General features: G+C 44.3%; 47 protein-coding genes and 2 pseudogenes (1 of these 49 running past the window's edge). 33 read left to right on the top strand and 16 right to left on the bottom strand.

Annotated elements, in window-relative coordinates; all coding sequences use genetic code 11:
• Together AB6E08_RS09435 and AB6E08_RS09430 are read right to left on the bottom strand one after the other, a co-directional pair.
• Positions 1-845: the 5' portion of a mannose-1-phosphate guanylyltransferase/mannose-6-phosphate isomerase gene (locus tag AB6E08_RS09435; RefSeq protein ID WP_372065799.1), read on the bottom strand. Its footprint begins 691 nt before the window's first position; 845 of the gene's 1,536 nt are visible here — the first part of the coding sequence; its start codon is at positions 843-845; its stop codon lies off the left edge, out of view.
• A gap of 179 nt (positions 846-1,024) precedes the next feature.
• Positions 1,025-2,137 carry a mechanosensitive ion channel family protein gene (locus tag AB6E08_RS09430; protein ID WP_017098402.1) on the bottom strand — a complete coding sequence of 371 codons (1,113 nt, stop codon included), beginning with the start codon at positions 2,135-2,137 and terminating at the stop codon, positions 1,025-1,027.
• A 184-nt stretch (positions 2,138-2,321) separates the two neighbouring features.
• Between AB6E08_RS09430 and AB6E08_RS09425 the strand changes: the two genes are divergently transcribed.
• Both AB6E08_RS09425 and AB6E08_RS09420 read left to right on the top strand, forming a co-directional pair.
• Positions 2,322-2,978, top strand: coding sequence for a TrkA family potassium uptake protein (locus AB6E08_RS09425; RefSeq protein ID WP_017099973.1), 657 nt, complete (start codon positions 2,322-2,324; stop codon positions 2,976-2,978).
• A 26-nt stretch (positions 2,979-3,004) separates the two neighbouring features.
• Entirely contained in the window at positions 3,005-4,372 is a 1,368-nt protein-coding gene (locus tag AB6E08_RS09420) for a TrkH family potassium uptake protein (protein ID WP_017099972.1), read from the top strand.
• A gap of 122 nt (positions 4,373-4,494) precedes the next feature.
• Here AB6E08_RS09420 and msrB read toward each other — a convergent pair whose 3' ends face one another.
• Positions 4,495-5,637: a peptide-methionine (R)-S-oxide reductase MsrB gene (msrB, locus tag AB6E08_RS09415; RefSeq protein WP_017099971.1), complete on the bottom strand. Its 1,143-nt coding sequence runs from the start codon at positions 5,635-5,637 to the stop codon at positions 4,495-4,497.
• A gap of 196 nt (positions 5,638-5,833) precedes the next feature.
• Here msrB and AB6E08_RS09410 point away from each other — a divergent pair, with 196 nt between their 5' ends.
• Complete coding sequence (locus AB6E08_RS09410; RefSeq protein WP_012600352.1) at positions 5,834-6,232, top strand: OsmC family protein; 399 nt, start codon at positions 5,834-5,836, stop codon at positions 6,230-6,232.
• Positions 6,233-6,375: 143 nt separating this feature from the next.
• Here the strand turns inward: AB6E08_RS09410 and AB6E08_RS09405 are convergent, their stop codons facing one another.
• The 4 genes from AB6E08_RS09405 to phnW all read right to left on the bottom strand — a co-directional run bounded on the left by AB6E08_RS09405 (position 6,376) and on the right by phnW (position 11,234).
• The gene (locus AB6E08_RS09405; protein ID WP_017099970.1) at positions 6,376-7,437 is read right to left on the bottom strand and encodes an OmpA family protein; all 1,062 of its coding nucleotides are present in this window, start codon (positions 7,435-7,437) and stop codon (positions 6,376-6,378) included.
• Between the two features lie 351 nt (positions 7,438-7,788).
• A complete protein-coding gene (gene phnX, locus AB6E08_RS09400) occupies positions 7,789-8,607 on the bottom strand; it encodes a phosphonoacetaldehyde hydrolase (protein WP_012600354.1) in 819 nt (272 codons plus the stop codon).
• Positions 8,608-8,691: 84 nt separating this feature from the next.
• Positions 8,692-10,131, bottom strand: coding sequence for an aspartate aminotransferase family protein (locus AB6E08_RS09395; RefSeq protein ID WP_372065761.1), 1,440 nt, complete (start codon positions 10,129-10,131; stop codon positions 8,692-8,694).
• A complete protein-coding gene (gene phnW, locus AB6E08_RS09390) occupies positions 10,131-11,234 on the bottom strand; it encodes a 2-aminoethylphosphonate--pyruvate transaminase (protein WP_372065758.1) in 1,104 nt (367 codons plus the stop codon). Before phnW ends, AB6E08_RS09395 begins: the two co-directional genes overlap by 1 nt.
• 400 nt (positions 11,235-11,634) lie before the next feature.
• Here phnW and AB6E08_RS09385 point away from each other — a divergent pair, with 400 nt between their 5' ends.
• The 14 genes and pseudogenes from AB6E08_RS09385 (at position 11,635) to gntR (ending at position 26,940) form a co-directional block, all read left to right on the top strand.
• The gene (locus tag AB6E08_RS09385) at positions 11,635-12,645 is read left to right on the top strand and encodes a putative 2-aminoethylphosphonate ABC transporter substrate-binding protein (RefSeq protein WP_017094998.1); all 1,011 of its coding nucleotides are present in this window, start codon (positions 11,635-11,637) and stop codon (positions 12,643-12,645) included.
• 200 nt (positions 12,646-12,845) lie between these two features.
• Positions 12,846-14,267 (top strand): FAD-dependent oxidoreductase, encoded by a 1,422-nt coding sequence (locus AB6E08_RS09380; RefSeq protein WP_102249353.1) that lies wholly within the window; start codon positions 12,846-12,848, stop codon positions 14,265-14,267.
• A gap of 216 nt (positions 14,268-14,483) precedes the next feature.
• Positions 14,484-15,593, top strand: coding sequence for a putative 2-aminoethylphosphonate ABC transporter ATP-binding protein (locus tag AB6E08_RS09375; protein ID WP_004730144.1), 1,110 nt, complete (start codon positions 14,484-14,486; stop codon positions 15,591-15,593).
• A 21-nt stretch (positions 15,594-15,614) separates the two neighbouring features.
• Complete coding sequence (locus AB6E08_RS09370; protein WP_371704956.1) at positions 15,615-17,324, top strand: putative 2-aminoethylphosphonate ABC transporter permease subunit; 1,710 nt, start codon at positions 15,615-15,617, stop codon at positions 17,322-17,324.
• A 68-nt stretch (positions 17,325-17,392) separates the two neighbouring features.
• A complete protein-coding gene (gene phnR / locus AB6E08_RS09365; protein ID WP_009845628.1) occupies positions 17,393-18,097 on the top strand; it encodes a phosphonate utilization transcriptional regulator PhnR in 705 nt (234 codons plus the stop codon).
• 137 nt (positions 18,098-18,234) lie between these two features.
• A complete protein-coding gene (locus AB6E08_RS09360; RefSeq protein ID WP_102567268.1) occupies positions 18,235-19,137 on the top strand; it encodes an EamA family transporter in 903 nt (300 codons plus the stop codon).
• A 200-nt stretch (positions 19,138-19,337) separates the two neighbouring features.
• The gene (locus AB6E08_RS09355) at positions 19,338-20,354 is read left to right on the top strand and encodes a TRAP transporter substrate-binding protein (protein ID WP_009845626.1); all 1,017 of its coding nucleotides are present in this window, start codon (positions 19,338-19,340) and stop codon (positions 20,352-20,354) included.
• 65 nt (positions 20,355-20,419) lie between these two features.
• Positions 20,420-20,977: a TRAP transporter small permease subunit gene (locus tag AB6E08_RS09350; RefSeq protein WP_017079674.1), complete on the top strand. Its 558-nt coding sequence runs from the start codon at positions 20,420-20,422 to the stop codon at positions 20,975-20,977.
• Positions 20,970-22,292: a TRAP transporter large permease subunit gene (locus AB6E08_RS09345; RefSeq protein ID WP_004730130.1), complete on the top strand. Its 1,323-nt coding sequence runs from the start codon at positions 20,970-20,972 to the stop codon at positions 22,290-22,292. The genes AB6E08_RS09350 and AB6E08_RS09345 overlap by 8 nt, the downstream gene beginning before the upstream one ends.
• A 118-nt stretch (positions 22,293-22,410) precedes the next feature.
• The gene (locus tag AB6E08_RS09340) at positions 22,411-22,908 is read left to right on the top strand and encodes a gluconokinase (RefSeq protein ID WP_017059513.1); all 498 of its coding nucleotides are present in this window, start codon (positions 22,411-22,413) and stop codon (positions 22,906-22,908) included.
• A 3-nt stretch (positions 22,909-22,911) separates the two neighbouring features.
• Positions 22,912-24,420 carry an NADP-dependent phosphogluconate dehydrogenase gene (gene gndA, locus AB6E08_RS09335; RefSeq protein WP_372065751.1) on the top strand — a complete coding sequence of 503 codons (1,509 nt, stop codon included), beginning with the start codon at positions 22,912-22,914 and terminating at the stop codon, positions 24,418-24,420.
• 248 nt (positions 24,421-24,668) lie between these two features.
• A pseudogene (locus AB6E08_RS09330) lies at positions 24,669-24,872 on the top strand (peptidase T); the annotation flags it as partial.
• Positions 24,873-24,896: 24 nt separating this feature from the next.
• Positions 24,897-25,628: a dipeptidase PepE gene (gene pepE, locus AB6E08_RS09325; RefSeq protein ID WP_372065796.1), complete on the top strand. Its 732-nt coding sequence runs from the start codon at positions 24,897-24,899 to the stop codon at positions 25,626-25,628.
• A 310-nt stretch (positions 25,629-25,938) separates the two neighbouring features.
• A complete protein-coding gene (gene gntR, locus AB6E08_RS09320; RefSeq protein WP_083784033.1) occupies positions 25,939-26,940 on the top strand; it encodes a gluconate operon transcriptional repressor GntR in 1,002 nt (333 codons plus the stop codon).
• Between the two features lie 114 nt (positions 26,941-27,054).
• Here gntR and AB6E08_RS09315 read toward each other — a convergent pair whose 3' ends face one another.
• From AB6E08_RS09315 to AB6E08_RS09305, 3 genes are all read right to left on the bottom strand, one after another.
• On the bottom strand, positions 27,055-27,837 hold the full coding sequence (locus AB6E08_RS09315; protein ID WP_371710159.1) for a siderophore-interacting protein: 783 nt from the start codon (positions 27,835-27,837) through the stop codon (positions 27,055-27,057).
• Positions 27,838-28,040: 203 nt separating this feature from the next.
• Positions 28,041-29,519, bottom strand: coding sequence for a peptide MFS transporter (locus tag AB6E08_RS09310; RefSeq protein WP_086027533.1), 1,479 nt, complete (start codon positions 29,517-29,519; stop codon positions 28,041-28,043).
• A gap of 584 nt (positions 29,520-30,103) precedes the next feature.
• Complete coding sequence (locus AB6E08_RS09305; RefSeq protein WP_017098384.1) at positions 30,104-31,474, bottom strand: L-serine ammonia-lyase; 1,371 nt, start codon at positions 31,472-31,474, stop codon at positions 30,104-30,106.
• A 376-nt stretch (positions 31,475-31,850) separates the two neighbouring features.
• On the opposite strand from AB6E08_RS09305, the gene AB6E08_RS09300 reads away from it, so the two are divergent.
• On the top strand, positions 31,851-32,729 hold the full coding sequence (locus AB6E08_RS09300) for a YdcF family protein (RefSeq protein WP_371694645.1): 879 nt from the start codon (positions 31,851-31,853) through the stop codon (positions 32,727-32,729).
• A 195-nt stretch (positions 32,730-32,924) separates the two neighbouring features.
• Here the strand turns inward: AB6E08_RS09300 and AB6E08_RS09295 are convergent, their stop codons facing one another.
• Positions 32,925-33,179, bottom strand: a complete 255-nt coding sequence (locus AB6E08_RS09295) for a DUF333 domain-containing protein (protein WP_372065746.1) — start codon at positions 33,177-33,179, stop codon at positions 32,925-32,927.
• Between the two features lie 370 nt (positions 33,180-33,549).
• Here AB6E08_RS09295 and AB6E08_RS09290 point away from each other — a divergent pair, with 370 nt between their 5' ends.
• From AB6E08_RS09290 to AB6E08_RS09260, 7 genes are all read left to right on the top strand, one after another.
• Entirely contained in the window at positions 33,550-34,068 is a 519-nt protein-coding gene (locus AB6E08_RS09290) for an NUDIX hydrolase (RefSeq protein WP_372049193.1), read from the top strand.
• Between the two features lie 504 nt (positions 34,069-34,572).
• Positions 34,573-36,684, top strand: a complete 2,112-nt coding sequence (locus AB6E08_RS09285; RefSeq protein WP_372065743.1) for an LruC domain-containing protein — start codon at positions 34,573-34,575, stop codon at positions 36,682-36,684.
• A gap of 12 nt (positions 36,685-36,696) precedes the next feature.
• Positions 36,697-37,230: a hypothetical protein gene (locus AB6E08_RS09280; RefSeq protein ID WP_372065740.1), complete on the top strand. Its 534-nt coding sequence runs from the start codon at positions 36,697-36,699 to the stop codon at positions 37,228-37,230.
• Positions 37,231-37,456: 226 nt separating this feature from the next.
• Complete coding sequence (locus tag AB6E08_RS09275; protein ID WP_372065737.1) at positions 37,457-39,220, top strand: ABC transporter ATP-binding protein; 1,764 nt, start codon at positions 37,457-37,459, stop codon at positions 39,218-39,220.
• Complete coding sequence (locus tag AB6E08_RS09270) at positions 39,214-40,992, top strand: ABC transporter ATP-binding protein (protein WP_372065734.1); 1,779 nt, start codon at positions 39,214-39,216, stop codon at positions 40,990-40,992. Before AB6E08_RS09275 ends, AB6E08_RS09270 begins: the two co-directional genes overlap by 7 nt.
• Positions 40,993-41,111: 119 nt before the next feature.
• Positions 41,112-41,951, top strand: coding sequence for a tetratricopeptide repeat protein (locus AB6E08_RS09265; protein ID WP_009845608.1), 840 nt, complete (start codon positions 41,112-41,114; stop codon positions 41,949-41,951).
• Positions 41,952-42,098: 147 nt separating this feature from the next.
• Positions 42,099-43,343 carry a peptidoglycan DD-metalloendopeptidase family protein gene (locus AB6E08_RS09260; RefSeq protein ID WP_372065731.1) on the top strand — a complete coding sequence of 415 codons (1,245 nt, stop codon included), beginning with the start codon at positions 42,099-42,101 and terminating at the stop codon, positions 43,341-43,343.
• Positions 43,344-43,443: 100 nt separating this feature from the next.
• On the opposite strand, the gene AB6E08_RS09255 is transcribed toward AB6E08_RS09260, so the two are convergent.
• Together AB6E08_RS09255 and AB6E08_RS09250 are read right to left on the bottom strand one after the other, a co-directional pair.
• Positions 43,444-43,764, bottom strand: a complete 321-nt coding sequence (locus AB6E08_RS09255; protein WP_004730185.1) for a heavy metal-binding domain-containing protein — start codon at positions 43,762-43,764, stop codon at positions 43,444-43,446.
• 87 nt (positions 43,765-43,851) lie between these two features.
• Complete coding sequence (locus tag AB6E08_RS09250) at positions 43,852-44,766, bottom strand: LysR substrate-binding domain-containing protein (RefSeq protein ID WP_372065728.1); 915 nt, start codon at positions 44,764-44,766, stop codon at positions 43,852-43,854.
• 91 nt (positions 44,767-44,857) lie between these two features.
• Here AB6E08_RS09250 and AB6E08_RS09245 point away from each other — a divergent pair, with 91 nt between their 5' ends.
• Complete coding sequence (locus AB6E08_RS09245) at positions 44,858-45,877, top strand: DMT family transporter (RefSeq protein WP_372065725.1); 1,020 nt, start codon at positions 44,858-44,860, stop codon at positions 45,875-45,877.
• 30 nt (positions 45,878-45,907) lie between these two features.
• Here the strand turns inward: AB6E08_RS09245 and AB6E08_RS09240 are convergent, their stop codons facing one another.
• A complete protein-coding gene (locus AB6E08_RS09240) occupies positions 45,908-48,928 on the bottom strand; it encodes an HD domain-containing phosphohydrolase (protein WP_372065723.1) in 3,021 nt (1,006 codons plus the stop codon).
• 346 nt (positions 48,929-49,274) lie between these two features.
• Between AB6E08_RS09240 and AB6E08_RS09235 the strand changes: the two genes are divergently transcribed.
• The 4 genes from AB6E08_RS09235 (at position 49,275) to AB6E08_RS09220 (ending at position 52,912) form a co-directional block, all read left to right on the top strand.
• On the top strand, positions 49,275-50,021 hold the full coding sequence (locus tag AB6E08_RS09235; protein WP_009845603.1) for a phosphatase: 747 nt from the start codon (positions 49,275-49,277) through the stop codon (positions 50,019-50,021).
• 171 nt (positions 50,022-50,192) lie between these two features.
• Positions 50,193-50,588 (top strand): cytochrome b562, encoded by a 396-nt coding sequence (locus AB6E08_RS09230; RefSeq protein ID WP_012600383.1) that lies wholly within the window; start codon positions 50,193-50,195, stop codon positions 50,586-50,588.
• A 326-nt stretch (positions 50,589-50,914) separates the two neighbouring features.
• Positions 50,915-51,265 carry a hypothetical protein gene (locus AB6E08_RS09225; protein WP_102249337.1) on the top strand — a complete coding sequence of 117 codons (351 nt, stop codon included), beginning with the start codon at positions 50,915-50,917 and terminating at the stop codon, positions 51,263-51,265.
• Between the two features lie 111 nt (positions 51,266-51,376).
• Positions 51,377-52,912, top strand: coding sequence for a PepSY-associated TM helix domain-containing protein (locus tag AB6E08_RS09220; protein ID WP_372065720.1), 1,536 nt, complete (start codon positions 51,377-51,379; stop codon positions 52,910-52,912).
• Between the two features lie 113 nt (positions 52,913-53,025).
• On the opposite strand, the gene AB6E08_RS09215 is transcribed toward AB6E08_RS09220, so the two are convergent.
• The gene (locus tag AB6E08_RS09215; RefSeq protein WP_372065718.1) at positions 53,026-53,409 is read right to left on the bottom strand and encodes a VOC family protein; all 384 of its coding nucleotides are present in this window, start codon (positions 53,407-53,409) and stop codon (positions 53,026-53,028) included.
• Complete coding sequence (locus AB6E08_RS09210) at positions 53,409-54,341, bottom strand: LysR substrate-binding domain-containing protein (RefSeq protein ID WP_372065716.1); 933 nt, start codon at positions 54,339-54,341, stop codon at positions 53,409-53,411. Before AB6E08_RS09210 ends, AB6E08_RS09215 begins: the two co-directional genes overlap by 1 nt.
• Before the next feature lie 503 nt (positions 54,342-54,844).
• Here AB6E08_RS09210 and AB6E08_RS09205 point away from each other — a divergent pair.
• From AB6E08_RS09205 to AB6E08_RS09195, 3 genes and pseudogenes are all read left to right on the top strand, one after another.
• Positions 54,845-56,038 carry a glycine C-acetyltransferase gene (locus tag AB6E08_RS09205; RefSeq protein WP_137001333.1) on the top strand — a complete coding sequence of 398 codons (1,194 nt, stop codon included), beginning with the start codon at positions 54,845-54,847 and terminating at the stop codon, positions 56,036-56,038.
• A gap of 110 nt (positions 56,039-56,148) precedes the next feature.
• Positions 56,149-57,180: an L-threonine 3-dehydrogenase gene (gene tdh / locus AB6E08_RS09200; protein ID WP_004730216.1), complete on the top strand. Its 1,032-nt coding sequence runs from the start codon at positions 56,149-56,151 to the stop codon at positions 57,178-57,180.
• Positions 57,181-57,314: 134 nt separating this feature from the next.
• A pseudogene (locus AB6E08_RS09195) lies at positions 57,315-57,450 on the top strand (L-threonine 3-dehydrogenase); the annotation flags it as partial.
• Positions 57,451-57,671: the final 221 nt, after the last annotated feature.

The following is a 57,671-nucleotide window of genomic DNA, read 5'->3' as shown; positions in this document are numbered from 1 at the left end:
TTTTCCATTACTGCATAATCGATGGAATCACTCGGGCTATTTTTGAATGCTTCTGCGTCGATACGGATAAAATCGAGGTCGGTATTTTGCTTTGCAAGAGCAAGTTTACAAGCCGCTAATATCTCTGGGTGGTGTTCGGCGAGTTCCGAAATATAGCGAGATGCCTTAAACATGAACATGCCACTGTTCCATAAGTATTGTTCTGAGCGGATGTACGCTTCTGCAGTTTCTCTATCGGGCTTTTCTATGAAGCACTCTATGGTGTAGGCATGATGGACTGATTGCACTGTAGTGTTGGTTTCTATTTGCAGGCTAGAGGGAAGTGGTTGGCCTTGTTTGATATAGCCATAACCAGTCTCTGGAGCATTCGGGGTTATACCGAATGTCACCAGTTTCCCTTGTTTTGCGTAATCAACACCACGGCTAATTGTTTGTTGAAATTCAGAGGTTTTAGCGATGTGATGATCGGCAGCTAACACTAATAAGATAGGGTCATATTCGTTCGATTTCTTATCCATTGATTTGCTTAGAGCCTGTAGGGCAGCAAGCGCAATAGCTGGGGCTGTATTTCTGCCTACAGGCTCTAATAGGATTCCACTGTGTTGGATTTTAGCAGCGCGAACTTGTTCTGCAGCAATAAAGCGGTGTTCTTCATTACAGATGATGAGTGGGGCATCGCAGGTACTATCTGTTAAGTGCTTCTCAAGCCCTTGCAGGCGTTGAAGTGTTTGTTGAAGCATCGACTGTTCGCCAGCAATATTGAGAAATTGCTTAGGGTAAAGTTCGCGAGACAGAGGCCAGAGGCGACCTCCGGAGCCGCCAGCTAGGATCACAGGTAAAATCATAGAGTGGTAATTAGGTGTATTTGAATACTGGCGCCATGTTACCACGCTTCACTCTGTTTATTTATCGATAACCAGTTTACTTATCAATAACCGACTTACATATCAATAACCGACTTACTTATCGATAACCCATCGACTTAACGGCAAGCTATAAACGATAAGCAATATAGATGTGCATGTTAATGACCTTCTGGGTTGGAAATGACTATACCTTGCGCTTCGCCAAAATCTTGAGGATCGATCTTGAGCGTTTGTGTTGGGAAGGCGATATCAGCATTGTGCTTATGAATAATCGCCAACACCTGCAGCAGGACATCTTGCTTAACTTCGTGGTATCTCACCCAGTTAACCGTTTTGGTGAAGGTGTAGATAAAGAAATTAAGGGTTGATGGACCAAACTTATCAAAGTTAACGATCAGCGTCTGTTTTGCATCAATGTCAGGGTGTGTTTCGAGCATGGATCTAACTTCATCAACAATTAGAGCTAGCTTGTCTGCATCTTGATAACGAAGACCGAAGGTTTCATTGATTCTGCGGTTCAACATTCTTGATGGGTTCTCCACCACAATGTTACTGAATACCGAATTTGGCACGTATAAAGGTCGCTTATCAAAAGTGCGAATGATGGTCATGCGCCAACCAATGCGTTCGACTGTACCTTCGATTTGGCGGTCTGGTGAGCGTATCCAATCACCGACTTTAAAAGGACGGTCGAAGTAAATCATCATGCCGCCAAAGAAATTCGACAGTAGATCCTTTGCTGCCAAACCGACGATCAAGCCACCCACACCACCGAAGGTGAGTAAGCCAGATAGGCTCAGACCAAATGCCTGCATGATGGTCAGGCCGCCCATCACCATAAAGAACAAGCGAGCGACTTTCGCGATAGCTTGCACTGTGGTTTCGTCTCTGGTTTTTTGTTCTAAGACGTACGCTTCAGTGTTGGTGATCATTCGCAAGGTAAACCAAACGAAGGTACAGATAATTAATATGTGCTTAAGTGTTTTTAACCAATTAATTTCATTACCAAACTGGTCTTGAAGGATTAACCCCACAGAGACAGTTGCAGGCCAACACCAGAGTAATGTACTGACAGGTGTTTTTAGCGCCTCTAGCAGTAGGTCATCCCAGTGGAATGGGGTTTTCTGAACCAGAATTTCTAAGCGATTATGGATAATTCGCCAAGCGACCCAAGCGAGAAAGCTCGCAATAGTGATGAATAGGACGCTGTTTGCCCAATCACTATGGCTCTGGTTAATGTAGGTTTGTACTTGGGTTATGAATTCATTCATTGTGTGTACTGCCGCAGAAATAGTGGGTTAGAAATTAGCAGAAATCACTTTTGTTCTCTACCTTTATAAATCAAGCGATTAGCTGACAATTGTATCTCTATATGGATATATAGTCGTTTTTTTGTATGAAGACAATTTCATTATTTGTTTTCGATGCTACGTAGCTTTGTAAGTGGAGTAATAAATGAGTGACAAACAATATGCAGTTATTGGCTTGGGACGTTTTGGTCTCTCTGTCTGTAAAGAGCTACAAAGTTCAGGCTCACAGGTACTCGCCGTTGATATTGATGAAGAGCGAGTGAAAGATGCGGCGGCTCTTGTTTCTCAAGCGATTGTTGCGAACTGTACAAGCGAAGAGACAGTTAAAGAGTTAAGGCTCGATGAATACGACATGGTGATGGTGTCGATTGGCTCTGATGTTAACTCCAGTATTCTAACGACGCTAGTGGTAAAAGAATCAGGCGCAAAAGCCGTTTGGGTGAAGGCGAACGATAAGTTTCACGGCAAGATCCTTTCTAAGATTGGTGCCGATCATATCATCATGCCCGAACGAGACATGGGTATTCGCGTTGCGCGTAAAATGTTGGATAGACGCGTTCTTGAGTTTATCGACCTTGGCAGCGGTTTAGCGATGACTGAAATTGTTATTGGTTCTAATTTTTTGGGTAAGAAACTTGGTGACCTTAAGCTGTGCAAAGAAAATGGTGTTGAGGTACTTGGTTTCAAGCGAGGCCCGAACCTAACTAAAGCACCTGAACTGGATGTGAGTTTAGAAATTGGGGATGTGGTGATCATCGCTGGGCCGAAAGAGACCTTATCTAGAAAGCTACGCAATTGGTAACTGGCAATCGGAAATAAGGTAACAGTATGAATTCGGTAAAACGAAAAGGTACTCTCTACACACTTAAGAGTGATAAAAAGCCACGTAAAGGCTCTGAACCTAAGATTATCCTTACGAGCTTCTTAGGCGTACTTATCCCTTCTGCAATATTGTTGACCCTACCCGTGTTCTCTGTGACAGGTCTAAGCTTTACGGATGCACTGTTTACCGCCACGTCGGCGATCAGTGTGACAGGCTTAGGTGTTGTTGATACCGGTCAGCATTTCACCTTGGCAGGCAAAATCTTACTGATGTTCTTGATGCAAGTCGGCGGGTTAGGGCAGATGACCCTTTCTGCGGTGCTGCTCTATATGTTTGGTGTTCGGCTCAGTTTGAAACAGCAAGCATTAGCGAAAGAAGCATTGGGGCAAGATCGTAAGATTAACCTCAGGAAGTTAGTGAAGAAGATCATCATTTTTGCATTGGTGGCGGAATTTATAGGTTTCGTATTGCTCTGTTTTCGGTGGGTTCCTGAAATGGGATGGGCAACAGGGAGCTTTTACGCGTTATTTCACGCGATTTCCGCATTCAATAACGCAGGGTTTGCGTTGTTCTCAGACAGTATGGTGAGCTTTGTTGACGATCCACTGGTGATCTTTACCTTAGCTGGCTTGTTCATTTTCGGCGGATTAGGCTTTACTGTTGTGGGCGACTTATCGAGTAACTGGCGTAAAGGCTTCCAACACTTGCACTTACATACCAAGATCATGCTGACCGCGACACCAACTTTGTTGTTGGTGGGTACGGTTATGTTTTGGTTATTGGAGAGAAATAACTCAGCGACGATGGAAGGCCTCTCTATACAAGGTCAGTGGTTAGCTGCTTTTTTCCAGTCTGCGAGTGCTCGTACCGCTGGTTTCAATAGTGTCGATTTGTCTCAATATACGCAACCGGCATTATTGGTGATGATAGTACTGATGTTGATTGGTGCTGGTTCGACTTCCACTGGTGGTGGTATTAAGGTCTCGACTTTCGCGGTTGCGTTTGTTGCAACTTGGACATTCTTGCGTCAGAAAAAGCATGTCGTGATGTTTAAGCGCACCGTGACTTGGCAAGCGGTAACAAAGTCATTGGCCATTATTGTGGTCAGTGGAGCGCTATTAACCACCGCGATGTTTTTGTTAATGCTCACTGAGCAAGCCGCGTTTGACCGCGTGATGTTTGAAGTGATTTCTGCCTTTGCAACCGTCGGTCTAACAGCTGGACTCTCTGAAAATCTCACTGAGCCGGGCAAATACATTATGATTGTGGTTATGGTAATCGGACGTATTGGTCCTCTCACTTTGGCATACATGTTAGCTCGTCCAGAACCTTCTTTGTTGAAGTACCCAGAAGATACGGTGTTGACGGGCTAATAATGTTAACGGGTTAATAATGCTAACAGGCTAGGATTTATAGTTCTTGTTAGCGTGTTAGAAAACAAAGCCAGCGATATGCTGGCTTTGTTGTTATAGGTGTAGCTCTAATTTCTTAGCACTTAGCCTTCGAACATTTCAATATATTCTTCGTAGCCTTCTTCAGCCAATTTATCTGCTGGGATAAAGCGCATAGCGGCTGAGTTCATGCAGTAGCGTAAACCTGTTGGCTTTGGACCATCTTTAAATACATGCCCTAGGTGAGAGTCACCAAATTTACTACGAACCTCTGTTCTTGGGTAAAGTAGCTTGTAGTCAGTAGTTGTTACCACATAAGCTTCGCTGATTGGTTGTGTAAAGCTCGGCCAACCTGTACCTGACTTGTATTTGTCTTTTGAAGAGAACAAAGGTTCACCCGTTACGATATCAACGTAAATACCTTCTTGCTTGTTATCCCAGTATTTGTTGTCAAATGGGCGCTCTGTTGCATCGTCTTGTGTGACATCGTATTGCAGTGAAGTTAGAGATGCTTTGATCTCTGCATCAGACGGCTTGCTGTATGTCTTAGCATTGGCTGTCGCATTTTTGCCATCGATGATCTGACGGATCGTTTTAGGATTTTCTTTTCTATCATCACCGAAGATTTTATCTAGGTATTGATCACGACCAGAAGCGTAGCGGTAGTAGTTATAACGAACCTTGCTCTTCTTGTAATAATCTTGATGGTAATCTTCTGCTGGCCAGAATTTTTCAAACTTAATCAGTTCTGTTTTTAATGGTTCACCAAAGATTTGAGCCTTATCGATTTCCATCATGAAGTTCTGAGCAACGTTTTTTTGCTCTTGGTTATGATAGAAAATAGCAGGTCGATATTGAGGACCTCTATCTACGAATGAGCCTTTATCATCGGTAGGATCGATGTGTCTGAAGAATTGGTCAAGTACCTGCTCATAGCTAACGACATCTGGATTGTAAGTCACGTTGATCACTTCGATGTGTCCAGACTTACCCGAGGAAACTTGTTTGTAGGTTGGATTTTCTAATTCACCACCGGAATAACCAGAGATAACGTCGGTGACGCCGGTCAGTTTTTCTAGGTCGGATTCTGTACACCAAAAACAACCACCAGCCAGTGTCGCGATTTCACTTTTACCTGAATCCATCGCTTTATCCATTGTATTGGCAGTGCCAGTCTGGCTTACAAATAGCGAAGTCAGTGGTAGTGCAACCACGAGTGATACCAATATTTTAGATAATTTATTCATAGATACCTCATCTTGACGTTTTCTCATTCGATTTTGAATGTACGAATAGAGACAGGGTTTAGATAGAAAAAATTACACTATTCATGAAAAAAATATCTCAAACAGAAAATCTTGCTCATAAATGCTGCCAGTAGTAGGGTGTCCATTATTGATATAATAGATAATGATGGCGGTTTCCGTACATCTAAGGAACAACATGCAAGCAGAAGTTAAATGGGTCGAAGGCTTTAAATTCCTAGGTCAATCTCAATCAGGTCACTCTGTCGTTATGGATGGCAGTGGCGGTGCTACCGCGCCAAGCCCTATGGAAATGGTGTTAATGGCGGCTGGCGGTTGTAGCTCTGTTGATGTGGTTGATGGCTTGAAATCTGCAGGCCAAAGCATCACAGGCTGTAATGCAAAACTTGAAACGACACGTCGTGAAACGGCACCAAAAATTTTCACTGCAATTAATATTCATTTTGAAGTGACTGGTGATGATCTTGATCCCGAGCTTGTAGCTAAGGTCTGTGCGGATTCATTAGAAAAGTACTGTTCAGTATGCTTAATGCTGGGTGCTGGTGTAGAGATGACCCACAGCTGGGAAATAGTCTAGTCTCTGATTGTACAGCTTGGCGGTAGACTGATTTTTACGGCTTCTACTTATAGCTGACGGCATATGGGGAGAGCCTGATAAAGGAAAGGGCGGAGCACTTGAAAGTGCTCCGCCCTTATTATTTTAATTAAGGTAGAGTGCTATTATTCAGCAGTTTCTACGATAACTTCTTCCATTTGCGCTTTTTCTTGGTATTCGAAGCTTGGGATCGTTGCGTCAACACGACGGTTTTGCGCACGACCTTCAGCTGTAGCGTTTGATGCTACAGGGTTTTCTTCCCCTTCACCTGAAGCTGCAATGCGGTCAGCTGCAATGCCTTGCTCTTCAATGTATGCGGCTACAGCAGCAGCACGCTTCTTAGAGATCATCATGTTGTACTCTGCTGCACCTGTTGAATCAGTGTGACCAACAACATTAACTGATGATTGAGGGTGAGCTTGCAGTACTTCAACTAATGGCATTAATGCAGTTTTGCCTTCTGAAGATAATTCAGTGCTGTTTGTCTCAAACATACCTTGAGAGAAGCTTTCAGTTTTAGCTTTAGTAACCACAACTTCTTCTTCAACAACAACGACTTCTGGTTCGGCAATTGGCTCTGCAGGAGCCTGTGTTACAACGGCTGCAGAAGCGGCTGCTGCTGAAGCCGTTGTGTTACCTGTACCAAAGTTGTAGCTAAGGCCAACGGTAACAAAGTTAGAGTTTAAGTCTTGAACATAGTTGTCATCGAAATCATCGAAGTATTGGTACTCAACACGAACAGCCCAATCTGAGGAAAGTTGCTTCTCTAGACCGATACCGGCTGAAAGAACAACGTCTGTTTCACCGCCGTGCGAGATGTAAGCAGGACCAGCTTTGAAGAATACATCGAACTCTTGTTGTACTGGTAGGCGGTACATTGGCGTTAGTGATATAGCGATTAGAGGGTCGCTAAAGTTACTTGTAACCCCATTTTTGGAAAAGCTCGTTTTGTAGTCACCTAAGAAATCAGAACTTAACTCAACACCTAGTCTGTCTGTGAAGTTATAGCCAGAGTATATCCCTGCACCAATTGCATCATCATCACACTTTTCACCGCTTACGCATGCGCTATCCAGCCAACCCATGCCCACTTTTGCACCAACATAAGTGGTTGCAGCAATAGAAGGTGCTGCCGCTAAGCCGGAAGCTGCGACGACAGCACACATGATTTTAGAAAGTTTTTTCATAATCTTATCCTTGGATTAATTTTTATTGTTATCTGAACTGACCTGTAAAGCGATAACTTACTGGCTAAGACACTGCGACCGTAAGTAAATCAAGGCGTTGATTCAGGTAGAACTTTTAAGGAACTACTAATGTATTGTTAGTCTGATTGCGTATGATAGTCAATCGGATTGTTGGTATTCATAGTTTTCAAGGCGCTATTTATAGCTTTTTTGTTGATCAATTGTTGTCTTAAATGTTGGAAACGATGAAACCTCGTATCATTTTAAGGCGATATGAGGTTTCATCTTTTTGTGTGAACGGATTATTTGGCTACATAGCCTGAGTTGTAAGGTGGAGCGGAGGCTTAGCTGTTACGGACGCTCACCGGCTAACAAACGCTTTTCGATATCTGCAATCACTCTAGGTAAGTCGGCGATGGTATCGATCAGGTAGTGCGGGTTTGATTTGTTTAGCTTAATGCTTGCTTTTTCTCGCGCAGCTGCAAGTGTCGCTTCGTCGGCATCCACATATTCTTGGTAGGTTAAGCCTGCTTCGTTGCCTGATAGTACAAGGCCTACTGTCCACATGCCTGCGTTGTGACCTTCATCGATACCCGGTGCAGCGTCATCCACTTTCACACACGCAGCGACGTTCGTCACACCTAGGTCAATGACGTTTTTAAGTGCCATGAATGGAGCAGGGCGACCGCCTTGCGGTAAGTCGTCAGTTGCAACTACGTTGTCAGGAAGATAACCGTAATCTGCTGCAGCTGGAATTAGTACGTCCATCACCTCTCGTGGGTAACCAGAACAAGAGCCGATTTTTACGTTCTTTTCTTTTAAGTTATTCACGACTTCAATCGCGTTTAAAATTGGTGCTGCGTGGTCTGCTACTTTTGCTTTCTGAAGAGGCATGAATGCCGCGTAGATCGCATCAACGTCTTCACTGGTCATCGAGCGTCCGAATTGAGCATTCCAACGAGCGTTAACAGCTGGGATTCGACCAACTGCTTGGATGTGGTCCCATTTGCCGATCCCCATGGGTTCTCGCGCTTCTGCTAAGTCGATATCAAAGTCGAAACCTTGTCTGAATGCTTCAACGAAAATACTGGTTGGAGCAAATGATCCAAAATCAACGATAGTGCCAGCCCAGTCAAAGATAACCGCTTGGATAGGTGATGTTGTGTTCATAGTCGTGTCCTATTTCTGTTCTCTCCCGGCTCAGGTTGTTCTGGGAGATGAATGATTGTTTTAAGTTATTGGCTAAATGATGGTTTAAAGGTATTCAAAGTCTTTGCAGACTTTTGCTATCGCTTTTTCGAATACAGACAGAGCGACTTCTAGTTCACTGCGGCTGATGATCAAGGGCGGGCTCAATTGAATCACGTTACCTTGTGACACCTTAAAGCTCAGGCCATCGTTCAGACATTGATAAAGTACGGCTTCTGCTTCATCGAACGCTCGGGTTTTGGTGATGTGGTCGGTGACCAATTCAACGCCCCAGAGTAGGCCGATGCCGCGAACGTCACCAATGACTGGGTATTTCTCTTTCATTTGAAGCAGTTGTTCACGCACGAAAGCGCTGTCTGCTTGCACTTTTTCAAGTAGGTTTTGTTGCTCAATCACTTCCATGGTCGCGAGTGCTGCCGCACAACCAATTGGGCTTTTCTCATGGGTGTAGTGACCAAGAGATACTTGCGCTGCCGTGTTGTATTTGTCTTTAGTGATCATGGCTGCGATTGGTACTAAGCCGCCGCCAAAACCTTTACCGATACATAGGATGTCAGGTTCGATATCAAACGCTTGGTGAGTGAACCATTCGCCACTGCGACCCATACCGTTTGGAATGTCGTCGATGATCAACATGACGTTGTGTTTGTCACAGATCTCACGGATGCGCTTCCAATAAGCCTTACTTGGCACTTGAACGTCTGTGTTACGAACCGCTTCTGCAATGAAGGCGCCAATACCGCCTTCTTTTTCAATCACATATTCTAGGTAATCGGCATAGTGCACATCACATGCAGTCTCGTTTGAATCGCTAGCGTTATTCCCACTTAATGGAAAACTATCGCGAAGCGGGAAAGCACCGCGATAAGAGACGGCTGGTGGAATGCGTTCTACGCCAGCCATTAATGGCCCCATGCCTTCGCGGAAACAAGCTTCGCCACCCACTGAAATTGCATCGAGTGACGCACCATGGAATGAGTCCCACAATGACACTACTTTGAAATTGTTGGTGACATGTCGAGTAAGTTTTAGCGCCATGCCGATAACGGATGTGCCCCCGGGAGCAAACAACACGCGATTCAAATCACCACCGCAGATCTGTGTGAGTTTTTCAGCACACTGAACGGCAGTCTCATTGGTAAAGCGACGCGGTGAAAACGGCAATGACGCCATTTGCTGAGTCACTTTATTAATAATATGTGGGTGGCCATAACCTAATTGGTGAACATTATTGCCGTGAAAGTCCATGTACTTCTTGCCCGTCGCATCTTGAATGTAGATGCCTTCTGCAGCTTCAAGCGTGTCTAGGCAAGGTGTCGACATGGCTTGATGAAGAAACACGTCAGCATCACGCTTTAACATCGCTTGAGTCGCATCATCGTTTAGCGATTCGTTCCATTTTTCGCGTGCTGGCGTGGTGTTCACATCGCCTTCACTTCGAAAGTGTGTCGCCTTTAGAACAGGTTCTTGATTGGTCGTGGTCATTATTTGATATCCCAGTACATAGCGTTTTTCACTGCGCCAATGAGGGCTTCAATGTCAGAAGGGTAAACCTCACCGATGTTACCGATTCGAAAGCAGTCTGCGTTTGAAACCTTGCCTGGGTAAATCACAAAACCTTGTTCTTTCAAACGGTCATAGAATTCTTTGAATTGGTAATCGCTATGAGTTGGAGAGTAGAAAGAGGTGATGATAGGTGAATGAAGGTCATCATTAAGCAGTGGTTCAAAGCCAAGAGAACGCATACCTGCAACCAATGTGGTTTGGTTGGTTTGGTAGCGATTATGACGAGCTTCGATGCCACCTTCATGTTCCAATTCAAGTAGAGCTTGGTAGAAAGCGCGCACCGTATGAGTCGGAGAGGTGAAGCGCCATTTCCCATGGTTGCTTTCCATACAGTGCCATTGGTCAAACAAATCAAGGCTTAATGAGCGAGCTTGGCCTTTACACTTCTCGAGATCTGATTGCTTAGCAATAACAAAGCCGAAGCCAGGTACACCTTGAATGCACTTGTTTGCTGAGCTGATCATGTAATCGATACCTAAGTCAGCAATATCCATAGGAATACCGCCAAAACTCGACATCGCATCAAGAATGACGGTTTTGTTGTGCTGTTTTGCCAATTTGGCAATCTCTTCAATTGGATTCAGCATGCCCGTAGTGGTCTCACAGTGGACAATCGCCACGTGAGTAATGTCTGAATCCATGGCCAATGCCGTTTCCATTTCGTTCAAGTCAGGCTGTGATGTTTCACCTGGGGAAACGACATGGCATGGAATGTTTAAATATTCTGCGATTTGAGCAATACGAGCACCATACGCACCGTTGTCAACAACAAGAAGCTTGCCGCTTTTAGAGATAACGCTACCGATTGTTGCTTCAACTGAAGCGGTGCCGCTGCCTTGCATTAATACACTTGTATATCCCGCCTGCTTAGTCGCCAAAGTCACAAGCTTGCTACGAATCACTTCAACAACGTCTTTGTTGTATTCATCATCCCAAGTACACCAATCTTTTAGCATCGCTTGGCGAACGGTTTCAGAAGTAGATAGAGGACCCGGTGTCAGTAGTAGGTATTCGTTTCTCATGTTCAATTCTCGTGATTTGTATTTTGGACTATACCAATATTTGCAGTTACTTTAACAACCAATTTAAACGGTCGTAAATAGCCCAAACGTTATTTTAACAAAAGCTTCATATTCAAATTTGTCACTTGTGTTGAGAAATTTTCCGATCTTTAAATTGCCATTTTTTGTTCATTTAACCGTCATAAAAGTCGATTAGGTTAATACTCGTCATCTGGTACATACCAATGAGAGGGTGCGTACTAACAACCTAAATGAATTTATGGATATAGGCGCCTCTTGATGAGGCTTCTAATTTTAGAAACGTTAAACCTTGGTTGCTTCCAAACCTAGGCAGCTTTAACCCTTGATAACTTTTAATTTTGGCAACTTCTCACTTTAGAGTTGAGCCTGACTGGAGAAAATGATGAAAAACCGTTTTATGAAAGGATCACTTGCAGCTTTAGTAACTCTATTAGCTGGTAACGCTTATGCAGCACAGGAAGTGACGGTTTACACCGCTTTTGAAACTGACATTTTGGCGAAATACAAGAACGCATTTGAAAGTGAAAACCCAGACATCAACATCAAGTGGGTACGTGATTCAACTGGGATCATGACGGCAAAATTATTGGCCGAGAAAAACAACCCGCGCGCAGAGGTAGTTTGGGGACTTGCTGGTTCTTCAATGGCACTGCTTAAAGAAGAGGGCATCCTGAAACCTTATACGCCTCAAGGTGTAGAAGCTCTGCGTTCAAACCTCAACGATCCGCAATCTACTCAAGCTTGGTACGGCAATGACGCATTCTTCAATGCGGTTTGTTTCAACGAAGTGGTGGCTAAGCAACTTAATTTACCTGCACCTAAATCTTGGGATGACCTAACGAAGCCTATCTATAAAGGTCACATTGCGATGCCAAACCCAGCGTCTTCTGGTACGGGCTACATGCAGGTTTCAGCTTGGTTACAAAACATGGGTGAAGACCAAGGTTGGAACTACATGCAGAAGCTAGACCAAAACATTGCTCACTACACGCACTCAGGTTCGAAGCCATGTGTTCAAGCGGGTATGGGTGAAGTGGCGATCGGTATTTCTATGGCGAGCCGCGGTGCGAAGCTGAAAACTCAAGGCGCTCCACTTTCAGTGATTACGCCTGAAGGCATCGGCTGGGAATCTGAAGCGGTAGGCCTTGTTAAGCCTTCTGATGCAGCACAACGTGTTATCGATTGGTCTATCTCTAAAGCAGCAAATGAACTTTACATCGAAATGTACCCAGTTGTTGGTCACCAAGATGTAACAGGTAAAGCAGAGAACTTCCCGAACGTAGAGAAGAACATGGCAAAAATGGACTTCGCTCGTATGGGCAGTGAACGTGCAGATGTTCTTAAAACATGGTCTGAGAAGTTTGACGCTAAATCAGAGCCAAAATCTTAATCTGCTGAGCTAGTTAGTTATTGGCTACTTAGTTAATTATCTACTGAGCTTATTAGATTACAGAGTTTATTCGACACATGGTTTATTAGACACGTAGTCCATTAGGTATGCAGCTCATTAGAAGTTAGAAATCAGTAAAGGAAGGCTTCGGTCTTCCTTTTTTAGTTTTACGCCTTTAGGTTTTAAGTAAGGTACAACAAATGACAAAGCACTACTCATATTGGTTCAAGCAAGCGTTAGAACAAGAGTTTGGCAACATCAATGAGGGGCTAGATTCGGCGAAGTCGCTCCAAAAAGACGTCAACTGTGATATCGCCATTGTTGGCGGTGGCTATACGGGTTTATGGACGGCGATTTTAATCAAACAACAGCAACCCGAAAAGCATGTTGTCGTGATTGAAAAAGGCCTATGTGGTAGCGGTGCTTCTGGTGCGAACGGCGGTTGCATGTTGACGTGGTCAACTAAGTATCCAACGCTGAAAAAGCTCTACGGAAAAGAACAAGCGAAATGGTTGGTTAAGGAGTCGGAAAAGGTTATATACGAGATCGAAGCCTTCTGTAACGAACACAACATTGACGCGCATCTATATCGCAGCGGAACTTACTACACGGCGACCAATGAAGCTCAAAAGGGTGGAATGGAGCCTGTTGTTAATGAGCTGGTTAAGCAGGGTATCAATAGCTGGAAGAAGTGCGACAATTCTTTGGCTGATAAAGCGGGATCTGATCGCCACATTGAGGGTTACTACTCAGAAGCTGCGGGCAGTGTGCAGCCAGCGTTATTGGCGAGAGACTTACGCCGAGTTGCGATCGAATTGGGTGTCGAAATTTACGAAAATACAGAGATGACTTCTCTTGATTACGGCTCACCAGTTCGCGTCCAAACTGAGGGTGGGACGATAACTTCCGATAAAGTGATCTTAGCGCTCAATGCATGGATGCTCGATCACTTTAAAGAGTTCAAACGCAGCATAGTGGTTGTTTCTTCAGATATGGTGGTGACCAAGCCTATTCCTGAAAAGCTCAAGCAGTTTGGTCCAGAGAAAGGGGCAGCGGTGGTAGATTCGCGTATCTTTGTCCACTATTACCGAGATACCCAGGACGGACGACTCATGTTGGGTAAAGGCGGTAATAAGTTCTCGTTTGCCAATCAAGTTGAAAGCATGTTTAACCAAACCACTAACTACCTGCCGATTCTCAATCAATCGTTTCAAAAACTGTTCCCTAAATTGGAACAAAGTGAATTCGATTACAACTGGTCTGGCGGCTCAGATCGTTCGGTCACTGGATTGCCATTTTTCGGTAATCTAAAAGGCCAAAGCAACATTTATTATGGGCTCGGTTACTCAGGTAATGGTGTGGCTCAAACTCGCATGGGAGGCAAAATTTTGTCTTCAATGGTGTTAGGAGATGATAACGAATGGACACGTAGTGGTTTAACTAGCGGTCCACGAGGCTATTTCCCGCCAGAGCCATTCCGTTGGGTTGGGGCAATGATGGTTAGAGATGCTGTTCGAAGAAAAGAGAACGCGGAAGATTCTGGTAACACGCCATTGTGGCTGGATAAGCAATTGGCAAAGCTCGCGGGTGCGGCAGGTAAAGCCGACAAGGTTGAATCATAAATAAGATTTAAATTAGAGGTACACACTAAGGCTCTCAGTGACTAATGGGCTAGTCATTGAGGGCTTTCTGAACTAACTTTTAATGCCGATTAAATAGCAATCTTTAACGCTTATTATTTCTGCAATATAACTGTCATTTAGCTTCTATAAATTTGTCACTCAACTGCAATATTCTCAGTTTAAATTTGGTATATACCATATGGAGAGTGCTGTAGTATGAGCAACCAAACTTATTTGAATATTGAAAACGTTGTAAAGCAATTTGGCCAATTTACAGCGTTAAAAGACATCTCCCTATCGATAGATAAAGGCGAGTTCGTCTGCTTTCTTGGCCCGTCCGGCTGTGGAAAAACCACCTTATTACGTGCGATTGCAGGTCTAGACTTGCCAACTTCAGGTTCTATTGAGCAGAACGGTAATGATACGACTTTCTTGCCACCAGAAAAGCGCGACTTTGGTATCGTGTTCCAATCTTACGCTTTGTTTCCAAATCTCACTGTGGAAGAAAACATAGCGATTGGTCTAAAAAACCAAGGCATGTCGACCAAAGAAGCCCTTGAGACGGTTGAGTCTTGGTTAGAGACCATCGGCTTACCAACGTCTGGTCAGAAATACCCAAATCAGCTATCTGGTGGACAACAGCAGCGTGTTGCTCTGGCTCGCGCATTAGCGTTGTCTCCAGGCTTGTTGCTACTAGATGAACCGCTGTCTGCGTTGGATGCGAAGGTAAGAACACATCTGCGTGACGAGATCTGCCAACTGCAACGCAAGTTGGGTATCACCACTATCATGGTGACGCACGACCAAGATGAAGCCTTAACGATGGCAGACCGAATTGTGGTGATGAACCATGGTGTCATTGAGCAAGTAGGTGCCCCACAAGAGATCTACCAAAAACCCGTCAGTCGTTTTGTGGCTGAGTTTGTTGGCAGCATGAACTTCATTCAAGCTTCTGTCGCAGCGCAAGGCAAGATACGTATTGCTGAGTCGATGTTACCGTTGCCGGGTTTAGATAACCTCACGCCAAAACTTGGTGATGTTTTCGATATTGCCGTTCGTCCAGAGCAAATCCAGTTTGTGGATCGTTTTAGTGAGTCATTACCCGTGAGAATCGTATCAAGCGAATTCTTAGGGGCGTTTTATCGTGTTGAGTGTCAATTGCAACATGACTCCACGGCGAAAGAGATCATCGTTGATGTATCAGTCAAAGAGTTCAATCGATTGAAGCTGCGTCGCAGTGATATTCGTTATGTGGCGTTTGACCAAGAAGGCCTTAGAGCTTACCCATCGAAAAGCCTGCAAGTGATGAAAGACGAGGCGGCGTAAATAATCATGGAATCGACTCAAATGATGCAATCTAAGCTGCTAATTCAACGACGAGTACAGCCTTTTCTTGCTCGATTAAGTAAAGACAACGTAATCCTATTTGGGCTGTTGGCCTTTTTGTCTGTGTTCATGACGCTGTTTATCCTGATGCCACTGTGGGCAATGTTGAAAAAAAGCGTTCAGAATGCAGACGGAGAATTTGTAGGATTACAGAATTTCGCAACGTATTTTGCTTCTCAAAGCCTGTGGCAGTCGGTAGGCAATACGTTCACGCTTGGGTTGTTAGTGACCGTTGTCGTGGGAGTATTAGCGTTTGGCTATGCCTATGCTTTGACTCGCTCATGCATGCCTTTTAAGGGGCTTTTTCAAGTGCTAGGTTCAGCGCCTATTCTGGCTCCTTCATTGCTTCCAGCGATCAGTTTGATCTTCTTATTTGGTAATCAAGGTATCGCTAAAGAAGTCTTAGGTGGTAACTCGGTGTACGGCTTGATTGGTATCTCACTGGGCCTGATATTCTGGACGTTTCCACACGCCTTGATGATTCTGACTACTTCATTGAGAACCTCTGACGCTCGTCTTTATGAGGCGGCACGTGCACTCAATACTTCATCGCTAAAAACCTTCTTCATGGTGACGTTACCTGCGGCAAAATACGGCTTGATAAGTACCTTGATCGTTGTGTTTACGCTGGTGGTTTGTGATTTTGGTGTGCCAAAGGTGATTGGTGGTAGCTACAACGTTCTGTCTACCGATATCTTTAAACAGGTAGTAGGGCAACAGAATTTCTCTATGGGCGCGGTGACTAGCATCCTATTGCTATTGCCTGCGTTGCTTGCATTTACCGTTGACCGCTGGGTTCAAAAGAAACAGAAGAGCTTGTTTGATACTCGCTCCGTCGCTTACCAACCAGAGCCAAACACTCTACGTGATGGCGTGTGTTTACTCTATTGCACCGTAATTTCAGTGGCTGTTGTTATCGTGCTAGGCATGGCGATATACGGATCTATGGTCACTTTCTGGCCTTGGAATAAAACGCTAACGCTAAATAACTATAACTTCGCAGAGATGAGTACTTATGGTTGGACGCCATTTTTCAACTCTTTAACCCTCGGTGCTTGGACTGCGATTATCGGTACCGTATTGATTTTCTTAGGCGCGTACTGCATTGAGAAGGGCAGAGCATTTGGTCCTGTTCGTCAAGCAATGCAGATGCTCAGTGTGGTACCGATGGCCGTTCCGGGTATGGTGTTGGGTTTGGGGTATATCTTCTACTTTAATGATTTGAGTAACCCACTCAACTTCTTATATGGCACGATGGCGTTCTTGGTGATTAATACGGTGGTTCACTACTACACAGTCGGCCACATGACAGCGTTAACCGCATTAAAACAGCTGCCTGAGGAAATAGAAGCGACGGCGGCTTCGGTTAACCTACCGCAATACAAGCTGTTCTTTAAAGTGACGGTGCCGGTTTGTTTGCCTGCGATTTTAGATATTGCGACATACCTGTTTATTAATGCACTTACCACGACATCTGCGGTAGTATTCTTGTATTCTACCGATACGATACCTGCGTCAGTTTCAGTACTGAATATGGATGATGCGGGACAAACGGGTGCAGCAGCTGCCATGGCGGTGATGATCATGATATCGGCAGCGAGCGCGAAGTTGATTCATATGTTAATCAACAAGTTATTCGAGAAGCGCACCCAAGCTTGGCGTAAACGCTAGCGAACCATTTTATATTGCAGTTGGCCAAGGAGTGGCTGACGACAAGAACAATAATAAAAGGAAATGAAGTGCAGTACGTAAAAATCAAAGACGTCATCGTAGAGCAGATAGAGTCGGGGATGTTAACGCCACGACAGAAGCTGCCTGCGGAGCGCAAACTGGCTGAATCGTTTGATACAACACGAGTAACGTTACGTGAAGCGCTGTCTTCACTTGAAGCGGAAGGGCGTATTTATCGAGAAGACCGCCGTGGTTGGTTTATCTCTCCTGCGCCACTGCGCTACGATCCAACGCAAACGCTGAACTTCACTAATATGGCTTTGTCGCAGAATCGTAAGCCGAAAACAGAATTAGTGGCAGCGAAAGGCATGTTAGCAACCAAGGAAGCAACTAAGCTTCTTGAGCTGCAACCTTTTTCGGATGTTTATCGAGTAGACAGAGTTCGTTATCTTGAAGACAGACCCGTTGTGTATGTGACCAACTACATTCGGCCTGAGCTGTTCCCTAATTTGCTTGATTATGACTTGTCTAAATCGTTGACGGACATCTACCGTGAGCACTTTGGCGTGGTGTATCAGAAGATTCGCTACCGAGTGAGCACAACGTCTTTGCTTGGCGAAACCGCGCAAGCTCTGCGTGCGACTTCTGGTTCTCCGGCTATGGTTGTCGAGCGTGTTAATTACAATCAAGACGGTGATTTGATTGACTGCGATATTGAATATTGGCGTCATGACGCGATCAGCATTGAGTCGATCGCACAGCTAGAGCGCTAGTCATACTTTAGAACGTTGGCATATCTGCAATTATGCAGGATTGCCCAATTGAAACGCTCAAAGGTCTCTTATTCGGAGGCCTTTTTTATCACCTGTTGTCAGCCGTTGTGCTAAATCATCAATAATTTAGGAATGAAATGGAATTCTCTGCGATTGTCATCGTGATCATTTCGGCTTTGCTTCACGCGGGTTGGAACGTTCTAGGTAAATCTAATCAAGGCTCGGGCTCGTCTTTCTTCTTAGCCTCTGGCTTTGCCGCTGCCGCGATATTGACACCTTACTTGCTCTGGTATGTTCACAGTGTAGGACTATCAAATATCTCACTTCCATTCTGGCAACTGGTTTTCTTGAGTGGGATCTGTCAAATCATCTATTTGATTGGGTTAGGCGCGGCCTACAAACAAGCTGATATCGGCGTGATTTACCCAATGGCAAGAGCACTGCCCGTGTTGATGGTGGGTTTAGGCACGGTGTTGATAGGCTATGAGCTGTCACCCAATCAATGGTTTGGGTTTACCTTGATTACCTTGGGTTGTTTGTTTGTACCACTTAAGAAGTTTTCAGATCTTAGGTTAAAAGCGTATCTCAACCTTGGCGTACTGTGGGCGTTGATCGCGGCCATTGGTACCACGGGCTATTCCATCATTGATAAAGAAGCGCTTTTGTTACTCGATCCTTTGAGCACACCAGTTATAACTAACAAGCACACCGCGATTTTCTATCTAGGCATTCAGTTTTGGGCGATTGTGATTCCACTGAGCCTGTGGTTGCTCGTGTCGAATCAAAAAATCGAATTTCATAATGCTTGGTTATTGCGTAAAAGAGCAACACTTGCTGGCATCATGATGGCTTCGACTTATGGCTTGGTGCTGTTTGCGATGACCATGACTGAAAATGTCAGCTTGGTTGTCGCTCTAAGGCAAGTAAGCATCATCTTCGGCGTAGTGATGGGGATCTACTTTTTAAAGGAAAAGTGGCACGCCACTCGCGGTGTAGGCGTCGTTTTTATCATTGCAGGTTTAGTTATCTCACTGACTTAAAAAGAAATTAAATCCTACCTCCAACCTATAATGTGACTTTTTAGTCACATTTTTCTTATTGATAGCAAACGTTTTACTAATGTTAAAGATGTGATCCTTCTCATAGACAAGGCTGTAAAGTTACCGGTAACATCCACTCCAACGTTACCGGTAACATATAATAACAAGCCGGACTCTGTGAAACTCATAAGGATACCCAAATGAAAGCTCTGACTAAAACGCTGATTGCTGCTTCCCTCACTGGTCTATTTGCTACTTCAGCAATGGCTGCAGACTTTAAACTTAAGATTCAATCTTCAGATCCATCTGGCGATTTGAACTTCAAGGTTCAGCAAAAGTGGGCTGAGCGAGTAGAGACGATGTCTAACGGACGTATTGATATCGATCTACTTCCTGTTGGTGCTGTGGTTAAGCACACAGAAACGCTAGGCGCGATCAAAATGGGCATCCTAGATGGTCACATCACAGCAACAGGTTACTTCTCTGGTAAAGATCCAGCTTTTGGTCTTATCGGTAACATGGTTGGTGCATGGTCAGACACAACACAGCTGCTTCAGTACATGAACTACGGAGGTGGTAATGAGCTAATGACTGAACTGTACAAGCCTTACGGTGTTCAGTTCGTTGGTGCTTCAACAACCGGCGTTGAATCATTCATTTCTAAAAAGCCAATCGACGGTGTAGCGGATCTTAAAGGTCTTAAACTGCGTGCGCCTGAAGGCCTAGTACAACAAGTATTTGCAGCCGCGGGTGCGACTCCAGTAAACCTGCCAGGTTCTGAAGTATTTACTGGCCTAAGCAAAGGCGTAATTGATGCAGCGGACTACACGGTATTCTCTACCAACCAAAAAGCGGGCATGAACGACATTGCAACACATCCAGTTCAACCGGGTTTCCATTCACTACCGCTTATCGATATCTCTATTTCTCAGAAGAAATGGGACAAGATGCCAGCTGATCTACAAACAATGCTGCAAACATCAGTGCGTGACTTCTCTTACGACATGACGACTCAGCTGAAAATGGCTGACCAAGCGGCACTGAAAGAAGCTCAAGCGAACCCAGAAATCACTATCCATGATTGGTCTCAAGAAGAGCGTAAGAAGTTCCGTGAAATCGCGAAAGGCCAATGGAAAGTATTTGCAGAGCGTTCTGATAACGCAGGGAAAGTTTACACCTCAGTGACTGTGTTCCTAGAAGAAAACGGCTTACTGTAATTTAAACTTAGTTTACTGACGGGGGAGGGCATTGCTCTCCCGTATTCTCCCAGGAAATTTGGCCCATGACAGACAAAACTCCCCATGCCCCAGCTGAAAACGACGAGCAACCAAGAAATGCGCTTGATCGTTTTGTTATAAAGTTCAGTAATCTCGTGAGCTGGTTTTTTATCTTTACTGTATTGATTTCATTTTATGAAGTTGTGATGCGTTACGCATTCGATGCCCCGACCACATGGGTACATGAAACAGCTTCTTTCATCGGTGGTTCTTTATTCATTATTGGTGGCATCTACGCGTTTGCTGCGAATAAGCATGTACGTGTGGTTCTTATCTACGATTCAGTGTCTAACCAAGCACGTAAATATCTTAATCTTGTTCACCACATTGTGGGTTTGGCCTTTGCAGGCATGCTCGCTTATGCAGCTTACTTCACTGCGGAAGAAGCGTGGTTTGCACCATGGGGTGAATTCCGCCTTGAAACATCAGGTTCAGTGTTAAACGCGCCTTATCCTGCGCTGCTGAAAGGCCTGATTTTTGTCGTTTTGTGTGTTCTTGTTGTCCAGTTTGTATTGCACCTAATCCAAGAGTTGATGGGTCTAAGGAAGAATGACGATGTTTGATTTATCTTCTATTGGTATCGCATGGGGCAGCTTGCTCATGCTGGTTATGATGATTGGCTTGCTACTGACCGGTATGCAGCTAGCGTTCGTAACAGGCTTTGTCGCAATTTTCTTCACTCTATGTTGGTTTGGTCCTGATGCCCTGCCTTTGATCGCAAGCCGTACCTACAGCTTTGCTTCTGGTTATGTGTTCCTCGCAGTACCGATGTTTGTATTGATGGCCGCTTTACTAGACCGTTCGGGCATTGCTCGAGATTTGTTTGATGCAATGAAATCTGTCGGCCGTAAGGTTCGTGGTGGTGTGGCAGTTCAAACGCTATTAGTAGCGGTTCTATTGGCTTCAATGTCAGGCGTTATCGGTGGTGAAACCGTTCTTCTGGGTATTCTCGCACTGCCACAAATGCTTCGTTTAGGTTACGACCGTAAGCTTGCTATCGGTACAACCTGTGCGGGTGGCGCACTTGGTACCATGCTTCCGCCAAGTATCGTACTGATCATCTACGGTATGACAGCCAGCGTATCGATTGGCGACCTATTTAAAGCGTCATTCTTACCAGCGTTTATTCTTGCTGGCTGTTACATCGGCTACGTGCTGATTCGCTGTAAGCTAAACCCTTCTCTTGCGCCTATTCCAAGTGATGATGAGACAGAAGACGATATCGCCAATCAGCCAAGTTACTTCAAAGCTCTGTTCTTCCCATTGCTTTCTGTCGCAACGGTTTTGGGCAGTATCTACACAGGTATCGCATCAGTAACAGAAGCGTCTGCTTTGGGTGTAGTTGGCATCATGATCAGTGCGCTAATCCGTGGTGAACTGAACTTCAGCATGTTGAAAGAGAGTGCCATCGCAACCATGCGTACCTGCGGCATGATCATGTGGATTGGTATCGGTGCAAGCGCATTGGTTGGTATCTACAACCTGATGGGCGGTATTGATTTTGTTGAAGAAACCATCCTTGCGCTCAGTGGCGGTAACGCGACAGTAACGCTATTAATCATGATGGCTATTTTGTTGGTACTAGGCATGTTCCTTGACTGGGTAGGTGTGGCACTTCTGACTATGCCAATCTTCGTTCCAATCATCACTGGCCTTGGTTTTGACCCAGTATGGTTCGGCGTTGTGTTCTGTCTAAACATGCAGGTGTCGTTCTTGTCACCGCCGTTTGGTCCTGCGGCATTCTACTTGAAATCGGTAGCACCAAAAGACATCAGCTTAGGTGAGATTTTCTCTTCACTACTGCCGTTTATTGCACTTCAAGTATTGGTTCTGGCACTGGTTATTATCTTCCCTCAGCTCGCGCTTTGGTGGCAATAACAGCGAAGGTTCCTGAGCGAGTTTAATGTTCAGGAACCTATCAACAGCAACACAAGTTTAACTATTAGATTCGATTGTCAGCCCCTGTTTTGGTTGGGGCTTAGGGAAGGCTTGCCTTATGAAAAGCAAAAAAATACTCGTGATGGGCGTATCTGGATGCGGAAAAAGCCTGATTGGTAGCCGTATCGCGCAGGCTTTAGAACTTCAATTCTTTGATGGCGATGACTTCCATCCGCAAAGCAACGTTGAAAAAATGCGTCAAGGTATCCCGCTGACTGACGAAGATCGTCAAGGATGGCTAGAAACACTGAATAAGCAATATATCGAACAACCAAGTGCTGTGATTGCATGCTCTGCATTGAAACCTCAATATCGAGACATTCTACGAAAGAACAATGAAGGCTTAGTTATCGTGTACCTACAAGGTAGCTTCGACACCATTTGGAACCGCCATAAAGCGCGCGAGAACCATTACTTCAATGGTCAAGAAATGTTGAAAAGCCAATTCGCAACCTTGGTTGAACCGAATGAAGCCGATGCGTTGTTTGTTGATATCTCACAAGATGTCGAACAGGTAGTAGAAAGTGCACTCAAACAAATTAAGCAGATAGGCTAAACCATGACTCAGTTAAAAAACGACATCGCGATGATTGGTTTGGGTGTGATGGGCAAAAGCTTAGCGTTGAACCTACTCGACAATGGATTCAACGTCGCGGGTTTTGATTTAAACGCTGACAACATTGAACGTGCAAATTCAGAAGCGAAGCAGCTTAATGAATCCTTTGACGGCAAAGGTCAGTTCACTAAAGGCACTAGCCTTGAGCATGTGTTGCAAGGGCTAGCGAAGCCGCGTGTAATCGCTTTGTCGGTTCCTGCTGGAAAACCTGTCGATATCGTCGTGAATAGCTTGCTTGATGCTGGCTTAGAAAAGGATGACATTGTTATCGATACAGGCAACAGCCTTTGGACAGATACCGAAGCACGCGAAGTGAGCTACAAAGGCAAGCTTCGTTTCTTTAGCACCGCTGTTTCTGGTGGAGAAGAAGGGGCTCGTGTTGGCCCTGCACTAATGGCGAGTGGTGACCAGTCGGCTTGGCAATATGTGAAGCCGATGTGGGACGCGATTGCAGCGAAAGTGGATTCTAATGGACTACCGGTTGCTCAGTTTGAAGCGGGTGAAGCGTGCGCGGCGTATGTTGGCCCTTCGGGCTCTGGGCATTACGTTAAGATGGTTCACAATGGTATTGAATACGCCGACATGCAGCTTATCTGCGAAGTGTACCATTTCATGCGTGATGTGCTTGAAATGCCAGCTCAAGAGATTGGGCAAGTCTTTGAGCAATGGAATACTGGCGTACTTAATAGTTACCTGATGGAAATCAGTGCCGACATTCTTCAACAAGAAGATGTGGTGACGGGTAAGCCATTCGTTGATGTTGTGCTTGATAAAGCAGGGCAGAAAGGCACGGGATTGTGGACAGCAGTTAACAGCCTTCAAGAAGGGTGTCCAACCCCAACCATTGCTCCAGCGGTTTATGCACGTGCGATGAGCGGTCAAAAATCACAACGCGTTCAAGGCAGCAAGCTTCTTAAAGGCAATGTTGCCGATGCGAGTCGGTTGGATAAAACAGAGGTTATTTCTGAGCTTCACGATGCTCTATATTGCGCCAAGTTGTCTGTTTATGCACAAGGCTTTGATTTATTAAAGACAGCGTCAGACAAAGAGGGGTGGAATCTCGATTTCACTCAAATAGCTAAGATCTGGCGAGCAGGTTGTATTATTCGTGCAGCATTCTTACAAGGTATTACATCGGCTTATCAACAAAATGGTGAGCTGGCGAACCTGTTGTTTGACGAGGTTTTCATCAAACAAGTGGAAGAGCGTGAGCTTGCTTGGCGTATCGCCGTTGCTAACTCCGCTTTGTATGGTGTGCCGATGCCGGGGATCAGTTCTGCATTAAGCTACTTTGATTCTCTGCGCTGTGAAGTGTTACCAGCGAATCTATTGCAAGCGCAACGTGACTATTTTGGTTCTCATACCTATTCGCGAGTCGATAGAGATGAAGCTGAAAAGTTTCACGTGACTTGGAGTCAGTCTCCAAGAACTGAAGTAAAAGTGAACGCTTAAACAATCAATAACGCCCTCAAATAAGAGGGCGTTATTTTTATTCGTTTTAAACCAAAACAAACATGTAGAACAATGTTGAACAAATCTATTAACTACTGACGTCACCATAACGTATGACCATCATCTCAACATGACTATCATAGGTTGCGCACCTTTGGTTGTGGGGATAATAGATTCCCTTGATTACTTCATGGTTGTTATAGAAAAGTTTTCCCCAAATTGAAAAGATGTTTAATGATTTCGATTATTACAATAATGCTGGAATAGAAATGCGTTCAATTCTTTCGCGTTATGGTTATGACGGGACTGTTTTATCTCAAAAGGTCATTCCTTTTCCGAACTTGTTTACTGGCGCACATTACTTCCCCTCAATTTATGAATACTTACCCGTAGAGCCTTTGAAAGCAGCAAGCGCTGTAGTTCAAGAGAATATCAAAATAATATATAGTAAATTTGCAAATTGTAGTGAGGTTGTAATGAATGTAATGCTATTTAGTAACGGTAAGTTACCAGGTGACACATCACTTTTGGAGTATGGTAAAGAGTGGATTCGTCCAATGATGGAAAAGACTCAGCCTAAAAAAATGTTGTTTATTCCATTCGCAATGATTCGAGGGCAATACTCGGATCGCACGCAGCAATTACAGCAAGTGTTCGATGAATATGATTGCGAAGTGGTGAGTATTCATGAAGCCGAAGACCCAGTGCAAGCCTTGAAAGAGGTTGATGGTATCATCATTAGTGGCGGTAATACGTGGGTACTTAACCGTATGCTTTACGACCTAGGCTTGGTAACACCGATGCGTGATGCTGTGATCAACAAAGGTAAGCTGTTTATTGGTTGGAGTGCGGGAACAAATGTCGCAACCCCAACGATCCGTACTACTAATGATATGCCAATTGTCAGTGCTGCTATCTTGCCTGCGCTTAATTTTGTGCCATTTCAGATTAACCCTCACTATATAGAAGCATCCATTTCTGGGCATATGGGCGAAACACGTGATGAACGTATTGAAGAGTTCTTGTGCATGAACCCAAGTGAAGTCGTTGTTGGTATCCCTGAAGGGACGATGCTGCAAGTGTGTGAAGGAAAATTAACGTACCACACCGCGACAGGCAAGCCAATGAAGCTCTTTAAGCATGGTCAACTTGCTGAAACGTTCACGGCGGACAGCGATCTTGCATTCTTGATGGACATCGGTTGCTAGGTAACGAATAGAGACAGGCTACTGCCTCTTAATAGGGGTTGGCTATGTACGCAATTGCAATGGGTTATACGAAACCCCAATCTTGATCATCCAAGGTTGGGGTTTTTAATACGTAATATACACATCAAGTGTAAGTTGAGAACTTATTGACCATCGTCTTCGAAAATAAGAATTGTTAGTTTTATTGGTGGCAAAGCGACGTGTGTGTTTATGATCTGATATCAAGTTTTAGGTGTTTAGTTCTTCTAAAGTAGTCGAAATTCGTTACTATGTTACCAGTAACATTAATCGTAACCATGATGCTGTCAGTATGCTAAGTAAGAAAAAACGTCCCACATTACAAGATGTTGCCAACCTAGTTGGTGTCACCAAAATGACCGTCAGTCGCTGTCTAAGAGACTCTTCACAGGTATCAGAAGCACTGCGAGATAAGATCAGCGCTGCAGTCGACGAGTTAGGTTACATCCCTAATCGTGCGCCAGACATTCTTTCTAACGCAAAAAGCAATGCTATCGGTGTTCTTGTTCCCTCGTTAACTAACCAAGTTTTCGCCGAAGTTATCCGTGGCATTGAACAAGTCACCGCGCCTGCAGGCTACCAAACCATGATTGCCCACTATGGCTATAGCGCAGAACTGGAAGAGCGAAGCATCGCTTCACTGCTTTCTTACAACGTTGACGCGATTATCCTGTCAGAAAATGTGCACACAGATAGAGCGCGTAAAATGCTGCAGACTGTTTCTATCCCTGTGATTGAAATTATGGATTCGGTGTCTCCCCGTATTGAACAAGCAGTGGGCTTTGATAACTTTGAAGCGGCTAGAGCGATGACTAAAACCATGCTCGATCGAGGGCGTACCAATATCGCTTATTTGGCTGCTCGAATGGATGAACGTACTCGCTTGAAAATGGCGGGATATGAGCATGCGATGCAAGAAGCCGATAAAACGCCAGTAACGCTGCAAACGGAAGACGCGTCCTCGTTTACTTTAGGCGCAAAACTGATTGGTGAGTTACTTGATAAGCACCCTGAAGTGAATGGTATTTTCTGTACCAACGATGATTTAGCTATTGGTGCTTTTTACGAATGCGTACGACGTGGTATTCAAGTTCCCGAGAAGATGGCGATTGCGGGTTTCCACGGACACGACATCACAGTGGCGATGACGCCGCGTTTAGCGACTGTAGTAACACCAAGGGAGCAGATCGGTAAAGTCGCTGCACAGCAAGTTGTAGCGCGTCTACAAGGCAACAAAGAATGGGTGGCGAAGCTGGATCTCGGTTACGAGATTGAAGTGGGTGAGAGTATCTAATTTTACATGTCAGCTTTGATCTTCATCGGGCTCAAACTAAAACGCCCTTAACGAGACGAACTTCGCTAAGGGCGTTTTTTATTTATCTGGCAAAAGATGTATGTAGTAACAGACTTAACCCGCTAAAGCTTGAGCATCTTGTTGCTTCAACACTTTGTGGCCATCTTCAGTGACGCCACGCTTCCAATAACTGCTAATGTAGATGTTCTCTTTCGCGACTTCTTTTTCGTTTCGGAAGTATTGTCTCAGCTCGCGCATGCTTTCAAATTCACACGCTGTCCAAATCGAAACCTGACCGTCTAACCATTCTAAATTGCGAACCGTTTGTGAAAGTGTTTCTTCAGTTTCATCTTCAATTAACCAAGTGACTTTTATACCTTGAGGTGCTTCAAGCGTTTGTTTATCTGCTGCTGAATTGATCTGGATGACGGCGTGCCCTACGGCGTGCTCTGGAAGCGATTTTACTTTTGCAGAAAGCGCAGGTAGGGATGTCATATCTGCAACTAAGAAGAACCAGTCTGACTCTAGGTTAAGTCCTTGAATTAAACCTGGGCCAGCCACTGAAACTGTGTCACCCACTTTCGCGTTCATTGCCCACCTTGCTGCAAAACCACACTGTAAATCTGTGGTGATGTGGCGAACGAAATCAACCTCAATCCAGTTTTCTACAGGGTTGTACTGACGAATGGTGTAAGTGCGCATGGTTGGGCGCTCACCATCATTCAGTTGGCTTAAATCGGTTGTGCCCAATGGCGAGAATAAAAGCTTGATGTAGCCGCCGGCACATTCGGTTGGATACTTACTTAATCCTTCACCGCTAAGCGTTATACGCTGCATGTTCGGTGTAATGGTTGAGGTTTGAGTAACAGTTAATGTGATAGGGCTAGGCTTGCTCATATAAGGCTCTCTTAGATTTTGATTCCGACATCATAATCCTGAACTAAAAAACACTCAATACTAATAGTTATCATTTACTTTGATTTACACAGAGCAACGTAATTTGAATCACCTATCTATTTACCCTGGCATCCATACCGACAAAAAAGCCCTTTAGAAAACTAAAGGGCTTGAAGCGTTAGCGCTATTTAACGTGAGCAGAATTAGCTGTTTGCTTGCTCTAGTTCAATCGTCTCATCTGCGGCTTTCGCTGCGTCTAGCATCTTACGAATAATGAACGATGCTGCCATTGCGATACCCACCATTACAACCGCTAGAACAGTCAGCATTTGGAAGTAATCACCGTAAACCGTTTGAACGATCTCTTGTGTGATCTCTTGGCCTTTCTCAAGTGCAATAGACGTTGAAAATACAGCACCAACAATGCCTGACATTGCGATTGCTACAGAGAATAAGCTTACTGAGAAGTTCTCGATGTGCTTAGGTGCAACAGACAGAATGAAGGCTACAACCATAGAACCAACAATAACTTCACCAAATGCTAGGAAGAAGTGGATTGCTAAGAACACTTCAGGGCGAATCAGAATATCTTCACCTACGGTCGTTACTGCCATTGTTAAGATACCGAAAGCGATCGCCGTCAAAATGAAAGAAAAACCTACTTTGGTTGCGGTAGAGAAGTGAATGTTTTTCTTTTCTAGCTTAGAGAAGATACCCGTAATAATAGGGCCTGCAACCATACACCAAAGTGGGTTCATTGCCATTGAAGCTTCCGGGGCTACAGGGATGAAGCCGAGTAGATCGCCACGCATTGTGTTGATCGCTACCATTGTCATCGACGTCATCATTTGGCCGTAGTACACGAAGAAGCATGTCGTCAGGAATGTGATGATTAAGATAGTACCCATTTTCAGCATGTCTGATTTCTTCGATTTCATCATCAAAGAGACAAAGTAGATGATTGCTGCCGCGCCGATCGCGTAAACGATGTTCTGGCCGATATCCATGTTAGAGAACATGAAAAATACCAAGCCAATCATTGCAGCAGAAAGACCGAGGAACGCAGCCCAGTTTTTCGTGCTAACTGGTTTTTGGTCGATTTCAGCACTTGCTTCAACAAGGCCTTTGCGAACAAAGAGCATCATCAGAAGTGCTGCACCTGCTAGAACACCTGAGAGAAGGAAGCCACCGTGGAAACCGACAACTAGCACTAGCATTGGGAACAGGTATTGACCTAATAGAGCACCAATATTGTTTACTGAGTAGTTGATTGGGTAGCAATTTTCGAAATCTTCTTGAGTTTTGAACGTGCGTTTGTAAAGACTTGGGTAAGAAGGGGACATCAAACCACGCGCATAACTCGCTAAAGCAATACCACATAAAGCCATTGGAACATTAGTTGCTGCGGCACCGAGTACCAGTAGACCGTAACCACTTGCGAATCCAAGAAAGGCAATGGTCAATGATCGGTATGCGCCTAAAAATTTGTCGGCGATGAAACCGCCTGCGATAGCAAATAGCGGTCCGATTGCAGAGAAAGCACCAACAACCATCATGGTGTCGGCTTCGTTGTAGTTCAGATCTTCAAGGAAGAAACGAGTCAAGATCACCATGACGCCATAGAACGAAAGTCCGAACATCATTTGGCAGAACATCATTGATTTATTTAATCTATTCCACATTATTTTATTCTCACATTTGTGTTGATATGTAGTGTAATTACCCAATTATAATATCATTAATAGCAATACATAAAATGAAACATTTGCTGTGTTCGTTACTTTGCTCTCTATATCTTTTCTTATCGGGCGATTCATTTTTCTCATGCATTAAATATGCAATATTAGATTTTGCTAGTGGATGGTTGTGTAAATGTCGGTCAGATTTATTTGTTGCTAATCCGCAAGCCAAATAAGGAAAGTTACAGGTGGCAATCTTGTAAAATATTCAAGTGAGTATCACTTTCAATTAGCTGTTGGATTTTAGCCAATAAAAAAGCCAGCTTGGTGGCTGGCTCTGTTTGGGTATCGAAAACGACGTTTACGAGAATGCTGTCTCTACAGCGGCTTTCTCGACTCGTGTTTTATACCAATCGTAGTAAATAGCTGGTCATCCTAGCTTGTTAAAACGCTCAATAACTGCGTTAGAAATTTTGATTGTAGAATAACTACTTATCGAAACTTCTAATCGAGAAGAGCCGCCTTGTTCTTGAGCCTTTTTCCTGCGCTATTTATGATCACTTACTTACTGTGATTGGTATTCGCAGTTATTCACAAGGAGGAGCCATGTGGATCACGGCCAAGCCACCTAAGGACGTTTCACGGTACTTTTTGTTCATGTCTTTACCTGTTTGGTACATGGTTGCGATAACCTTGTCTAACGAGATAAGACACTTACTGGTGCGTTTCAGCGCCATACGTGATGCGTTGATGGCTTTCATTGCGCCCATTGCATTGCGCTCGATACATGGCACTTGAACAAGCCCACCGATCGGATCACATGTCATGCCTAGTGAGTGTTCCATAGCGATTTCAGCTGCGATGCAGATTTGTTCGTTGCTACCACCGCGTAGGGCGGTTAAGCCTGCTGCAGCCATTGATGAAGATACGCCAACTTCGCCCTGACAACCCACTTCTGCACCAGAAATCGAAGCGTTGGTTTTGTACAAGATGCCAATAGCGCCAGAGACTGCTAAAAAGTCTTTCAACTGCTTAGTGTCTAGTTCTTTAATGAAACGATGGTAGTACATTAATACCGCAGGAATAACGCCAGCCGCACCATTGGTTGGAGATGTTACCACTTGGCCACCCGCTGCGTTTTCTTCACTCACAGCAAAGGCAAATAGGTTAATCCAATCCATGATCTCCATTGGATCGTTTTCAATCGAAGCATTCGCCTCAAGCTTTTTCAAAAGAGCAGGGGCTCGACGCGTCACTTCTAGACCGCCATCAAGGATGCCTTCGGTGTCGAAGCCTCGCTGCATGCACAGAGACATCACCTTCCAGATTTGGTCGGCTTTTTGGTCAATCACGTCCATGCCTTGAAAAGACACTTCATTGCGCAGGATTAAGCCACCAAGGCTAAGCCCTTGCTGCTCTGACAATTCAAGTAGTTGGTCGGCAGAAGAAAAAGGGAACTCAACTTGTGTTTCTGCTTCTTGCTTGCCGTTTTGTAGCTCATCAGCGGTTGCAATAAAGCCACCACCAATTGAGTAATATGTTTCCATCTCTAAAAGACTACCGCTTGCGTCAAAAGCAGAGATGGTCATGCCATTTTCATGCAGCGGAAGGTTGGTTTTATGGAACAGCAAGTCGCTTTCTACGTCGAAGTGAATTTCATGGTTACCGCTAACCAGTAGAGACTTATCTTCAATTGCTTTACGCATTGCTTTGTTAGCACTGGTAATTTTAATGGTGTCGGGGCGGTTGCCGAGTAAACCTAATAAGGTCGCTCTGTCTGTATGGTGACCAATACCCGTTAATGATAACGAGCCGTATAAGTCGATTTGAATACGCTCTACTTGTGTAAGCTGAGCATCAATTTTTTGGGTAAAGTTAAACCCAGCGATCATTGGTCCATTTGTGTGGGAGCTGGACGGTCCAACCCCAATTTTGTAGATATCAAAAATAGACAGCATAGTAACTTCCTGTGAAGACGGTTCGATGAACGAACTCTGTGTAAAATTTGTATTTCGTTAGTTCCACTTCTGTGAGTGAACCTGTTCTTTGGGTGAAGCAGTTCTTTGGCTGAAACAGTTATTCGATTGAGCTGGCTCTTTGCTTTAAAGGTCTCTTTTATTGAAACTCGTGTTGAGCAAGCATAGAGCGATGAAATACAAGAGCGTGCTATGTTTGCTTTAAAGCGACACGTCTATTCTTGTATGACCCGAGATGTTGCTATCAATAGTGAGCATTATTGATAGCAACATGTAAGAATTTCAAAATACTTTTGTTAATAAGTATTGTATACATAATTCACTCCATCTAATCACTAAAACGAGACTTGAACATAAAATGAGCATTATTCACCTCCTTATTGTGCTAGGTAAGCGACTTAATGAGAATAAATTGACTAATGAAGGAATCAGTCGAGTTGATGCTTTAGTTGAGTATCTGGCTGGGCCTTTGGCTGAAGAGTCGAACCAGCAAACGGCTGTGGCGTTCTGTGGTGGGGTGACACAAGGCCAAACCGTTTCTGAAGCCGATATGATGCACGAGTATTTTCGAGAGCTTGAAAATCAACGTGAGTATCCGTTTCCCATAGGGGCGGTTTTACTTGAGCAGCATTCGACAAATACGGTTGAGAACATTCAAAACTTGGCCTCAGAGATGATTGAAAGTGGGCTGTTTACACGCGGGCAGAGTGTGACGGTGACGTTCGTTTCTAATGACTACCACTTACAACGTATCTTCGAGATTCAATCGCTGATGGACGAGCAAGGTTTGCTTAAGGTTTTGGTCGAGAAGTGCTCTGCACTTGGAGTGGAACTACAAATAGATCCTCAGCGAGAGGCTCATGTCGCAGTGCCATACCCTCATCAAACAGAGCAAGGGCAATTGTTTCTGTTAATGGATGCTCTGACGACCTACCGAGTCTATCTTGAAGGTGTCTCTGTGGGTGCATTTAAGAGGGATTTGGATTCAGTAAGACGAGAGCCAGAAAGGTTGTCTTTGGAAGCCTTGTTAGCGGCAAAGGAGTTAGTTGGGCGTTCATCTCATTTTGATATCGTAGAAAGCTTGCTTCCAGTGTTGGAGACCTGCATCCAAAATACCCCAGTCGGAATCGACATAGAAAAAGTTAAGGAGTACCTAGCATTGCTCGATACTAACCTGACTTTATTGAATCGTTATTTAGATCCAGAATCAGATCACACACATCGCTGGTGGAGATAGCGAAAACACCAATATTAGTAATACAGATAGGTAGCCCAAAGGTGATGTGTGTACAAAGTTGATGTGTATAGTAAGGTAAACCGACCGCTCGATAGCGAACAGTTTACCTAATGTCATGTCATTTGACAGGGTGGCATTCGTGAAGGGTTAACGTCGTGGAATAGGTGTGACGTCAACAGTTCACGATGTCGCAGCTTAGCTTTCTTCTTTTTGCTCATGGTTGTTGCGGTAGTATTCCCACTGTTCGATACGTTCACCGTCATCAAATACACAATAAGTAGTGCGTTGATTGTTTTCAGCTACGGTGTCTAATTCACCATCTTGTTGAACACAATAAACCGCAGCTGGGTTAGCCACTGAAACACGTTGGCCTTCGCTATATTCTGCATAGTCGTTTGCACAACCGCCCAACACAACGGCAAATACAGCCATCAAACCAATTTTCTTCATGTTTATCTCCTACGTGATAACTCTATAATCGAATGCGTTAAGTTCTACAGAACCAGATTAGAAGCTCTATGAAACTAGTATATTTTAGATTTCAGAAAAGGTTGTTCTAATTTGGTCAAGATATTGAAATAGGTTGATATTTCGCTATTTTTAACGGATTTTTGAGTGTTTGATCATGCTGGCATAGCTGGTGCTCTAACAGGAACGGCCTCCGTCAATAAGGTGCTACTTGATGGTTATTTCTACTAGATAGCAGTGGGGGAACAGCGATCAAAAGCAGAGGTTATGTGCTCTTTCAGGGGACGGAGAACGTCGAATCTATTGATGATTATGATATGATGCCGCCAAATTCAGTAGAGCAGTCAGAATCATGAGACACCTAAAAACCACTATTCACCCTGATATCGATCACCTAGACAATAAGACGGTATATAAGCGCAATGCTGCACGTGCGATTGTGTTAGATGGCGAAGACATTTTGATGCTTTATACAGAGCGTTATCACGACTACACCATTCCTGGTGGTGGTTTGGATGACGGTGAAGATGTGATCGCAGGTATGGTCCGTGAGCTTGAAGAAGAAACGGGTGCGAAGAACATTCACAGTATTAAACCGTTCGGTATTTTTGAAGAGTTTCGTCCTTGGTATAAAGATGATGCAGATATAATGCACATGATTTCTTACTGCTACTCATGCAAGATTGATCGTGAGCTTGGCGAAACAGCTTACGAAGACTACGAAGTGAAAAACGGGATGAAACCGGTGTGGATGAATATCCATGAAGCGATCGATCACAACGAAAAGACCATGGCTGAGAGCCCTAAAAAAGGCATGAGCATTGAACGTGAAACCTTTTTGCTGCATCTAATCGCAAAGGAAATGCTGTAACCCTTTTAATAAATCAAAACTGTTTAAAAGTAGAATGTTTTAAACAGTTTTGTTCACCATGAACCAACAATAATTCCTCCCTCCTTTAGTTGAGCTAACCCATCGTAATTTGAGTTTTAAGCAAAACGCCTCCAGTCCGTAAACAACCTATCCGTTTCCAACCAGCATAGAACGTTGCCTTATCTAACAGACTGTCAAGTTGACTAACCTCTCATCAAATTGATTCTTATTTTGAAGAAAAGACCGTTTCATTCTGACTGTAATTTTAATGTAGAGAAATAAGTCTTATTTTTCAATGTTATACGGTGATTTTGAAACGATTGGAAACTTGGCTTCTCTTTTGCTTCTTTGTATTAAGCAGCTCGCTTTATCGGCACCAACATAATAAACAAAGATGCGAATAGTTTGTTTTAGAGTTAACTGAGACGCTTCTTTAACTTGCCGTTCAGAGTTCACACACTTTTCAAGGAAATCGCTCATGCGAAGAAGAAGTCGAGGTTTACTATGAAATACAAGCAAGTTATTTATCTTATGACGGCAGTTGCCAGTGCCCCTGTCTATGCAACGACGGTAGATCTGGACTTTTCAAATCATGTAGAGTCGACGAACGGCAGCAGTTCGTGGGCTGGGCCAACCTATGATGGATCTTCGATGCACTTCCTCAATGTTGGTACACATGATGGAAAAACAATAGATGCCAAAGTGTCTAGTAGTGTGTTCGGTGATGCGACATTTTTGTTTCATGCTCCTAACTACAAAGTTGGTGCAACACAACCCTCAGGAGATATTGGTTTTCTCTATCAAACTAACTCTGCGGGCTCTGCAGGTCTAACCTATACCTTTGAATTTTATGATGGTACGGATGGACTCTCAGGTACGTTCTCAGTGCCTTATACACTTCCCGAATTTGACATGATTGGCTATGACATTGATGGCGAACCCGTGCAGTCGGAGCAAGTAAGAGTGTTTAAAAGTGAAGGTTTCTACAGTTATCAACTTGGTAGTGCTAGCGCGAGTTTGACGGCGGAAGAGAGTGCCGATGGAACGTCGGTTCTATTCACCGGGCCAGGTACGAACTATTCTGAAACCGACACTTCCGGTGCTGTAAAATTCACCTACAAGAATACCTCGATTGTAACTCTACAATTTGAAACGGTTACGAGCAGTAGCAGTAGTTTCCCCAACCCGATTTTCTCGGCATTTGACGGTAACTGGGACTTATCTGGATTTACTACGCCAATAGAAAGTTCAGATGAATCTGATTTTGGTGACGCTCCGGATAGTTATGGAACGTTGCAGGCGAGTAACGGTGCTGAGCATGCGATATCTTCCACACTGTACTTAGGTGCTAGTGTTGATGCCGATACAGATGGCCAACCTGGCACATCATCCAACGGCGATGATTTGGATGTTGGTGGAAATGATGATGACGGGATTGCACTGTTGACGAACCTTGAAGTCGGCTTAGACAGTTTAATTAATGTCAACATTGTGGGGAGTGGTTATCTGCAAGCTTGGGCTGACTGGGATATGAATGGATCTTTTGAGGATGACGAGCAGATATTAAAAAATCATTCTGTTGTAGATGGAAGCCAAGTCGTCCCTATTCGAGTGGGTGATGATGCTGTCGTTGGGAGCGTACAAACTCGATTCCGTTTAGCGAGTAGCCCTAACATTCCGAGTGACGGTTATGTTGGTGATGGTGAAGTTGAGGACTACGTGTTTAACGTTACGGATCCTGGCACAACGGTTCAACATTCGAATTACTATACAGCGGCCTTCGAAGATAATTGGCCAGAAGTTGGTGACTTCGACTTAAATGACGTTGTGGTTTACTACCGCACCACCATTTTAAGTAAAGAGGACGCAGTGCTTCGAATGGATATTACGGGAACCATAATGGCCTACGGTGCTTCTTATGGTAATGGACTGGGATGGAAGCTTGATGGCTTCGATGAGTCAGATGTCGATCTTCAAACGGCTCGAGTGCAAAAGAATGGCGCGACTCGGGTAAATATTTCGCCGTTTACGGGTGAAGACAAAAGTGTTGCATCGCCAGGAGGAGACCTCGTTGTTGTCGCGTCGTTGAACCTAAAAAATGATCTGCCGATTAACGGTGAGTGTATGTTCCACCGCACTAACCCTTCTTGTAGTCTGACTTTAGAAGCTGACCAAATGACGTTCAGTATTTCTCTGCCGTTTGCTTCTGGAAACGAGCCCACAGCGAGTTCACTGATGCCATTAAGTGGCTTCGACCCATTCATCTTTGGTGCGGGAGCGGGTTATTACCATGGTGACAGTTTCTCTACATCGCCAGGGAAAGACTTAGAAATCCATACTGCGGACTTCCCACCAACGTCGCGTGGCACGTTAGTGAGTGATTTCTATGGTATTGCACAAGATGATTCAGACCCGTCTAGTGATAAATATTACCGAACGACACAAAACATGCCTTGGGGTATCTTAATTTCATCACCTTGGAATCATCCATCAGAATACATTGATGTTAGTGAGGTGTACCCCGAGTTTGCTGAGTGGGCTACATCAGGCGGTGCTTCAAAACCAACGTGGTACCAAAACCCTAACGCCAACAAAACTTGGTCAACGGAAGATTAATCAGGAGGATTTATGAAAACAATCAAACTAATTTTGAGTGGTGTAGGCTTTGTATTCCTTTCAGCTTGTGGCGGCGGAGGTGGAGGTGATAGTACCGCTTCATCTCCAAGTACAGTCGCTCCTCCGAGCAATACTACGGCTCCGGTCCCCGTCACTCCTCCGGGTAATTCGACCGTTGGTAGCAATAACGTTGTGGCACCTGCTCCAGTAGTGGTACCGCAGTCTATTAAATCATCTGAGTTATCTATACCGGAAGGTTTTGATTTTTCTACGGAGAGAGAAGTGTCTGTAAACGTTGACGTAGCAAGCTCGCAAAGTTCTCGAGGTTTTATGAGTATTTATACAGAGTTCAATGGTGATGTTGTCGATTACACCTCACAAGTGCTGAGGAGCCCAATCAATCAAGATATTGATTTCTCCACAACTCTCCTTTTACCCAATCATGTTGATAAAGTATGGGTTGAAGTCTGGTATCCGTCGGCAATGGGAAGTGAAGTGAAACTCCTTGTAAATATTGAGGACGATAATGTAGACGTGATTCTTTAATCTTTATCTTCTACCAAACAACGTTACCGCTATTTAGGCGGTAACGTTGTTTTAGGCGCTTTTGTTGTGAATTTTTCTAACATCGAGACCTGAGATAACCTGTATAAAATGAATGGAGTGATATTATCAATCCGGTGTTTTAGGTGTATCTTTACTTAAGTGACGCTCGTTTCTAGCTTTACGAAATCACCAAAACTCGGTGAGCCTGCCCTAAACAAAGAAGACTATGAATAAAAGACAGTTTGTTGCCCACTATTTGCGCATGAATCGCCCCTCGTACTTACTGGCGATTGTGTTCATTTTTCTCGTTAACTGGTTACAGGTAGAGATCCCTCGTTATATCCAACTTGCCATCGATCTTATTGAGGATGCTTCAACAACGGGCCATCAGCAGCTTCAAACCTATGTTTGGATCGTGGTCGGCATGTCGGTTGCCATGGTGGTGGTGAGAATTCTGTCTCGTATCTATGCGCTTAATCCGGGGCGAATTACAGAAGCAGCACTAAAGAGTACACTTCTACAAAAGCTGAATCGCTTACCGAGCAGCTTTCATGAACGCTTTGCATCTGGTCGACTAATTTCAATCATGAATAATGACCTTAGCGGCATCCGACTGATGTTTGGTGTGGGGTTTCTTCAGTTCTTCAATGCGTTACTCGCGCTATCGCTGACACCTCTTTATATGTGGCGTATATCGCCAGAACTCACACTGTATTCGATTATTCCTATCTCAATCGCTTTTGTGATTTTTCGGGTGGGCTTCAAGCGTATGAAAACGCTGCATTTAGAGCACATGAAACGTCTACAAAACTTGTCTGCTCAGCTAATGAGTTACCTGGCTGGGATTGATTTGATTAAGAGCCAGCAGATGTCACCTTGGGTGAAAGCTGAAACTGAAAAGCTGAATCAGTTATTACTTGAATGCCGCCTTAAAATTACACGTATTCAAGTCTTCTTTATGCCAGTACTCGACTACGCCAATGACCTGATGAAAATCATCATTCTTGGGCTCGGTGGCTACATGTTAATGAGACAGGAACTCACACTTGGTGAGATTACTGCCTTTCTGACTTACTCGGTTTTGCTCGCAATGCCATTGATGCAGCTTGGCAGAATCGCGACCATTTATCAGCGTGGCATGGTCGGCATTCAAAGTGTACAAACCATTCTTAATGCAAAAATTCCAGACCTTGATGAAGATAAGCTCACTGAGTTAGATGTTGAATCTCTGAAGGGAAAAACGTTTTCTATTCGCAACCTCAGCTTCAGCTATTCAGGTGAAGAGCGTCTGATTCTCGATGACATCAGCTTTGACATTCCAGCAGGTAAGAAAGTGGGTGTGCTAGGCGGAATCGGAGCGGGTAAAACGACATTAGTTAATTGCTTGAACCATCACTTGGATGTTCCAGAAGGTTCGGTTTTCCTAGGCGAAAGAGATGTCACTAGCTTCTCACGCAGTGATTTGCGCCGTTACGTGAAAACCGTGACGCAAGACCCTTATCTGTTTTCTGCAACCGTCGAAGACAATATCCGCTTCGGTAGCTTAGATACTGACTTGGCAAAGAGTCAGGTTGATGAGGTTTTAGAACTGAGTCAGTTAGCCAATGACGTTACACGTTTTGAGCATGGCGACCAAACCTTAGTCGGTGAGAAAGGGATCATGTTGTCGGGTGGTCAGAAACAGCGCTTGAGCATTGCTCGATCTTTATTGCAACCCACCGACCTGATCATCATGGACAACGTTCTATCGGCTGTCGACTATGAAACAGAACGTAAGATTTTAGAGGGCTTGTTTAAGCGCTTGGAAAATCAATCGGTACTTGTGGTTTCACACCGTGTTAATGCCCTTGAATATATGGATGAAATTATCGTGTTGAACGAAGGTAAGGTGATTGCGAAGGGCGACCACGCGACGTTATTGAAAACGTGCGATTACTATTACGATACATGGCAGTTACAGCAGAATGAAACGGAGGCAGCAGCATGTTAAAAGGTGTTGATCTCAAGTACCTCAAGCACTTTTTTAAGTTTGCTAAGAAATACAAACGCTCTGCGATTCTGGGCATTGCTATGCTTCCGCTCTCTGTCATTACAAGCCTATTGTTTCCTTGGCTGATCATTCAAGTGATCGATGTTCATTTAAGTCATGGTGATATGGATGGACTGCTCGAATATGTCTTCTATCTAGTTGCTGTGCTGGTGGCGAGCTATGTGGTGGATACCACCTATTCGTACAACCTACGTAAAACGGGGCAGTACACGATAACCGACATGCGCTCAGTGTTGTTTGCTCGTGTGCTTAAACTGCCGCGCAGCTATTTTGATAACACACCGATTGGGGTAACGCTCTCACGATTAACCAGTGACTTGGAAACCATTGGCGAGACGTTTGTTCAGTCGGTTGTGGGGCTAGTTAAAGACAGTATCAATACCATTGCTCTGTTGGTGATGATGTTCTTCATTGATTGGCAGTTAACGATGATTGTATTGATCATTATGCCGCCGGTGATGTATTTGACGGTGTATGTGAGAAACCGACTTCGTGAACTGTACAAGGTGACTCGTTCTTCGCTCGCTCGCGGTATTGGCTTTTTACAAGAAGTCTTATTTGGTATGAAAACCGTTCAGATGTACCGAGCGGAAGAGCAAGTAGAACAGCGTTACCAAGGCTATACCGATGAGTTTTTAAGAGCGCAGAAAAAGATAAATAAATACGATGCGATTTTGTTCTCGTTTATCTCTGGCATCACCTCTATCACCATCGCAATTATGATCTGGTATGGATCTGAGCAAGTGATAGAAGGGGCACTCACCTTGGGTGTGCTAATTGCGTTCATCAACACCTTAGAAAAAGTGTTTGTTCCGATCCGTGACTTTACTTCGCAGATTGCTTCGATTCAGAGTTCATTTGCAGCGTTTGACCATATTGAAGAGCTGTTTGTTGAGCCGACTGAAGAGGAAGGGCGCAACCTGTTGCTATCGAGCAAGGTTGAAAAACAGCTCGAACAGTTTGTGAGCCTAGAGTTTAAGAGCGTGAGCTTCCGTTACAAAGACGACTCTCCCTACGTGTTAAAGAATGTCTCGTTTGTATTGGAGAAAGGGCATCAAATCGCGCTTGTGGGTTCTACGGGATCGGGCAAGTCGACGATTCTGCGTCTGATCTCTAAAACCTACCAAGACTATGAAGGCAGCATTTTGTTGAATGGAATAGAGCTGTCGCAGATCTCTAGTGAAGACTCTGCTCATTTGTTCTCAATGATGATGCAAGATGTACACTTGTTTGAAGAGACAATCCAATTCAATATCGCACTGGGCAAAACGCATCTATCTAGAACTGAGGTTGAACACGCAGCACGCTATGTGTACGCCGATAAGTTTATTGAACAATTGCCACAAGGTTATGACTTCCACTTGGAAAAGAACGGATCCAACTTGTCTGTAGGGCAAACGCAGCTTATCTCGTTCGCTAGAGCGGTTGCACAGGGTGGTCAATTGATGATGCTTGATGAGGCGACCAGTTCGGTAGATTCAATCACCGAAGACCTAATTCAAAAAGCAATGCAGCGCCTTTTCAAGGAAAAAACCGTGATTGCGATTGCACACCGTTTGAGTACCGTTCGTCACTCAGATACGATTTTGGTGTTGGAAAAGGGTGAAATTGTTGAGCAAGGTAATCATCGACAGCTAATAGCACACAATGGAATTTATGCAGGATTGTTGGAAGAGTCCGTGGTTGGAGGAATCGATTGTAGAAGTGAGTGACTATCGAGCTATAAATAACTATTAACTAATACGAATAAGCCAAACTTGTCGACTTCCTAGCTTGTATGACTATTACAAGATACAGTTAGCCTAAAGATGAAACATATAAGGAATGTATAATGCTTCGAATCTTATTGATTGCAGTTATCTCGGTGTTCAGCACGATGAGTTTTGCAAGCGAAGAGGTTGAGTACTCAGAATTGGACTATTTAGATCGACCGTTGATGGAACGCTATATCTTGGATGAATTGAAGCAGCTAAGAATGGACCAACAAGATCTTGAAAGACGTTTGACTATTCAGATGACCGACCGTGAGCTCGCTGTGGCGGACAAATCGCTGAATTACGCCAACGTGACTGTAACCTATTTTTTCTACATTATTGCGGGTGTCGCTTCACTTATCGCATTAGTTGGGTGGCAATCGCTTAAAGAACTCAAGCACACAACCAAAGAGATGGCTGACCAGCGATTGAATTCTATCGCTCAAGAGTACGAGAAGAAGTTTAACGTTCTTGAAAGGGATCTAAAGCGTAAGACTCGAATTATCTCAGAGAACAACCGAGAAATTGAAATCATCAATGAAATACACAACTTATGGTTGAGAGCGCAAAATGCTCAAACCGCCGAGCAAAAAATTGAAATTTACGATGAGATCTTAAAAGTCCGCCCTGGTGATTTAGAGGCGCTCACTTATAAAGCTGATGCCGCAATGGACATGCAGGAATACCATTGGGCAATGAGCTTATGTAACCGTGTATTGGAAGTGGATGATCAAAATGCTCACGCCTTGTACCAACGAGCTTGTTCGTATGCAAGATTAGGTGCTGAAGGTCAGGCAATCGACGACTTAGAGCGCTCTATCGAAGCCAGTGGCTCAATGCGAGAGTTGCTAGCTGAAGAGCCAGATTTTGAGATGCTACGCGGCTTAGATCGTTTTGAAGCGCTTTGTGAAGAGTAATTATTTAATGGCATGGTGAGCTTCGTACGCTTACTATGCTTTTAATCATTTTTACGGAACGGTTTCTTACATTTCGCTTATTTTATTGAATTAATTGTTATGTTATAACATTTGAAAAGTTCATTGTGATAACCGTTAAGTATTTTTATGAAGTTCCTCCGCACTGGCCTGATAGTGACTGCTATCAGCGCATTTTCACTTGCTTTATATCTTTCTCTTTCTCCTGAACCACCAGAAGACATGGCTATCAAAATTACACCTTACCAAGGTGTGGTTTCGGCTGATGAGAAGCCATCGAGTTCAGACGTTGAGTCAAGTTCTCTGGTAAGAGTTCATTATTTTGTCAAAGTTGGGGATACACTCAGTAATGTATTTACCTCTTGGAAACTCCCTTACGGAACGGCTCAAAAGATACTTGAGGCCGATCTAGAATCACTGAAACTGGACACGATCAAGCCTGGTGATCATCTAGAGTTGTTGTTGGATAGTGACTCTAAGCAGCTAGTCGAATTGATTTACCATGAGAGCTTGGTTGAGCAGGCTGTTTACACAGAAAATGATGACGGTAGTTTTAGTTATCAGTTCATCGATACTCCTGGGGAATGGAAAGAAAAGCTGTACGCAGGTGCGGTGCAGGGTAGTTTTTCCACGTCAGCTTACAAGGCCGGTTTAACCGGTGCCCAGATAGCCAATATCACTCGAACGCTGAAAGATAAAATTAACTTCTCCAAAGATCTCAGAGCTGGCGACAGCTTTAATGTTTTGGTTAAAGAGCAATACACGGAAGATCACTTAACGGGTAAGACTGAAGTGCAAGGGGTCTCTATCAAGCTACGAAATAGGGAAGTGGCGGCTTTTCTTGCTGCGGATGGACGTTTCTATGACCGAGAAGGGAATAGCCTTGAGCAAGCTTTTAATCGATACCCAATAGACAAACAGTTCCGAAGAATCACTTCACCATTTAATCCGTACCGCAAACATCCGGTAACAGGGCGTATATCACCACATAATGGCACTGATTTCGCAACGCCTGTGGGTTCACCCGTTTATTCAACCGGAGACGGTAGGGTTGTGGCGCTTCGTGACCACCCTTACGCAGGGAAGTATCTGGTGATAGAGCATAACAGCGTTTACTTACACTTGAGCCGCTTTTTGGTGAAGAAAGGGCAACAGGTTAAGCGTGGTCAGGAAATTGCGTTGTCGGGTGCAACAGGCCGTTTAACAGGGCCTCACTTACATTTTGAAGTGTTGGTACGTGGAAGGGCGGTCGACGCGATGAAGGCTGACCTGCCTTTGGCAAGCTCTATATTACCGAAAGACAAGGGGGCGTTCCTCGCTCGAATTGCCTCTTTTGATGAGATCATCTCTGAGCAAGAAGGCAGAACGAGTTAAATTCACTTCAGCCACGGCTTATCCTTATTCCAACCTTCTGGTGATAAACAAACCGAATGTTGGAATAAGCATTTATTGAATCACATGATTTCAGATTCGATTAAGCGACGACAACTGCTGTGCCGCTGGCTGATACCATCAACATGCCATTACCTGTTCCTAAGACTTCATAATCGATATCGACACCAACCACTGCGTTTGCACCCGCTTCAATCGCTTTCTGCTCTAGCTCTTTGAATGCGTAGTTACGTGCTTTCTCCAGTTCCTTTTCATAGGTGCCAGAACGTCCACCGACGAAGTCGCGAATACCTGAAAACATATCTTTGAAAACATTCACCCCTAGAATGGCTTCTCCGGCAATAACCCCTTTGTAGTCGACAATGCGTTTGCCTTCGACAGATTGTGTGGTGGTAATAATCATAGTGGCCTCTGTAAGTTAGATGGTTGGTTACTAGATGGTTGGTTACTAGATGAGTTGTTACTAGTTGATTAGTTACTTGATGATTAGTTACTCGCTGAGTTTTGTCTCTGAGCGAGTGAATTCATGCCTCAACCATGTTCTCAGTTTTAGCACACTTTCTTGTTTTAATTTGTTTTTTGGACAAACGAAATAGAAATCTTGATGGGGGTTAGCCACTGGCTCACTAATTTCGACCAACATGCCATGGCTGATGTCATCTTTCACAAACAAGCGGTGAGTGACTAATACACCAAGCGAACGAATGGCAGCTTGCACGGCTTGAATAGAGACATCGAACGTCAAGTTACTGTGGAACGTCGGCATGGGTATTTGGTAATGATCGCACCAGACTTGCCAGTCATGTTGTCGCCTGAGGTTAAAAACGCCAATGGTCGGGTTTTGTTTGACGAGTTGTTGGACGTTTAATCCGGTCTGGTTTTTCAATAGAGCAGGGCTGCACACCAAGACCAGGTCATCGTCGCCGAGCTTTTCGCTGTAATATCGGTCCCACTCGCTTGGTTTGCCGTGCACGAGCGCGATGTCCACACCTTCTTGTTCTATGTCGAAAGTGCCCGTTAACGTGGATATGCGAATATCAAGAGAGGGAGCAAAGCTTTGGAATTCCGAGACTCGCGGGATCCACCAGTGCATGGCGAGTGAGTTCACCATGTTGAGGGTGATGCGGTGGTCGTTAGGCGTTTTGGCGAGTTCTTCGGTGGCTTCTATTACTTGTTCCAGTGCAGGCGCGACTTTTCGATAATATCGCTTACCTGCGGCATTCAGCACAACACGGCGACCCACACGTTGGAACAGCGGCTTATTGACCAGTTGCTCTAATGATTTTATCGCTTGGCTTACCGCTGAATGACTGACGTACAACACGCGAGCGGCTTCGGTCATGCTGCCTGTTTCGGCTACAGCAATGAAAGCATAAACGGATTTAAGTGGAACGAGTTTCTTCATTGGTAAGTTTTCCTTACAGTTGTGGTTAATATTACTCGCTATTTTTCATCATGTCACGCCTCTAAAATAGGTCCCATAGGAGGTGATAATTATGTCTGATATTACCAAGGCGACGGCTTTCATGTTGTTGTCGACGTTCAGTTTGTCTTTAAGTGGCTTAATGGCCAAGTATCTATCGGTATCAATGCCCGTTTCATTATTGAGTTTCGTGCGTTTTTTGTTACCCAGTCTGTTTTTATTCCTATTTTTGATGTTTTACAAAATCACGAAACCTTCACTCGATATGTGGAAACCTTTAGTGATGCGTGCGATTTTTATGGTGGCATGCCAGTGGTGTTTTCTTACGTCTTTGCAAACGCTAACGCTGGTTGAAGGTGTGGTGTTGTTTAGTACAGGCCCTCTGTTTATTCCTTTGTTAGAAAAATTAATGTTTGGAACCAAGATTCATACAACCACAGTGATTTGTTTAGTTGTCACCTTTGTCGGTGTAGTGATGATGGCTGGGGATTGGTCTCAGTTTGAATTTGGCTCAGAGTTCTTTAGGCCAGCGTTGTTGCTAGGATTATTGGCGGGTGTGTTTAATTCGGGTTCACAAGTGAGTTTGTATCGAGCGTCCAAGACTAGCCTGACACCCGCAGAGCTAAACGCGTGGACGTTCTTGGTCGCGGCAATCATTGTGATACCAATGGTTGTGTTTACTTCAGTCTCTGCGGCTCCAGATGCGCTTGAGAGTGCTGCGGGCAATGGAACCTTATCGGCTCTGCTATCTTTTGAAGGCCTACGCTGGATTGCGCTTGGCGCTTTTGGATTGGCGTTATTTACTATTAACACGCAAATCTTCCGCTCGAAAGCGTACAAGTTGGCAGACAGCGGTTCTCAGTTGGCTCCCCTAATTTTCACTAACATGCTGTTCAGTGCGTTATGGCAGAGCTTGTTCTTTGATGACGTGTTTTCAACTCAGCAGTTGATCGGTATCAATTTGATAGTCGTGGCGAGCATAACCAATACTCTATTGGCTAAAAGACACAGCAAAGCAAAAGCCAAGCAAACACCTCGATCTGCTGTGGCTGTAGCAGATGCTGCGGTTTTGGACTCTGCCGTTAAAAGCTAAACATTGAGGCTGAAGATTGCAGACAAAAGCCTAGAACAATGAACGAATGTAGTCTTTTACTCGGTCGATGTGTTCGTTTGGTTTAATCTCGCAACGCTGTTTAGTCTCTAGGAATCGCTCAGCGTATTTGTCGTAGATTTTGTTTTCCAAAAACAGCAAATACAGCTTGGGGTCGATATGACCGCTGGTGGCCATGTCGGTCATGATGTTGAGTGATTCGCTTAGGAGTTTTCCTTTCTTATACGGGCGATCACTGGAGGTGAGCGCTTCGAATACATCGGCAATGGCCATCGCTCTAGACGGTAAAGGTAACTGGTCTTCGTTTAAGCCTCTCGGGTAACCCTTACCATCGATACGTTCGTGGTGTCCGCTGGCAATGTCAGGAATGTTCTTGAGATAAGATGGGTAAGGGAGCTTGTTGAGCATGGTGAAGGTTTGAATGATATGGTCGTTTATCATGAAGCGTTCTTCGTCGTTTAAGGTACCGCGACGTACTTTCAAATTGTGCAATTCACCTTGGTTGTACTTCACTTCACCAGGTTTGAGTACAAACGCTTCTTGCCACACGTCGGCTGGGTTAAAGCCATTATCCCAAGGTATTTTATGTTCGGGTTTATCAGCAAGTAGTGGCTCCATCACGGGCAGCGTTTGGTCTTTGATTCTTGGCTCAATTTCATCTTTTTCAGCCGGAGCTTGCTGCGTGTTAAATCTCGCTTTTTCAGACCAAGATAACCCTAGCTGATCGTCGAGTGTTCGTTTCCACTGGCGCTTGGCTATTCGGTCTAAGCGTTCTAGTTGCTCATCCGTCATAGACTCCCCACCAAGGTTACATTCGGCTACGAAGGCAAACTCTTCATCCAATTCAGACAAACTTTGCTCGAGAACTTTAAGCTGCTCTTCTTGGAGTGCACCGTTCGCTATGGCTTTCCAGTAGTCGGTTTCAGCTTGTTGTTTTAACAGTTCGAAACGCATTCGCACTTCGTGGATTCGGTCGTAAATGGTTTCAAGTTTTGTCGCTTTGTCTACGACATACTCAGGTGTGGTTACCTTGCCGCAGTCATGAAGCCAAGCGGCGAGCATTAACTCTTCCCACTGTTTACTATCCAATGAGAATTGCGGGTAATAACGGTCATCATCAATGGTTGCTTGGGTTAACCATTTGGTCAGTTCGGGTACTCGCTGACAGTGACCGCCAGTGTATGGGGATTTGGTATCAATCGCTGATGCAATCAACTCGATAAAGGCATTAAGCATGTCTTTCTGTTGCTGCATTTGGTCGATGTTGTCTTTGGCTATTTCCGCAAAACTGAGCAGTTCTCGTAAGAAGGCGTGCTTGTCTGCCTGCATCTTGGTAATCGGTCTTTCATAGCCAATTGCGACGATACCCACCAACAACTTCTCACGGTTTAATAGTGGAAACAGGTACAGATCTGAATTGAAGATCGAATCTTGGTAATAGTTGAGAACATTGTCTTCTCGGTTTAAGTGGATGGTTTCTCCAGATTTAAGCTGGCACAGCAACCAAGGGGTATGCTTGATGAAGTCATTGATGTCGGCCTTGAAAGGAAGAATAGCGAGATTCGCTGCCGTATCAAACACATCCTTTTCTTCAGATTGAGTAAACAGCACGATGGTTTCAGCTTTGGTAATTAGGTAGCTTTGATGCGCAATGTTTTTGGCTAATATCGAAAACTCCTGATTACCCGCTGTGTCCCGAAGTAGATTAATCAGATCATGAAGCGTGTGCTCCATCAGCTCAATGGAATGGGCGAGGTTAGCGACTTCTTTTATCATGCTCTTAGGGTAGTGGGTTCTTCTGAAATCGAATCGAGCGATGTTGTCGGTGAGTTGCATCAGTGTATTGAGCGGCTGAGACAGTCGATTAGCAACAAACCATACGATAGCGAAGCAGATGAACAACATACCAATCGCGACCGCAACTTGCTTGTCTCGCATTGAGATAAGATCAGAGAGCAACTCATTGTGTGGCGTAGCCTCTGCCAAATATAAAGTGACATTCTGAGTGAGCTCAACAGGCGTTAGTGTTAATGCCCAAGTGTTTAGGTTGTATTCAACGTTTTTTAGGTTGAGGTTTAATTTCTCCTCGTCGGAGATAAGTGGTGCTATGACGGATGCTTTCAATGCTTCCAACTGTTCACGTTTGGGCACATTAAAGAAGCTTTGGTCTTGCTCACTGCCAGAGAGTTTCCCCGTCGTTTGGTTATTCGTTTTCTCAGTTTTACTTGTGTTGTTAGGCTGGGAGGTAAGCTTGGGAATCGATAGATCAAGTTGATGTTGGCCGAGAAGATTGAAATGTTGATCGAACAAGGCGAGTCGGGTTTGCGGAGAGTAGGCCAATTCACTGATCTGGGAAGAGAGAGATTTCAACGTGAAGTCGGCACCAACGACATGCTTGCCATCCAATGAACGTCTAGAAAGCGTAATGCCATTGGTTTGCAAGAAATAGAACAGGTAGGGCTCAGAGAGTTGTATTGAGCCGTCAGGCTTTGCGTTACGAAACCAAGGTCGAGTCGTGGGGTTGAACTTACTCTCGGCTTGTCGGGTACTGATCACTTGGTGTGCGCCATCGAGAAAGGTAATAAAGTTTTCACCATCTAGATTGGTGCTGATCATTATGGTCGCTTTCGCGGGAGCGTTGTTGTCGGCTCTCTGTTTAATGGAACTCAGAGGACGAAAGATTCGGAAATCGCCATCTTCAGAGCCATAGAACAGAGCAACTAAATTGGTATTTTGTTTGAAGATGATATCGACCAAAGCAAGCCAAGATTCTTTTTCGACGGAGGAGGTTTGATGAGCAACAAACGGGCTCACTGCCATCACGTTTAAGGTTGTGATGACTGGGGCAATAGCTTGTTTAAATACCGATTCCAGCTTATCGCGATGTTCATTACTGACTTCGCGCACGGTGCCTAAAAGCAGTTCTTGAGAGTGCCGATAACTTATCGAAATCAGTACGGTACCGACAAGAGTGGTCAAAATTAAGAAAAGGCTAGTGATGTGGATACTCAGCGGATATCGTCTTCTTCTCATCTAACACTCCAGTTTGTAGACTGGTTTAAGTATTGACGAACTTGGGTAGGTTGCAAAAAATTGGCGTAATTACCGAGTCTGTTCGATTTTATTTAGATAAGAAAAGTGTCAGCGTCGTCTGGTTAGCCACGTATTATCGTGCTGTGTAAATGAACTCACAAGAAACCCTTATGTTTAGGTGCTAATTGTCACTTTCAGCTGATAAACTGGTCGAATTGTTGCCATTAAGCATTCCTTTTCAGAAGCACTCCTTTTCAGAAAAAGGTGCGGGCACTCCTTTCCAGAAAGAGGCTCAGAGTTACTTTCTGGAAAACGTTTTTTGACTAAGCGAAGAGAGCATTGATTCATGGAACTCAAAGTAGATACCCACACCCACACATACGCAAGTGGCCATGCTTACAGCACGCTGATCGAAAACGCTAAGTCGGCAAAGCAAAACGGTTTAGCTATGTTTTGTACTACTGACCATTCAGAGTCTATGCCGGGCGCGCCACACTATTGGTTCTTCAGTAACCAGCGTGTGCTCCCTCGTTTTATTGAAGATGTTGCAATTATTCGAGGTGTCGAGTCAAACATCATGAACACACAGGGTGAAATCGACATTCATCCGAGTGTGGATAAGAATCTAGATTGGGTGATTGCCAGCTTCCACGAGCCCGTTTTTCGCCCGTCGGATGTTGCTACTCATACAGAAGCATTGTTGAATGTGATTAAAGGCGGTCGTGTTGATGCACTTGGTCATTTAGGCAACCCAAATTTTGATTTCGATTTTGAAGTTGTGATTCAATGTGCGGCGGAACATAACGTAGCAATCGAAATTAATAACACCACGCTTAAAGGCAATAGCCGCGTTGGCAGTGTTGATCGTTGTTACGAGATCGCAAGAATTGCTAAAGCGAAAGGTGCGTTTATTACGACAGGTAGCGATGCGCATTTCTGCATAGATGTGGGTGGGTTGGATCTCGTGTCTTCACTACTTGGTGAGGTGGGCGTGGATTCGAGTAAAGTGATTACCCATTCACCACAGCAATTCCTAGCCTTTTTGGTATTACGTGGTCGTCAATCGATTGCCGAGTTTTCGGTATTTGAGTGATGGTTTGTCCGGTACTTGTCAGTAATTAGCTAGCTAGTTTGCATTTCGACACAATCAATTTTTGTGCCCGACGGATTTTTGTATACACTAGCCGAAAATAATAAAGTCGAAGTGCCACAGTACAATAATGATGGCTCTAACTTCAAAGACACCGCTTCACTTGGAGAAATAATGAAAACTCGCTCAATCCTTTTATCTGGCTTAATCGCTGCTTCAGTATTGTCTGGCAACGCATTTGCTAATGTTGACCTTAAGAAAAACATGCAAGAAATGAAGCTTGCGTTCAAACAAGCGGCAGAAGCTCAAAGCATTGAAGAGATGCAAAAGCCTATCGTTCGTTTAGATACGCTAGTGGCAGAGCTCAAAACGGGTGTTTACCCAATAGAGAAAGAAGATAACTTCATGGAAGGTTTCAAAAAGATCAGTGCATCATTGGATAGCATTGAGCAGAAGCTAGACCAAGGTGACTTAGAGTCGGCACAGCAGGAACTTCGTACTATTGACGGCCTTCGTGAAGAGTACCATGAGAAGCGTAATCCAAGCATTTGGAGCAAGATCTTCGGTTAATTTGCCAATCAATTGAGTTTGCTAGATACGTAACAAAGAGCAAAACCTCAAGATTCGATTTCTAAAACGCTGTCTTACATAACCCTCTTTAGGGGAAGGTGTAAGGCGGCGTTTTTTATTGTCGTTTCTCTAAACAGTTTACTGCTATTTTTCTAGACATTTTACTGCTAATAGACGCGTAACATTCTTTTGGCTCTTTGGTTGTAACCAGTTTTTAACTAAAAAGAGTGTGCGTTAGCTTCAATTTTTTAACTTGCTGTTAATCTTTACGTTTACCTATATTCCAAGTCCCTCATAATAAGGGAAATTTATAAAGATTTGGAATAATGCGCCGAACCTCGTTCAACTTCTCCATGTTACTTGCTACAGCATTAAGCTGGGCGCTAGTGACATTAATGCCTGTTATCAATGCTCATGGTAATAGTGCGGGAGTATGGGCGTCGTTATGTACGATCAATGGCTTTGAACTGGTTCAAATTGAAGAAGGTGAACCTAGTACTCATAAAGGAAAGCCGTGTCCCTTTAGCCATTTTTCCACGTTCCACCAAGACGAACTTCCAACAACACTACTGACAACTCGATTGAGTTCTATTGTCTCAGACAGCTACGCTTTTTTGGCTCTAAGCGAACGCTACACGAGGCAAGCCCCGCGCGGCCCTCCCTTTGATATTACTTAAACCTAACCCTCTAAAATAATTAAAAAATAAAGTATTAAGTAAAGTTAAACATGCTCAGATTACTTTCTGATTTTTCAGAAGGTATGTTTGCGTGTGTCAAAGGAAATAATAATGTTGAGAAATGAATCTCAAAGCTTCGCGAAAGCACAAGCGACTTCGCAGTATACAAGCAGTGCAACAACCGGTTCGAAAACCAATATAAAAAACAAAGACCGCAATAAAACTCTCTACTTCCTCACTTGGCGCTGGCACTTCTATGCCGGGCTATTCGTTATCCCATTTATGTTGATGTTGAGTATGACTGGTTTGGTGATGCTGTTTGACGATGAAATCGAACTTGCTTTCCATCAAGACGCGATTGAAATTGTTGCATCGGGCGAACCGATCAAGGTGTCACAACAATTAGCTGCGGTACAAAATCAATACCCACAAGGTACGGTGACACAATTTGTACCGAGTAAAGTCCCTGATCTTGCGAACCGATTTTCTGTATCACTTGAAGATGGCACGTCCGTTTTCGCCACGGTGAATCAATATACTGGCGAAGTGGTAGGAGAAATCCCCCGCAGCGACAGTCTGTATCAACTGGCGAATGACATTCACGGCACTTTGTTGATTGGTGATTGGGGGGATTACCTAATTGAAGTCGCAATAAGCTTGTCTATTCTGTTACTCATCAGTGGCATTTACTTATGGCTTCCTCGAGATAACGCGAGCCGCGCTGGTTTTCTTAAGCTTCGATTTGGTTCAGGAACGCGTATTTTAATGCGTGATCTGCATGCGAATATCGGTGGAACACTGTCATTCATTCTTCTGTTATTTATTCTATCGGGATTATCATGGACAGGTTTTTGGGGCGGTAAGCTAGTGCAAGCATGGAGTACGTTTCCTGCTCAAATGTGGGACGACATTCCTCTGTCTAACGAAACGCATGCTTCTTTAAATCACGGGTCTGAAGAGGAAATGCCTTGGAACCTAGAGCAAACTCCACTGCCTTTATCTCAAGATAAGCCAGCAGAACACGTCCACCAAGTAGAAGAGGCGTCTGAAGCTCATGACCATTCTAAGATGGGTGAGGATCATTCTCAGCATGTATTATCTGCCAGTAATTTCTCGATTGATGATGTGATAGAAAAAGCTCAATCTATTGGTTTTACACAATATAAAGTCAATTTTCCGCGCTCAGAAACGGGCGTTTACACCGTGGCTGCCAATACCATGGGCGGTGACATTATCGATCCAACTGAAGATCGCACGACTCACCTCGACCAGTATTCAGGGCGCATTCTAGGAGAGGTGACGTGGCAAGATTACAATTTATTCGCCAAAACCTTAGCCGTCGGTATTTCTCTGCATCAAGGTGACATCAGCATCATTAATAAGCTTCTAAATGCGTTGTTCTGTTTGGCGTTCATTGTGGTGTCAGTGACTGGTGGAGTAATGTGGTGGATACGCAGACCTTCAGGCCAAAGAAAGTTGGGAACGCCACCGAAGTTTGGCGATGCAGGCTTATGGAAAACGGGTTTAGTGACTGTGGTTATTATTTCGATATTGTTTCCACTCGCGGGTGCAACGATTGTGATTGCAATGCTATTGGATTGGTTACTGTTTTCACGCGTTGAGAGATTCAAGACCGCGTTGAGTTAATTGACATGCAAACGGACTTTCTCTATTTGAGAAGGTCCGTTTTATTAATCAGATGATCGCTTCTTTTGTGAAGAAGACTTTAGACTTGATACGGCTCTAGATCTGATAAAGCTTTAGATCTGATAAAGTTCTAGCGGCAGGCCGTCTGGGTCTGCGAAAAACGTAAATGATTTCGCCGTAAACTCATCAACACGAATCGGTTCGACGTCGATTCCTTGTGCTTCCAAATAGTTTTTGACTTGTTGAACGTCATCAACACAAAAAGCTAGATGTCTTAGCCCTTGGGCTTCAGGAAAACTTGGTCTTTCAGGTGCGTTAGGGAAACTGAATAATTCTATTTGAGCGCCATTAGGCAGTGCCAAGTCGAGCTTATACGACTGACGTGCTTCACGATAATTCTCCGCAATCACTTCAAGCTTTAAAACTTCCGTATAAAAGCGTTTAGAGACTTCGTAGTCTGAGCAAATAATGGCGGCGTGGTGTATCCCTTTCAGCATCAGTTTATTTCTCCTGCCAGTTTGTCACCCAAGTGTTCCATCGCGTAATCAATGAATACACGCAATCGGGCAGGCATGTACTTGGTTTGAGCAAACTGCATCGCGATAGCGCCATGGTAATTACTCTTGATGGTCCAATCTTCCAGTACTTGCACTACAGAACCTTCAGCCAATGCATCTTGGATCACGAAGTCATGGAAAATACCCACGCCAAGCCCTTCTTTAACACCTTTCAATCGCATCTGAGAGTGGTTCACAGCGTAACGTCCGCTGACGGGGACTGTATAAAACTCATCATCTTTAAGGAAGTCCCAAATGTGGTCTTTATCTGTTTCTGCAAGGTATAAGCAGTCGTGCTCAGAAAGCTCGGTAGGGTGGTGAGGGATTCCTTTGGCATCTAAATAGCCCGGGCTTGCACAAAGTACAAGGTTCGTTTTGCCTAGCTCTTTTAAAACCAAACTTTCATCGGGCTTGTCGGTAAGGCGAAACGCAATGTCGATGCCTTGGCGCAATATGTCGATGTCGCCATCGGCGGCTCTTAACTTGAGTTGAATCTCAGGGTACTGATTTAAGAATGGTGCAACAAAAGGCTGTAGAACCGAGTTCAAGAAGGCTTCAGGGGCTGCTACCGTTATCGATCCAGCAGGTTCAGTATGGTCAGAGGTAGACAGCTCAACCGCTTGTTGCGCCGCATTAATCATGACCACGCTTTGGTCGTATACCAACTGGCCTGCTTGCGTGATGATCAATGTACGAGTGGTACGTTCAAACAGCTTTACTGAGAGTGCTTTTTCTAGACGTGTGATCAATTTACTCAACGCTGAGGGTGTCACCCCTAACTGCTTTGCTGCAGCGGTAAAGCTACCTTCATTCACAACTAAGATAAACGAGGCGAGATCGGGAAGTAGGGCGATGAGTTTTGGGTTAATCATAAGTGTCCAGTAGGGCTAGTTACAACGGTGAGCTTATTGACAATTGTGAGTGATCTCTTCTGATTTGTGAATCAATTTCATTAATCACTTGACGTGATTGCTCTGATTGCTTGGCGTGTTTTGCTTTTCATCTCATCGGTTTTCATCTGTATAGCGGCGTTGCTGATGCACATTCTAAGAGAAGCGGATAATCATCACCATATTGTTCTGAGATGAAAAATAGAGATCTGATATGAAAGTGAAATTAGACACAAACGGAAGGGGATTTGACGTTAAAAAGAGCAGGTAAGACGCGTTTATGTGCCCTGTGTCACTGGGATGAACCATTATTCGTGCCTGCGATTCATTAATGTTTTTCCAACTAGAGGGATAATCGAGAAGGGAGTGTTCAACTAGAATATAGAGATTAGTTTTACAGTGTAAATGATCGTTTTAGGATCGTTTATATCCCTAAATAAAGCGGCGCGTGATGCTGCTGAATAATAACTAGGAAGGAATGAACAATGTCTTCTGCATTTTACCAACAGATTCAAACGCAAATCGAAGAAGTTAAAGAAGAAGGTCTTTATAAGTCTGAGCGCATTATTACTTCTGCACAAAAAGCAGCGGTTTCTATCTCGACTGGTGAAGAAGTACTAAACTTCTGTGCAAACAACTACTTAGGTCTTGCTAATCACCCAGCTCTTATCGAAGCAGCTAAAGATGGTATGGATCAGCACGGCTTTGGTATGGCTTCAGTACGTTTCATCTGTGGTACTCAAGACTCTCACAAAGAACTAGAGCAAAAGCTATCTACGTTCCTTGGTAAAGAAGACACTATCCTTTACACATCTTGCTTTGATGCAAACGCTGGCCTATTCGAAACGATTCTAGGCAAAGAAGACGCAATCATCTCTGACGCACTAAACCATGCATCTATTATCGATGGCGTTCGTCTGTGTAAAGCAATGCGCTTCCGTTACGCGAACAACAACATGGAAGAGTTAGAGCAACAACTTATCGCAGCTAAAGAAGCGGGCGCTCGTCACACGCTTATCGTAACTGACGGTGTGTTCTCTATGGACGGCGTAGTTGCTAACCTTCCTGCTATCTGTGACCTTGCTGACAAGTACGACGCACTAGTAATGGTTGATGATTCTCACGCTGTTGGCTTCATGGGCGAAAACGGCGCGGGTACTCACGAGTTCCACAACGTTGTTGACCGTATCGACATCATCACAGGTACGCTTGGTAAAGCAATGGGTGGCGCTTCAGGCGGTTACACTTCTGGTAAGAAGGAAGTGATCGACTGGCTACGTCAGCGCTCTCGTCCATACCTATTCTCTAACTCTGTTGCTCCTGCAATCGTATCGGCATCTATCCGCGTTCTAGATCTTCTAGCCGAATCTGGCGACCTACGAACTCAACTATGGGAAAACTCTGCTCACTTCCGTACTCGCATGGAAGAGGCTGGTTTCACTATGGGCGGCGCTGACCACGCAATCATCCCAATCATGCTTGGTGATGCAAAAGTAGCGGCTGAATTCGCAGAGCGCGCTCTAGAGAAAGGCATCTACGTTGTAGGTTTCTCATTCCCTGTAGTACCAAAAGGCCAAGCTCGTATTCGTACGCAAATGTCTGCTGCACACTCTCGTGAGCAACTAGATCGCGCAATCGATGCGTTTATCCAAGTTGGTAAAGACATGGGTATCATCTAATTTTAAAGGGGTGCCTTTAGCATCCTTTGATTAGATAAAACAACACCCAATAGAACATATAGATTTTTGATTCTCGCGTTACAGTTAGGCGAGATGAACTGGATAACATTATGAAAATTAAAGCACTTTCTAAGCTTAAGCCTGAAGAAGGCATCTGGATGACCGAGGTTGAAAAACCTGAAATGGGTCATAATGATCTTCTTATTCGTATTAAGAAAACTGCAATTTGTGGTACAGACGTACATATCTACAACTGGGATGAGTGGTCACAAAACACAATTCCAGTACCTATGGTGGTAGGTCACGAATACGTGGGTGAAGTTGTTGGCATCGGCCAAGAAGTTCGTGGTTTTGAAATCGGCGACCGTGTATCTGGTGAAGGCCACATCACATGTGGTCACTGTCGTAACTGTCGTGGCGGCCGTACTCACCTTTGTCGTAACACAACAGGTGTTGGCGTAAACCGCACTGGTGCGTTCTCTGAGTTCCTTGTGATCCCTGCGTTCAACGCATTTAAGATCCCTGCAGAAATCTCTGACGATCTAGCATCAATCTTTGACCCGTTTGGTAACGCAGTACACACAGCGCTTTCTTTCGACCTAGTAGGCGAAGACGTGCTAATCACTGGTGCTGGTCCAATCGGTATCATGGCTGCTGCTGTTGCTAAGCACGTTGGTGCTCGTCACGTTGTAATCACTGACGTAAACGAATACCGCCTAGACCTTGCTCGTCAAATGGGTGTAACTCGCGCAGTAAACGTAATGGAAGAGAAGCTTGAAGACGTAATGGCTGATCTCGGCATGACTGAGGGCTTCGATGTAGGCCTAGAAATGTCTGGTAACCCATCTGCGTTCAATAGCATGCTGACTAACATGAACCACGGCGGTAAGATCTCTCTACTAGGTATTCCACCATCAGACATGGCAGTAGACTGGAACCAAGTAATCTTTAAAGGCTTGGTTATCAAAGGTATCTACGGTCGTGAGATGTTCGAAACTTGGTACAAGATGGCTTCTTTGATTCAATCAGGCCTAGATCTAACACCAATCATTACTCACCACTACAAAGTGGACGACTTCCAGAAAGGCTTCGACATGATGCGCTCTGGTATGTCAGGTAAAGTAATTTTAGACTGGGAGTAGGTTACTACCAGTTTTGAATGTTAGAAGGCAACAGGTAAAACTGTTGCCTTTTTTATCGCCACTCTGTAGCCATATTTAATTTATAAATAATTTAACTAATTGATATTTATTGGTTATTTTTTATTTCGCATATAGTGGCAAGTTTGATTCAATCAGGGTTAGACCTATCACCAATCATTACCTCATCACTTTAAAATTGATGATTTCCAAGCTGGCTTCGATGCTATACGTAGGGGGCTTTCTGGCAAGGTTTTCCTTGATTGGGAATAGAAAAATTAGGCTCTAAATAGCAAAAGGCGACAGTGAAAATTGTCGCCTTTTTTACGAATAAAACAGCTAAATAACGGTCGTTTACAGTGTCTACCGCCACTTTGTCGCCATTAATTCTCTAATGGATTGAGGGGCTTTGTTGCGTAATTCAGTGGAACTAAATCCAGAACCTACGATCTGATCAGCTACGTCCACTCTCTCGTAGCCCTATTCCTAAACCT

Source organism: Vibrio sp. 10N.247.310.24, assembly GCF_041467175.1.
Taxonomy (GTDB): domain Bacteria; phylum Pseudomonadota; class Gammaproteobacteria; order Enterobacterales; family Vibrionaceae; genus Vibrio; species Vibrio tasmaniensis_A.
Note: the sequence above shows the minus strand (reverse complement) of the source record. Positions and strands in the feature narration are given on the sequence as shown.

What these genes read in the sequence shown, in the direction of transcription:
- AB6E08_RS09430 (WP_017098402.1), bottom strand. Translation starts at nt 2,137, where the DNA reads ATGAATGAATTCATAACCCAAGTACAAACCTACATTAACCAGAGCCAT.
- AB6E08_RS09425 (WP_017099973.1), top strand. Translation starts at nt 2,322, where the DNA reads ATGAGTGACAAACAATATGCAGTTATTGGCTTGGGACGTTTTGGTCTC.
- AB6E08_RS09420 (WP_017099972.1), top strand. Translation starts at nt 3,005, where the DNA reads ATGAATTCGGTAAAACGAAAAGGTACTCTCTACACACTTAAGAGTGAT.
- msrB (WP_017099971.1), bottom strand. Translation starts at nt 5,637, where the DNA reads ATGAATAAATTATCTAAAATATTGGTATCACTCGTGGTTGCACTACCA.
- AB6E08_RS09410 (WP_012600352.1), top strand. Translation starts at nt 5,834, where the DNA reads ATGCAAGCAGAAGTTAAATGGGTCGAAGGCTTTAAATTCCTAGGTCAA.
- AB6E08_RS09405 (WP_017099970.1), bottom strand. Translation starts at nt 7,437, where the DNA reads ATGAAAAAACTTTCTAAAATCATGTGTGCTGTCGTCGCAGCTTCCGGC.
- phnX (WP_012600354.1), bottom strand. Translation starts at nt 8,607, where the DNA reads ATGAACACAACATCACCTATCCAAGCGGTTATCTTTGACTGGGCTGGC.
- AB6E08_RS09395 (WP_372065761.1), bottom strand. Translation starts at nt 10,131, where the DNA reads ATGACCACGACCAATCAAGAACCTGTTCTAAAGGCGACACACTTTCGA.
- phnW (WP_372065758.1), bottom strand. Translation starts at nt 11,234, where the DNA reads ATGAGAAACGAATACCTACTACTGACACCGGGTCCTCTATCTACTTCT.
- AB6E08_RS09385 (WP_017094998.1), top strand. Translation starts at nt 11,635, where the DNA reads ATGATGAAAAACCGTTTTATGAAAGGATCACTTGCAGCTTTAGTAACT.
- AB6E08_RS09380 (WP_102249353.1), top strand. Translation starts at nt 12,846, where the DNA reads ATGACAAAGCACTACTCATATTGGTTCAAGCAAGCGTTAGAACAAGAG.
- AB6E08_RS09375 (WP_004730144.1), top strand. Translation starts at nt 14,484, where the DNA reads ATGAGCAACCAAACTTATTTGAATATTGAAAACGTTGTAAAGCAATTT.
- AB6E08_RS09370 (WP_371704956.1), top strand. Translation starts at nt 15,615, where the DNA reads ATGATGCAATCTAAGCTGCTAATTCAACGACGAGTACAGCCTTTTCTT.
- AB6E08_RS09360 (WP_102567268.1), top strand. Translation starts at nt 18,235, where the DNA reads ATGGAATTCTCTGCGATTGTCATCGTGATCATTTCGGCTTTGCTTCAC.
- AB6E08_RS09355 (WP_009845626.1), top strand. Translation starts at nt 19,338, where the DNA reads ATGAAAGCTCTGACTAAAACGCTGATTGCTGCTTCCCTCACTGGTCTA.
- AB6E08_RS09350 (WP_017079674.1), top strand. Translation starts at nt 20,420, where the DNA reads ATGACAGACAAAACTCCCCATGCCCCAGCTGAAAACGACGAGCAACCA.
- AB6E08_RS09345 (WP_004730130.1), top strand. Translation starts at nt 20,970, where the DNA reads ATGTTTGATTTATCTTCTATTGGTATCGCATGGGGCAGCTTGCTCATG.
- AB6E08_RS09340 (WP_017059513.1), top strand. Translation starts at nt 22,411, where the DNA reads ATGAAAAGCAAAAAAATACTCGTGATGGGCGTATCTGGATGCGGAAAA.
- gndA (WP_372065751.1), top strand. Translation starts at nt 22,912, where the DNA reads ATGACTCAGTTAAAAAACGACATCGCGATGATTGGTTTGGGTGTGATG.
- pepE (WP_372065796.1), top strand. Translation starts at nt 24,897, where the DNA reads ATGAATGTAATGCTATTTAGTAACGGTAAGTTACCAGGTGACACATCA.
- gntR (WP_083784033.1), top strand. Translation starts at nt 25,939, where the DNA reads ATGCTAAGTAAGAAAAAACGTCCCACATTACAAGATGTTGCCAACCTA.
- AB6E08_RS09315 (WP_371710159.1), bottom strand. Translation starts at nt 27,837, where the DNA reads ATGAGCAAGCCTAGCCCTATCACATTAACTGTTACTCAAACCTCAACC.
- AB6E08_RS09310 (WP_086027533.1), bottom strand. Translation starts at nt 29,519, where the DNA reads ATGTGGAATAGATTAAATAAATCAATGATGTTCTGCCAAATGATGTTC.
- AB6E08_RS09305 (WP_017098384.1), bottom strand. Translation starts at nt 31,474, where the DNA reads ATGCTGTCTATTTTTGATATCTACAAAATTGGGGTTGGACCGTCCAGC.
- AB6E08_RS09300 (WP_371694645.1), top strand. Translation starts at nt 31,851, where the DNA reads ATGAGCATTATTCACCTCCTTATTGTGCTAGGTAAGCGACTTAATGAG.
- AB6E08_RS09295 (WP_372065746.1), bottom strand. Translation starts at nt 33,179, where the DNA reads ATGAAGAAAATTGGTTTGATGGCTGTATTTGCCGTTGTGTTGGGCGGT.
- AB6E08_RS09290 (WP_372049193.1), top strand. Translation starts at nt 33,550, where the DNA reads ATGAGACACCTAAAAACCACTATTCACCCTGATATCGATCACCTAGAC.
- AB6E08_RS09285 (WP_372065743.1), top strand. Translation starts at nt 34,573, where the DNA reads ATGAAATACAAGCAAGTTATTTATCTTATGACGGCAGTTGCCAGTGCC.
- AB6E08_RS09280 (WP_372065740.1), top strand. Translation starts at nt 36,697, where the DNA reads ATGAAAACAATCAAACTAATTTTGAGTGGTGTAGGCTTTGTATTCCTT.
- AB6E08_RS09275 (WP_372065737.1), top strand. Translation starts at nt 37,457, where the DNA reads ATGAATAAAAGACAGTTTGTTGCCCACTATTTGCGCATGAATCGCCCC.
- AB6E08_RS09270 (WP_372065734.1), top strand. Translation starts at nt 39,214, where the DNA reads ATGTTAAAAGGTGTTGATCTCAAGTACCTCAAGCACTTTTTTAAGTTT.
- AB6E08_RS09265 (WP_009845608.1), top strand. Translation starts at nt 41,112, where the DNA reads ATGCTTCGAATCTTATTGATTGCAGTTATCTCGGTGTTCAGCACGATG.
- AB6E08_RS09260 (WP_372065731.1), top strand. Translation starts at nt 42,099, where the DNA reads ATGAAGTTCCTCCGCACTGGCCTGATAGTGACTGCTATCAGCGCATTT.
- AB6E08_RS09255 (WP_004730185.1), bottom strand. Translation starts at nt 43,764, where the DNA reads ATGATTATTACCACCACACAATCTGTCGAAGGCAAACGCATTGTCGAC.
- AB6E08_RS09250 (WP_372065728.1), bottom strand. Translation starts at nt 44,766, where the DNA reads ATGAAGAAACTCGTTCCACTTAAATCCGTTTATGCTTTCATTGCTGTA.
- AB6E08_RS09245 (WP_372065725.1), top strand. Translation starts at nt 44,858, where the DNA reads ATGTCTGATATTACCAAGGCGACGGCTTTCATGTTGTTGTCGACGTTC.
- AB6E08_RS09240 (WP_372065723.1), bottom strand. Translation starts at nt 48,928, where the DNA reads ATGAGAAGAAGACGATATCCGCTGAGTATCCACATCACTAGCCTTTTC.
- AB6E08_RS09235 (WP_009845603.1), top strand. Translation starts at nt 49,275, where the DNA reads ATGGAACTCAAAGTAGATACCCACACCCACACATACGCAAGTGGCCAT.
- AB6E08_RS09230 (WP_012600383.1), top strand. Translation starts at nt 50,193, where the DNA reads ATGAAAACTCGCTCAATCCTTTTATCTGGCTTAATCGCTGCTTCAGTA.
- AB6E08_RS09225 (WP_102249337.1), top strand. Translation starts at nt 50,915, where the DNA reads ATGCGCCGAACCTCGTTCAACTTCTCCATGTTACTTGCTACAGCATTA.
- AB6E08_RS09220 (WP_372065720.1), top strand. Translation starts at nt 51,377, where the DNA reads ATGTTGAGAAATGAATCTCAAAGCTTCGCGAAAGCACAAGCGACTTCG.
- AB6E08_RS09215 (WP_372065718.1), bottom strand. Translation starts at nt 53,409, where the DNA reads ATGCTGAAAGGGATACACCACGCCGCCATTATTTGCTCAGACTACGAA.
- AB6E08_RS09210 (WP_372065716.1), bottom strand. Translation starts at nt 54,341, where the DNA reads ATGATTAACCCAAAACTCATCGCCCTACTTCCCGATCTCGCCTCGTTT.
- AB6E08_RS09205 (WP_137001333.1), top strand. Translation starts at nt 54,845, where the DNA reads ATGTCTTCTGCATTTTACCAACAGATTCAAACGCAAATCGAAGAAGTT.
- tdh (WP_004730216.1), top strand. Translation starts at nt 56,149, where the DNA reads ATGAAAATTAAAGCACTTTCTAAGCTTAAGCCTGAAGAAGGCATCTGG.